The sequence below is a fragment of the Streptomyces diversicolor genome (assembly GCF_057537855.1).
In genome coordinates, this window is the sequence record NZ_BAAJXA010000058.1 from 1 (window position 1) to 51,898 (window position 51,898).

The 51,898-nt window shown below is 70.6% G+C and carries 47 protein-coding genes, 1 tRNA gene and 1 pseudogene; 35 read left to right on the forward strand and 14 right to left on the reverse strand.

Translation table 11 applies throughout. The features are described 5' to 3' along the window. The 3 genes from AC27LF_RS40890 to AC27LF_RS40900 form a co-directional block, all read left to right on the forward strand. Positions 1 to 407, forward strand: a 407-nt coding sequence (locus AC27LF_RS40890; protein ID WP_479664369.1) for a replication initiator, incomplete at its 5' end; no start/stop codon positions are given. After that, complete coding sequence (locus tag AC27LF_RS40895) at positions 404 to 619, forward strand: excisionase family DNA-binding protein (RefSeq protein WP_479661502.1); 216 nt, start codon at positions 404 to 406, stop codon at positions 617 to 619. The genes AC27LF_RS40890 and AC27LF_RS40895, both read left to right, overlap by 4 nt. Then, on the forward strand, positions 619 to 1,761 hold the full coding sequence (locus AC27LF_RS40900; protein WP_479661503.1) for a tyrosine-type recombinase/integrase: 1,143 nt from the start codon (positions 619 to 621) through the stop codon (positions 1,759 to 1,761). The genes AC27LF_RS40895 and AC27LF_RS40900 overlap by 1 nt, the downstream gene beginning before the upstream one ends. A gap of 79 nt (positions 1,762 to 1,840) precedes the next feature. Here AC27LF_RS40900 and AC27LF_RS40905 read toward each other — a convergent pair. Continuing rightward, positions 1,841 to 1,914: transfer RNA gene (locus AC27LF_RS40905), tRNA-Gly, on the reverse strand. A gap of 644 nt (positions 1,915 to 2,558) precedes the next feature. Between AC27LF_RS40905 and dcd the strand changes: the two genes are divergently transcribed. Beyond that, complete coding sequence (gene dcd, locus AC27LF_RS40910; RefSeq protein WP_404025030.1) at positions 2,559 to 3,134, forward strand: dCTP deaminase; 576 nt, start codon at positions 2,559 to 2,561, stop codon at positions 3,132 to 3,134. Positions 3,135 to 3,139: 5 nt separating this feature from the next. Next, positions 3,140 to 3,637 carry a phosphoribosyltransferase gene (locus AC27LF_RS40915; protein ID WP_404025028.1) on the forward strand — a complete coding sequence of 166 codons (498 nt, stop codon included), beginning with the start codon at positions 3,140 to 3,142 and terminating at the stop codon, positions 3,635 to 3,637. Between the two features lie 93 nt (positions 3,638 to 3,730). Here AC27LF_RS40915 and AC27LF_RS40920 read toward each other — a convergent pair whose 3' ends face one another. The 3 genes from AC27LF_RS40920 to AC27LF_RS40930 form a co-directional block, all read right to left on the reverse strand. Continuing rightward, positions 3,731 to 4,810 carry a Yip1 family protein gene (locus tag AC27LF_RS40920; RefSeq protein WP_479661504.1) on the reverse strand — a complete coding sequence of 360 codons (1,080 nt, stop codon included), beginning with the start codon at positions 4,808 to 4,810 and terminating at the stop codon, positions 3,731 to 3,733. Positions 4,811 to 4,970: 160 nt separating this feature from the next. Continuing rightward, positions 4,971 to 6,272 (reverse strand): FG-GAP repeat domain-containing protein, encoded by a 1,302-nt coding sequence (locus AC27LF_RS40925; protein ID WP_479661505.1) that lies wholly within the window; start codon positions 6,270 to 6,272, stop codon positions 4,971 to 4,973. A gap of 118 nt (positions 6,273 to 6,390) precedes the next feature. Beyond that, positions 6,391 to 8,712: a heterodisulfide reductase-related iron-sulfur binding cluster gene (locus AC27LF_RS40930; protein ID WP_479661506.1), complete on the reverse strand. Its 2,322-nt coding sequence runs from the start codon at positions 8,710 to 8,712 to the stop codon at positions 6,391 to 6,393. A gap of 768 nt (positions 8,713 to 9,480) precedes the next feature. Between AC27LF_RS40930 and AC27LF_RS40935 the strand changes: the two genes are divergently transcribed. The 7 genes from AC27LF_RS40935 to AC27LF_RS40965 all read left to right on the forward strand — a co-directional run bounded on the left by AC27LF_RS40935 (position 9,481) and on the right by AC27LF_RS40965 (position 17,656). Beyond that, positions 9,481 to 10,500 carry an MraY family glycosyltransferase gene (locus AC27LF_RS40935; protein ID WP_479661507.1) on the forward strand — a complete coding sequence of 340 codons (1,020 nt, stop codon included), beginning with the start codon at positions 9,481 to 9,483 and terminating at the stop codon, positions 10,498 to 10,500. A 94-nt stretch (positions 10,501 to 10,594) separates the two neighbouring features. Continuing rightward, positions 10,595 to 12,436, forward strand: a complete 1,842-nt coding sequence (gene dnaK / locus AC27LF_RS40940; protein WP_479661508.1) for a molecular chaperone DnaK — start codon at positions 10,595 to 10,597, stop codon at positions 12,434 to 12,436. Beyond that, positions 12,433 to 13,122, forward strand: a complete 690-nt coding sequence (grpE, locus tag AC27LF_RS40945; protein WP_479661509.1) for a nucleotide exchange factor GrpE — start codon at positions 12,433 to 12,435, stop codon at positions 13,120 to 13,122. Before dnaK ends, grpE begins: the two co-directional genes overlap by 4 nt. Before the next feature lie 33 nt (positions 13,123 to 13,155). After that, positions 13,156 to 14,325, forward strand: a complete 1,170-nt coding sequence (dnaJ, locus tag AC27LF_RS40950; protein WP_479661510.1) for a molecular chaperone DnaJ — start codon at positions 13,156 to 13,158, stop codon at positions 14,323 to 14,325. 5 nt (positions 14,326 to 14,330) lie between these two features. Then, a complete protein-coding gene (locus AC27LF_RS40955; protein WP_479661511.1) occupies positions 14,331 to 14,780 on the forward strand; it encodes a heat shock protein transcriptional repressor HspR in 450 nt (149 codons plus the stop codon). A 209-nt stretch (positions 14,781 to 14,989) separates the two neighbouring features. Further along, on the forward strand, positions 14,990 to 16,096 hold the full coding sequence (locus AC27LF_RS40960) for a sugar ABC transporter substrate-binding protein (RefSeq protein WP_479661512.1): 1,107 nt from the start codon (positions 14,990 to 14,992) through the stop codon (positions 16,094 to 16,096). A gap of 513 nt (positions 16,097 to 16,609) precedes the next feature. Then, positions 16,610 to 17,656, forward strand: coding sequence for a helix-turn-helix transcriptional regulator (locus AC27LF_RS40965; RefSeq protein WP_479661513.1), 1,047 nt, complete (start codon positions 16,610 to 16,612; stop codon positions 17,654 to 17,656). Here AC27LF_RS40965 and AC27LF_RS40970 read toward each other — a convergent pair. Beyond that, positions 17,619 to 18,629 (reverse strand): helix-turn-helix transcriptional regulator, encoded by a 1,011-nt coding sequence (locus AC27LF_RS40970; RefSeq protein ID WP_479661514.1) that lies wholly within the window; start codon positions 18,627 to 18,629, stop codon positions 17,619 to 17,621. The two genes, AC27LF_RS40965 and AC27LF_RS40970, sit on opposite strands and share 38 nt — an antisense overlap. 104 nt (positions 18,630 to 18,733) lie before the next feature. Here AC27LF_RS40970 and AC27LF_RS40975 point away from each other — a divergent pair, with 104 nt between their 5' ends. Both AC27LF_RS40975 and AC27LF_RS40980 read left to right on the forward strand, forming a co-directional pair. Beyond that, positions 18,734 to 18,919: a hypothetical protein gene (locus tag AC27LF_RS40975; RefSeq protein WP_479661515.1), complete on the forward strand. Its 186-nt coding sequence runs from the start codon at positions 18,734 to 18,736 to the stop codon at positions 18,917 to 18,919. A 40-nt stretch (positions 18,920 to 18,959) separates the two neighbouring features. Further along, complete coding sequence (locus tag AC27LF_RS40980; RefSeq protein WP_351731652.1) at positions 18,960 to 19,256, forward strand: (2Fe-2S)-binding protein; 297 nt, start codon at positions 18,960 to 18,962, stop codon at positions 19,254 to 19,256. A gap of 933 nt (positions 19,257 to 20,189) precedes the next feature. Here AC27LF_RS40980 and AC27LF_RS40985 read toward each other — a convergent pair. After that, a complete protein-coding gene (locus AC27LF_RS40985) occupies positions 20,190 to 20,615 on the reverse strand; it encodes a pyridoxamine 5'-phosphate oxidase family protein (protein ID WP_479661516.1) in 426 nt (141 codons plus the stop codon). Between the two features lie 130 nt (positions 20,616 to 20,745). Here AC27LF_RS40985 and clpB point away from each other — a divergent pair, with 130 nt between their 5' ends. The 3 genes from clpB to AC27LF_RS41000 all read left to right on the forward strand — a co-directional run bounded on the left by clpB (position 20,746) and on the right by AC27LF_RS41000 (position 24,571). Then, complete coding sequence (clpB, locus tag AC27LF_RS40990; protein WP_479661517.1) at positions 20,746 to 23,343, forward strand: ATP-dependent chaperone ClpB; 2,598 nt, start codon at positions 20,746 to 20,748, stop codon at positions 23,341 to 23,343. Next, positions 23,340 to 23,585: a winged helix-turn-helix transcriptional regulator gene (locus AC27LF_RS40995; protein WP_479661541.1), complete on the forward strand. Its 246-nt coding sequence runs from the start codon at positions 23,340 to 23,342 to the stop codon at positions 23,583 to 23,585. The genes clpB and AC27LF_RS40995 overlap by 4 nt, the downstream gene beginning before the upstream one ends. Before the next feature lie 458 nt (positions 23,586 to 24,043). Then, the gene (locus AC27LF_RS41000; protein ID WP_404024996.1) at positions 24,044 to 24,571 is read left to right on the forward strand and encodes a type III secretion system chaperone family protein; all 528 of its coding nucleotides are present in this window, start codon (positions 24,044 to 24,046) and stop codon (positions 24,569 to 24,571) included. 39 nt (positions 24,572 to 24,610) lie between these two features. Here AC27LF_RS41000 and AC27LF_RS41005 read toward each other — a convergent pair whose 3' ends face one another. Then, on the reverse strand, positions 24,611 to 25,825 hold the full coding sequence (locus AC27LF_RS41005; RefSeq protein ID WP_479661518.1) for a hypothetical protein: 1,215 nt from the start codon (positions 25,823 to 25,825) through the stop codon (positions 24,611 to 24,613). Positions 25,826 to 26,026: 201 nt separating this feature from the next. On the opposite strand from AC27LF_RS41005, the gene AC27LF_RS41010 reads away from it, so the two are divergent. Then, complete coding sequence (locus AC27LF_RS41010; RefSeq protein WP_479661519.1) at positions 26,027 to 26,770, forward strand: UPF0158 family protein; 744 nt, start codon at positions 26,027 to 26,029, stop codon at positions 26,768 to 26,770. Positions 26,771 to 26,810: 40 nt separating this feature from the next. Here the strand turns inward: AC27LF_RS41010 and AC27LF_RS41015 are convergent. The 3 genes and pseudogenes from AC27LF_RS41015 to AC27LF_RS41025 form a co-directional block, all read right to left on the reverse strand. Next, positions 26,811 to 27,050: pseudogene (locus tag AC27LF_RS41015) on the reverse strand (hypothetical protein); the annotation flags it as partial. A 12-nt stretch (positions 27,051 to 27,062) separates the two neighbouring features. Continuing rightward, positions 27,063 to 28,016 (reverse strand): FAD-dependent oxidoreductase, encoded by a 954-nt coding sequence (locus AC27LF_RS41020; RefSeq protein ID WP_479661520.1) that lies wholly within the window; start codon positions 28,014 to 28,016, stop codon positions 27,063 to 27,065. 10 nt (positions 28,017 to 28,026) lie between these two features. Further along, complete coding sequence (locus AC27LF_RS41025) at positions 28,027 to 29,502, reverse strand: NsdA family TPR-like regulatory protein (protein ID WP_487227769.1); 1,476 nt, start codon at positions 29,500 to 29,502, stop codon at positions 28,027 to 28,029. A 346-nt stretch (positions 29,503 to 29,848) separates the two neighbouring features. Here AC27LF_RS41025 and AC27LF_RS41030 point away from each other — a divergent pair, with 346 nt between their 5' ends. Genes AC27LF_RS41030 through AC27LF_RS41075 form a run of 10 tightly spaced genes read left to right on the forward strand, consistent with a single transcriptional unit; the run spans position 29,849 to position 38,921 of the window. Then, positions 29,849 to 30,202: an ATP-binding protein gene (locus AC27LF_RS41030; RefSeq protein WP_479661522.1), complete on the forward strand. Its 354-nt coding sequence runs from the start codon at positions 29,849 to 29,851 to the stop codon at positions 30,200 to 30,202. A gap of 43 nt (positions 30,203 to 30,245) precedes the next feature. Then, complete coding sequence (locus AC27LF_RS41035; RefSeq protein WP_479661523.1) at positions 30,246 to 30,641, forward strand: hypothetical protein; 396 nt, start codon at positions 30,246 to 30,248, stop codon at positions 30,639 to 30,641. A gap of 47 nt (positions 30,642 to 30,688) precedes the next feature. Continuing rightward, a complete protein-coding gene (locus tag AC27LF_RS41040) occupies positions 30,689 to 31,555 on the forward strand; it encodes a glycosyltransferase family 4 protein (RefSeq protein WP_479661524.1) in 867 nt (288 codons plus the stop codon). Beyond that, positions 31,552 to 32,550, forward strand: coding sequence for a D-2-hydroxyacid dehydrogenase (locus tag AC27LF_RS41045; RefSeq protein ID WP_479661525.1), 999 nt, complete (start codon positions 31,552 to 31,554; stop codon positions 32,548 to 32,550). Before AC27LF_RS41040 ends, AC27LF_RS41045 begins: the two co-directional genes overlap by 4 nt. Positions 32,551 to 32,553: 3 nt before the next feature. Further along, a complete protein-coding gene (locus AC27LF_RS41050) occupies positions 32,554 to 33,663 on the forward strand; it encodes a radical SAM protein (protein ID WP_479661526.1) in 1,110 nt (369 codons plus the stop codon). After that, positions 33,663 to 34,778 carry a hypothetical protein gene (locus AC27LF_RS41055; RefSeq protein WP_479661527.1) on the forward strand — a complete coding sequence of 372 codons (1,116 nt, stop codon included), beginning with the start codon at positions 33,663 to 33,665 and terminating at the stop codon, positions 34,776 to 34,778. Before AC27LF_RS41050 ends, AC27LF_RS41055 begins: the two co-directional genes overlap by 1 nt. Positions 34,779 to 34,794: 16 nt before the next feature. Beyond that, on the forward strand, positions 34,795 to 35,586 hold the full coding sequence (locus AC27LF_RS41060) for a radical SAM protein (protein ID WP_479661528.1): 792 nt from the start codon (positions 34,795 to 34,797) through the stop codon (positions 35,584 to 35,586). A gap of 16 nt (positions 35,587 to 35,602) precedes the next feature. Further along, a complete protein-coding gene (locus AC27LF_RS41065) occupies positions 35,603 to 37,318 on the forward strand; it encodes a carbamoyltransferase C-terminal domain-containing protein (RefSeq protein WP_479661529.1) in 1,716 nt (571 codons plus the stop codon). 5 nt (positions 37,319 to 37,323) lie between these two features. Continuing rightward, complete coding sequence (locus AC27LF_RS41070; RefSeq protein WP_479661530.1) at positions 37,324 to 37,938, forward strand: HD domain-containing protein; 615 nt, start codon at positions 37,324 to 37,326, stop codon at positions 37,936 to 37,938. Beyond that, positions 37,935 to 38,921: a glycosyltransferase gene (locus tag AC27LF_RS41075; protein ID WP_479661531.1), complete on the forward strand. Its 987-nt coding sequence runs from the start codon at positions 37,935 to 37,937 to the stop codon at positions 38,919 to 38,921. Before AC27LF_RS41070 ends, AC27LF_RS41075 begins: the two co-directional genes overlap by 4 nt. A gap of 7 nt (positions 38,922 to 38,928) precedes the next feature. Here AC27LF_RS41075 and gltX read toward each other — a convergent pair whose 3' ends face one another. From gltX to AC27LF_RS41095, 4 genes are all read right to left on the reverse strand, one after another. After that, a complete protein-coding gene (gltX, locus tag AC27LF_RS41080; RefSeq protein WP_479661542.1) occupies positions 38,929 to 40,302 on the reverse strand; it encodes a glutamate--tRNA ligase in 1,374 nt (457 codons plus the stop codon). 131 nt (positions 40,303 to 40,433) lie between these two features. After that, the gene (locus AC27LF_RS41085; RefSeq protein ID WP_479661532.1) at positions 40,434 to 40,727 is read right to left on the reverse strand and encodes a restriction endonuclease; all 294 of its coding nucleotides are present in this window, start codon (positions 40,725 to 40,727) and stop codon (positions 40,434 to 40,436) included. Positions 40,728 to 40,775: 48 nt separating this feature from the next. After that, the gene (locus AC27LF_RS41090; protein WP_479661533.1) at positions 40,776 to 41,960 is read right to left on the reverse strand and encodes a pyridoxal phosphate-dependent aminotransferase; all 1,185 of its coding nucleotides are present in this window, start codon (positions 41,958 to 41,960) and stop codon (positions 40,776 to 40,778) included. Positions 41,961 to 42,315: 355 nt separating this feature from the next. After that, positions 42,316 to 43,998 (reverse strand): alpha/beta hydrolase, encoded by a 1,683-nt coding sequence (locus AC27LF_RS41095; protein ID WP_479661534.1) that lies wholly within the window; start codon positions 43,996 to 43,998, stop codon positions 42,316 to 42,318. 456 nt (positions 43,999 to 44,454) lie between these two features. On the opposite strand from AC27LF_RS41095, the gene AC27LF_RS41100 reads away from it, so the two are divergent. The 7 genes from AC27LF_RS41100 (at position 44,455) to fbaA (ending at position 51,824) form a co-directional block, all read left to right on the forward strand. Continuing rightward, a complete protein-coding gene (locus tag AC27LF_RS41100) occupies positions 44,455 to 44,988 on the forward strand; it encodes a hypothetical protein (protein ID WP_479661535.1) in 534 nt (177 codons plus the stop codon). Between the two features lie 378 nt (positions 44,989 to 45,366). Beyond that, positions 45,367 to 45,978: a DUF2617 family protein gene (locus AC27LF_RS41105; RefSeq protein WP_479661536.1), complete on the forward strand. Its 612-nt coding sequence runs from the start codon at positions 45,367 to 45,369 to the stop codon at positions 45,976 to 45,978. 79 nt (positions 45,979 to 46,057) lie between these two features. Then, positions 46,058 to 47,698, forward strand: coding sequence for a polyamine aminopropyltransferase (locus AC27LF_RS41110; protein ID WP_479661537.1), 1,641 nt, complete (start codon positions 46,058 to 46,060; stop codon positions 47,696 to 47,698). Positions 47,699 to 47,756: 58 nt separating this feature from the next. Then, a complete protein-coding gene (locus AC27LF_RS41115) occupies positions 47,757 to 49,088 on the forward strand; it encodes an SRPBCC domain-containing protein (RefSeq protein WP_479661538.1) in 1,332 nt (443 codons plus the stop codon). Positions 49,089 to 49,287: 199 nt separating this feature from the next. Next, complete coding sequence (locus tag AC27LF_RS41120; protein WP_479661539.1) at positions 49,288 to 50,076, forward strand: aldose epimerase family protein; 789 nt, start codon at positions 49,288 to 49,290, stop codon at positions 50,074 to 50,076. Between the two features lie 10 nt (positions 50,077 to 50,086). Beyond that, a complete protein-coding gene (pyrE, locus tag AC27LF_RS41125) occupies positions 50,087 to 50,635 on the forward strand; it encodes an orotate phosphoribosyltransferase (RefSeq protein ID WP_351731328.1) in 549 nt (182 codons plus the stop codon). Between the two features lie 157 nt (positions 50,636 to 50,792). Then, positions 50,793 to 51,824: a class II fructose-bisphosphate aldolase gene (fbaA, locus tag AC27LF_RS41130; RefSeq protein ID WP_479661540.1), complete on the forward strand. Its 1,032-nt coding sequence runs from the start codon at positions 50,793 to 50,795 to the stop codon at positions 51,822 to 51,824. Positions 51,825 to 51,898 lie beyond the last annotated feature (74 nt).

Below are 51,898 nucleotides of genomic sequence, written 5' to 3' on the forward strand. Positions count from 1 at the left end.
CCGAGACAGCCACGGGCGCCCTCGACCGCCCGCTGAAGTTCGCCGCCGAACTCGCCCAACTCGACATCAGCGAGCACGCCCGCCGCCTCATCCGAACCGCCTGGACCCTCGGCGTCCGCAAGGACCTCGAACACCTCCGCCTGCGCGCCTGGGCCCACATGCTCGGCTTCCGCGGCCACTTCTCCACCAAATCCCGCCGCTACTCCACCACCCTCGGCGCCCTCCGCGACGCCCGCGCCGAATGGCGCCGAGCACAAGCGGCGACGGCAGCCGCCAACTCTCAGCCGGACACGACGTACGTCCTTGCGCACTGGGTTTTCGCCGGCACCGGCCTCAGCACCGTCGAGACCTGGCTTGCCGCATCCATCGAACCAGCCCTCGGAACGGAAGGGGAACCGACCGCATGACGACCGACCGCTACCTGTCCGTCGACCAGGTCGCCGAGCTGCTCGGCACGACCGCCCGTTTCCCTCGGCGGTTGATCGAAGAGCGGCGCATCCGGTACGTGAAGGTCGGTCGGCACGTACGCATCCCGGAGAGCGCGGTCAACGAGTACATCGGGGCCCGCACTGTTGAACCGATCCGGCTTCACCGCACCGTCGCCCGGAGGGCTGCCTGATGGCCAACAAGAAGGGCAACCGCAGACGCTTCGGAGCGGTCCGGCAGTACCGCTCCGGCCGCTGGACGGCTTCCTACCTCGGGCCTGACGGTGAACGCATCCGCGCGGACGAGACCTTCGAGACCAAGAAGGACGCGGAGATCTGGCTGTCCCAGGTAGAGGCGGATCTCACCCGTGGCGACTGGCGGGCCCCCGACGCGGGAGCAGTCAACTTTCGTACGTATTCCGAGAAGTGGGTCGAGGAGCGGGAACTGTCCGTACGTACCGTGGATCTGTACGAAGACCTCCTCAGGGTCCACATCTTCCCGGCCTTCGCCGCCCTCGACCTGGACGAGATCACCGCCCCGCGCGTCCGTGAGTGGCGCACTGAGCGGCTGCGGGCGACCGGCGCCAAGGCGTACCGGCTCGTCAAAGCCATCATGGAAACCGCTGTCGACGACGAACTGATCAGCCGCAACCCGTGCCGGATCAAGGGCGCGGGCAATGAGTCAGCCGCCGAACGTCGTATCGCCACCGTCGCCCAGGTCGATGCCCTCGCCGAAGCGATCGGGATCCGCTGGCGCCTCATGATCTACCTCGGCGCGTACGGCCCGATGCGCTCCGAAGCACTCGCGGGCCTGCGTCGCCGAGACGTCGATCCCGACAATCTCGTGATCCGCGTCCGTGTCGCTGAGCCAGAAAGGACCAACGGCAAGCGCGCTCCCGGCGAGACCAAGTCGGACGCGAGTGTCCGCATCGTCGTGCTCCCGGCCTTCCTCCACAAGGACGTGAAGCGGCATCTCTCCTGGTACGCCGAGAAGGGGCCGGATGGTCTGGTCTTCGTGGGCGAGAAGGGCGCGCCCTTCCGACGGACTTCCTACGGCCGCAAGTGGCGACGGGCTCGCGCGGTCGCCGGTCTGCCGGACGGCTTCCGCTTCTACGACCTTCGTCACACCGGGCACACCCTCTCGACCCGTTCCGGCGCGACCCTCAAGGACACGATGGTCCGCGCGGGCCCGTCCTCAGAGAAGGCCGCGCTGATCTATCAGCACTCCGACGACGAGCGGCAACGGGAGGTCGCCGCCGGGCTCGATGACCTGGTCCGCGCCGAGCGTGCGAAGCACCACGACGCGCACCACAACGAGGAGGTCGCCGAGAGCTAATGGTGCGGTTGTGGTGCGCGCCTCGCCCACCGGTCTAGACAACAAAGAACCCCCGGGTCCATGACCTGGGGGTTTCGTATGGAGCGGGTGACGAGAATCGAACTCGCGCTCTCAGCTTGGGAAGCTGATGTTCTACCATTAAACTACACCCGCGTAAGACGCCGACCGGAGTCGGTGTCCGAACGCTCGGTTACTCTACCTCATCGCAGGCCCCCGGTGCTGACGCCGTGGGCCTGAGCGCGTTTCAGGGGGTGGGATCCGGGTGCGGGGGGCCGGAGTTGGGGCGTACCGTGGGGGCGAGGAAGAGGGGCCGGGTGGGGTCGGAGTGCCGCCTGGAGAGTCGTCTCTTTGATCCCGTAATGTGGCTTTTGTCGTCAGGGTAGTTGGCCAGACGCGGCTCTTGGGGAAGGGACTCTTGGACTTGATGGAACGTACCGTCGTCCGCTGTGCCGATGGGCACGTGTTCAGCACCGCTTCGTTCCCGATGCAGCAGGCCGAGCGGCTTGGACCCGGCCGGCTCATCCGGTGTCCGCGGTGTGCCCGGCTCCGCAGCGTGGTGCCGGTCGCGCTTGAGAAGCAGTGATGCGGAGAAGCAGAAGCAGCAGCAGAAGCAGCGGGACAGTGCAGTAGGTAGTAGCGGCAGGGACAGGGGCTCGTTGGAGCTTGTGGCTGTCGGGAAAGTGAGAGGTGGTAGCCGCCGCCGAGCGGGGGCGTACCGGCGCTTCGCCGGTCGTCTCGTCCGCGCGCGGAGTCGTCACGATTGTCACGGCTCCGCGCGCCTTGCGTATCCTCGGGACGTGCTTCTCTCAGACAAGGACATCCGGGCCGAGATCGACGCCGGGCGGGTGCGGATCGATCCCTACGACGAATCCATGGTGCAGCCGTCGAGCATCGACGTGCGGCTGGATCGGTTCTTCCGGGTGTTCGAGAATCACCGGTACCCGCACATCGACCCCTCCATCGAGCAGGCCGATCTGACCCGGCTCGTGGAGCCGGACGGCGACGAGCCGTTCATCCTGCATCCCGGCGAGTTCGTGCTCGCCAGCACGTACGAGGTCATCACGCTGCCCGACGACCTCGCCTCGCGGCTGGAGGGCAAGAGTTCCCTCGGGCGGCTCGGGCTCGTCACACACTCCACCGCGGGCTTCATCGATCCCGGGTTCTCCGGGCACGTCACGCTGGAGCTGTCCAACCTCGCCACCCTGCCGATCAAGCTCTGGCCGGGCATGAAGATCGGGCAGCTGTGCATGTTCCGGCTGAGCTCGCCGGCCGAGTCCCCGTACGGCAGCGAGCGGTACGGCTCGCGGTACCAGGGGCAGCGCGGGCCCACCGCCTCCCGCTCCTACCTCAACTTCCACCGGACGCAGGTGTGAGCGACGTGAGCGACATACGCGAGAGCCTGACCTACGAGCGGTTCGGCGACGCCGTGCGCGAGTTGGCGCAGACCATCGCGGACGACGGGTACGAGCCGGACATCGTGCTCAGCATCGCGCGGGGCGGGGTGTTCCTCGCGGGCGGGCTCGCCTACGCCCTCGACTGCAAGAACCTCCACCTGGTGAACGTGGAGTTCTACACCGGTGTGGGCACCACGCTGGAGATGCCGGTGATGCTCGCGCCCGTCCCGAACCTGATCGACTTCTCCGAGAAGAAGGTCCTGATCACCGACGACGTCGCCGACACCGGCAAGACCCTCAAGCTGGTGCGCGACTTCTGCCTGGACACGGTCGCCGAGGTACGGTCCGCCGTGATCTACGAGAAGTCGCAGAGCCTCGTGAAGTGCGAGTACGTCTGGAAGCGCACGGACGACTGGATCAACTTCCCGTGGAGTGTTCTGCCGCCCGTGGTGCGGCGGGCCGGGCAGGTGCTCGACGCCTGAGAAGGGCACGGGAAGACTGCCGAGTGGGGGTTGATGGGCCCCTGGAAACCGCTTGGGTGCCTGGGGCCCTTTGCGGGCTTCGGGGGTGGGCCGTCAGAAGGTGCCCAGTTTCACGATCGACAGCAGGGCGATCAGTTGGATCGCCGACGCGCCCAGGGCCCGCGGCCACGGCAGGTCGTGGGAGCGGCTGACCATCAGGGTCAGCAGGGCGCCGCCCGCGAGCCAGGTGGCCCAGCCGAGGAGTTGGACGAAGCCCGCGTCGCCGCCGAAGAACATGGCGACGACCAGGCGGGGCGCGTCCGTGACGGACATGATCAGCATGGACAGGCCCACCGTGGGCTGCCAGGCGCCGTCGCCGCCGAGCTGGCGGGCCAGGGTGTGGGTGACCACGCCCAGCACGAACGCGCTGAGCACCATCGCGACGGCGGTGATCAGGACGATCGGTACGGCGTTGGAGAGCGTCGCGTTGATCGCCTCCTCGCGGGCCCCGTCGAAGCCGAAGACGGCGAGGAGACCGTAGAGGAAGGTCACGATGAGGGCCGGGCCCCACATCGTGTAGTCCCGCATCCGCAGGAACGTCTGGTTGGGTGCGACGACGATGCCGCGCAGCAGTTCCTTCCAGTGCAGGCGCGGGCCGATCGGACCGGCCGGGGCGGAGCCCGCGCGGTAGGTCCCGCCCTGCTGGTACGGGTCCTCGTCTATCGAGAACGCCTGGGTGTGGCCCGGCTGGTTGGCCGCGTACGGGTCGTGGCCGCCCTGCGGGTAGCCGTTCTGCGGATAGCCGTTCTGTGGGTGGCCGCCCTGGTGGCCGTAGCCGTCGCCGAAGTACTCGGGGCCGTCGCCGCCCTGGCCCGGGTGTCCGCCGCCCGCCTGCCGCCACTGGCCGCCGTCGCCGTACCGCGGCCGCTGCTGCGGCTGCGGCTGCGGCTGCGGCTGCGGCGCGGGGGGATAGCCGTACGACGGGCCGTACGACTGCCCCTGCCGGCCGTGCGCCGGGCCCTGCGGGGCCTGCTGTCGGTACGGGGGGTTCTGCGGGCGCGCTTGCGGGGCCCGGTCGTTCCGGCCGCCGCGTCCGATCCTGAATCCAGCCACGCCATCGAACGTACCTGGTCCCGCCGAGTGGCGTGCGGGGCCCGGGCGTTCGGGCCCGGCTTTGCGGCCGAGCTGTGACATCCCCTAGGGGTCCCCTAGGGGGCCTTTCCGGAGGAGTTCAGGGGCCCGCGCCCCCTTGGTCCTTGGGGGCGCGGGGAACTGCGCGACCAGCCACGACGGTGCCGCGGACGCCCGACGGCACGGCACGGCAGGGCACAGCGCGGCAAATCCCGCGGAGCGTTCAGCGGGGCAGGAACTCCGAGCTGGAGAAGGTGACCGCCGGCCTCGGCTCGACCAGGCCCTTGCCCGCGCCCCGGTACACGGTGATGGTGTCCCTCGTCTCGCCGCGGTACGTCCGCAGCGCCAGGTCGGCCCGTCCGTCGCCGTCGAAGTCGCCCACGGCCAGGACGCGGGTGGTGCCGCGGGCGGGCGGGGTGACGGTGACGGTGTCCCGGGCCGCGAGGCCCGCCGTGCCGCCGGGCACGATCCGCAGCCGGGAGCCGCTGGAGACGAGGTCGTCGTGGCCGTCGCCGTCGAAGTCGGCGGTGTCGAGCAGGGAGCCGGGAGCGGCCAGGGTGGCGCGCAGGGGCGTGGGCAGGTCGTAGCGCAGGGCCGTCTCCACCGTGCCGCCGATCGCCGCGTCCAGGGCCGGACCGCGGCCGAAGCGGCCGATCGCCACGTCGCTGCCGGCGGGCAGCCGCACGCCGGTGCGGGTCGGGCCGTCGGGGCCGCCGTGCACCACGGCTGAGGCGGCGGGGCCGGTGGCGGCGCGGACGACCATGTCGTCGTAGCCGTCGCGGTCGATGTCGACGGCGGGCCCGGTGGGTGCCTCGCCCGGGGCGGGGATCGGCGCGCCGGCCGCGTGCGGGGCGCCGGCCCGGCTGAACGGGCCCCGCAGGTACGACAGCCGGCCGCCGGAGGCGTGCACCACGAGGTCGGCCTTGCCGTCCCCGTCGAAGTCGCCGCACACCGGCTGGTCGGGCCAGTCGTTGCCGAAACGGGCGCGGGCCGGGACGGAGAGCGGGACGGCGCGGCCGGTCAGGCCCGCGGGGGAGCCGAACAGGATCTGCAGCGGCACCGGGGGCGCGCCCTGGCCGTCGTAGGGCGGGTCGGTCGACACGACGAGGTCGGTGAAGCCGTCGCCGTCCAGGTCGCAGCTCGTCTCCGGGTCGAAGACGGCGGGGAGCCGGCCCTTCGTCGGCGCGGCCTGCTTGCGCGGGCTGAGCAACTGCCGTGCGCCGGGCCGGAGTCCGTGTCCGCTGCCGTACACGATGCCGATGCCCGCGTCGTCCTCGTGGCTCCGCGCCTTCACCAGGTCGCCGAGGACGAGGTCGCGGTGGCCGTCGCCGTTGAAGTCGTCGGGGACGTCGCTGCCGGTGCCGCGCGGTACGGGGAGCAGGGCGGGGGCGTCGGCGATGGTGACCGGGTCGCGGTCGGCGGGGCCGGCGTCGGGGGCCCCGGGGCCGCAGGCGGCGAGGAGCAGACCCCCGCAGCCGAGCGCCACCGCCACCGCCGTCCGTTTCCCGTACGTCCGCACGCGCATCGCCCGCCCCGTCCGTCCCGTCGACAACGACCCGGCCATGATGCACGTGTGCACAGGACGACGACACCCCCGGGCCCGCCGGGGCACGAGGGTGTCGGTATGTCCAGGGCTTCGCCGGTCACTTCACCGGCTCGGGCTCCGGTGCGTCCTCGGTCTTCGGCTCGCCCGCCGGGTCGATCGGCGTCTTGACGGAGTCGAGGAGCAGCTGGGCGACGTCCACGACCTGGATGGACTCCTTGGCCTTGCCCTCGTTCTTCTTGCCGTTGACGGAGTCGGTGAGCATGACCAGGCAGAACGGGCAGGCGGTGGAGACGATGTCCGGGTTGAGGGAGAGGGCTTCGTCGACGCGCTCGTTGTTGATGCGCTTGCCGATCCGCTCCTCCATCCACATGCGGGCGCCGCCGGCGCCGCAGCAGAAGCCGCGTTCCTTGTGCCGGTGCATCTCCTCGTTCCTGAGGCCCGGGACCTTGCCGATGATCTCGCGCGGGGGTGTGTAGATCTTGTTGTGGCGGCCCAGGTAGCAGGGGTCGTGGTAGGTGATGATGCCCTCGACCGGGGTGACGGGGATCAGCCTGCCCTCGTCGACGAGGTGCTGGAGCAGCTGGGTGTGGTGGATGACCTCGTAGTCGCCGCCGAGCTGCGGGTATTCGTTGCCGATGGTGTTGAGGCAGTGCGGGCAGGTGGCGACGATCTTCTTCGCCGACTTCGGCTTGCGGGACTCGTCGGTCACCTTGCCGTCGTCGTCCAGTTCCTCGCCGAACGCCATGTTCAGGGCCATGACGTTCTCGGCGCCCAGTTCCTGGAACAGGGGCTCGTTGCCGAGGCGGCGGGCGGAGTCGCCGGTGCACTTCTCGTCGCCGCCCATGATCGCGAATTTGACGCCCGCGATGTGCAGGAGTTCCGCGAACGCCTTGGTGGTCTTCTTGGCGCGGTCCTCCAGGGCGCCGGCGCAGCCGACCCAGTACAGGTACTCGACCTCGGTGAGGTCCTCGATGTCCTGGCCGACGACCGGGACCTCGAAGTCGGCACCTTCCCGCAGCAGCTCTTGCGTCCACGCGAGGCGCTGCTTCTTGGCCAGGCCCCAGGGGTTGCCCTTCTTCTCCAGGTTCTTGAGCATCGTGCCCGCCTCGGACGGGAACGCGGACTCGATCATCACCTGGTAGCGGCGCATGTCGACGATGTGGTCGATGTGCTCGATGTCGACCGGGCACTGCTCGACGCAGGCGCCGCAGGTGGTGCAGGACCACAGCACGTCCGGGTCGATGACGCCGCCCGCGGCGTGGCCGCTGTCAGACGCAGCCTCGGCGGTGCCGATCAGCGGTCGTTCGGCCTCGGCGAGCGCCGTCGCCGGGACGTCCTTCAGCTGCTCCGCGGTGGCCTTCTCCTCGCCCTCCATGGTCTTGCCGCCGCCCGCGAGCAGGTACGGCGCCTTGGCGTGCGCGTTGTCCCGCAGGGACATGATCAGCAGCTTCGGGGAGAGTGGCTTGCCGGTGTTCCAGGCCGGGCACTGCGACTGGCAGCGGCCGCACTCGGTGCAGGTGGAGAAGTCCAGCAGGCCCTTCCAGGAGAACTGCTCGACCTGCGATACGCCGAAGACGTCGTCGTCACCGGGGTCGGCGAAGTCGATCGGCTTGCCGCCGGAGGTCATCGGCAGGAGTGCGCCGAGGGAGGACTCGCCGGTGGCGTTGCGCTTGAACCAGATGTTCGGGAACGCGAGGAAGCGGTGCCAGGCCACACCCATGTCGGTCTTCAGGGCGACCGTGATCATCCAGATGAAGGACGTGGCGATCTTCAGGCCGGCGAAGAAGTAGGTGAGGTTCTGCAGCGTGGAGACGTCCGTGCCGCTCAGCCAGGAGACGACCGGGTACGAGACGAAGAAGGACGCCTCGTAGCCGTTCACGTGGTGCTGGGCGCCCTCCAGGGCGTGCAGCATGAAGATGCAGACGCCGACGATGAGGATGACGGCCTCGACGAAGTACGCCTGGCCGAAGTTGGAGCCCGCGAAGCGGGACTTGCGGCCCGGGCGGCGCGGGTGGCTCAGCTGGCGGACGGCGATCAGCACCAGGATGCCGAGGACCGTCATGGTGCCGATGAACTCGACGAAGACGTTGTACGGGGCCCAGTCGCCGATGACCGGCAGCAGCCAGTCCGCCTGGAACAGCTGGCCGATCGCGTTGACGATCGTCAGCAGCAAGGTGAAGAAGCCCACCGCCACGAACCAGTGCGCCACGCCGACGACGCCCCAGCGGTTCATCCGGGTGTGGCCGAGGAATTCCTTGACCACGGTGAGTGTGCGCTGTGCGGGGGCGTCGGTCCGGGTCCCGGCCGGGACGGGCTGGCCGAGGCGCATGAAGGCGTAGAGCTGGAGGAGGGCGCGGCCGAACAGTGCCACGCCGACCACGATCAGGACCAGCGACACGATGATCGCGGCGAGTTGCATTGGGGCTCCTGAGGCGGCCTCGAAATTACTAAGCGGTAACTTATGCAGTCCGTCTGAGACTACCCCCATCTTCCTTCGCACTGTAGCCGGGCACGAGGTGATCTGAGTCGCCCCACTACCAGGCTGGGGCGCCGGGTCCGGTCGAGGGCCGGGCGGGGGTGGCCACGGGGCGCGGGTTCGGCGGGGGCTCGCCGCGGGCCGGAGGCCGGCGGCAGCGCAGGCGCCGGCCCGACCCGGGGTTCGTCCGGTGGGCCGACCGGGCATGTGGCGGGTGGGCGTGGCCCCCGAAGGGGCGCGGGGAACTGCGCGCTCAGCCCGGACGTGGCCGCACTCGGCGGACCGCGTGCTGCCCCGCGGCGGGTGGCCGGACCCGTCCCGGCGGCGCGGCTCCGCTTGCCGTCGGGGCCCAGGGTCGCCGCCCGAAGGGGCGCGGGGAACTGCGCGCTCAGCCGAGACGTGGCCGCACTCGGCGGACGGCGTGCCGCCCCGCGGCGGGTGGCCGATCTGGCAAAGACATGCCGCGCTCGGCGGACGGCGTGCCGCCCCGCGGCGGGTGGCCGATCTGGCAAAGACATGCCGCGCTCGGCGGACGGCGTGCCGCTCCGCGGCGGGTGGCCGATCCGGCAAAGACATGCCGCACTCGGCGGACGGCGTGCCGCTCCGCGGCGGGTGGCCGATCCCGCAAAGACGCGCAGCGATTCGTCGGATTCGGGTTATTCGATCGTGTTATTCATACCGAATCGCCCCGTTCACGCCTACTTTGGAGCCGTGCTCTACGGGATTCTCGCCGCCACCACCGCCCTGCTGCTCACCGCCGTGCTCGCGGCACTGCTCCGCGCCCCCGCGCTGCGCGCCGGCGTGGTCGACCGCCGGTGCCGGCGCCCCGTGCCGCTGCTGGGCGGCGCCGCCGTCGTCCTCGTCACCTGTCTCGTCGCCGGCGCGGGCCAGTGGACGGGGGTCGCGCCGCTCGGCGACGGCGTCGGCCGGCTGCTCCTCGCGGCCGCGGGCGTCGCCCTGCTCGGACTGGTCGCCGACGTGTGGCGGCTGCGGGCCCGGGTGCTGGTCGCCGGTACGGCGGTGGCGGCCGCCGCGGTCGTACCGTACGAGGAGACCGGGGTGGCGGCCGGACTGCCGGCGGTGGCGTGGATCGTGTTCGTGGCGCTCGCCTTCCGGGCCCTGGACCACGCCGACGGGCTCGCCGGGACCGTCGGGGTGGTGACCGCCTTCGGCGTGGGGGCCTGCGCCGCCGCCGAGGTGATGGACGGGCTGGCCGTGCTGCTCAGCGTGCTCGCCGCCGCGCTCACCGGGTTCCTCATGCACAACTGGCATCCCGCGCGGATCGGCCTCGGCGCCTGCGGCTCGCTGTTCACGGGGTTCCTGCTGGCCGCGGCGGGCGTGTTCACCCGGGCCGGGTACGGGATCGGGTCCAGCGCGGGCGTGCTGTTCTCGCTGACCGCCCTGGCCGGCGTCGACGTGCTGCTCGTGGCGGTGTCGCGGCGGATGGCCCGCAGGCCGCTGCTGCGCGAGGGCCCCGACCATGTGGCGCACCGGCTGCGGCGGCTCGGGCTCACCCCGCAGGGTGCCACCGTGCTGGCGGCGCTCGCGGCGTTCTCCGGGGTGCTCGTCGGGGTGCTCGCGCACACCGGGTGGGCGGGCGAGGAGAGCGTGCTGTGGGTGGCGGGCGGGGCGCTGGTCGTCGTACTCCTGCTGTTGCGGGTTCCGGCGTACGGGGCACGCCGTATGGCGTCTACGCAGGTCAGCGCCCAGTTGCGTGTAAGGAGCGGATAAGAGTTGAGCCCAGCTGACTCAGGTCTGTTGACCCAGCGGGCCGCCTCATGCACACTTGAGTCCGTTCCACTCAAGTCAGCTGGAGGAAATCACCATGGCACGTGCGGTCGGCATCGACCTGGGCACGACTAACTCCGTCGTCAGCGTTCTGGAGGGCGGCGAGCCCACCGTCATCACCAACGCAGAGGGCGCCAGGACCACGCCGTCCGTCGTCGCCTTCGCCAAGAACGGCGAGGTGCTCGTCGGCGAGGTCGCCAAGCGCCAGGCGGTCACCAACGTGGACCGGACCATCCGCTCCGTGAAGCGCCACATGGGCACCGACTGGAAGATCCAGCTGGACGGGAAGGACTTCAACCCGCAGCAGATCTCCGCGTTCATCCTGCAGAAGCTGAAGCGGGACGCCGAGTCCTACCTGGGCGAGAAGGTGACCGACGCGGTCATCACCGTCCCCGCGTACTTCAACGACTCCGAGCGCCAGGCCACCAAGGAGGCCGGCGAGATCGCGGGCCTCAACGTCCTGCGCATCGTCAACGAGCCCACCGCGGCCGCGCTCGCCTACGGCCTCGACAAGGACGACCAGACGATCCTCGTCTTCGACCTCGGTGGCGGCACCTTCGACGTGTCCCTCCTGGAGATCGGCGACGGCGTCGTCGAGGTGAAGGCCACCAACGGCGACAACCACCTCGGCGGTGACGACTGGGACCAGCGCGTCGTCGACTACCTGGTCAAGCAGTTCCAGTCCGGCCACGGCGTGGACCTGTCCAAGGACAAGATGGCCCTCCAGCGGCTGCGCGAGGCCGCGGAGAAGGCCAAGATCGAGCTGTCCTCGTCCACCGAGACCTCGATCAACCTGCCCTACATCACCGCGTCCGCCGAGGGCCCGCTGCACCTGGACGAGAAGCTGACCCGCGCCCAGTTCCAGCAGCTGACCGCGGACCTGCTGGAGCGCTGCAAGACCCCGTTCCACAACGTCATCAAGGACGCCGGCATCCAGCTCGGCGAGATCGACCACGTCGTCCTCGTCGGCGGCTCCACCCGTATGCCCGCCGTCGCCGAACTGGTCAAGGAGCTGACCGGCGGCAAGGAGGCCAACAAGGGCGTCAACCCGGACGAGGTCGTCGCCATCGGCGCCTCGCTGCAGGCCGGTGTCCTCAAGGGTGAGGTCAAGGACGTCCTGCTCCTCGACGTGACCCCGCTGTCCCTCGGCATCGAGACCAAGGGCGGCATCATGACCAAGCTGATCGAGCGCAACACGACGATCCCGACGAAGCGTTCGGAGATCTTCACCACGGCCGAGGACAACCAGCCGTCGGTGCAGATCCAGGTCTACCAGGGCGAGCGCGAGATCGCGGCCTACAACAAGAAGCTCGGCATGTTCGAGCTGACCGGTCTGCCGCCGGCGCCGCGCGGCGTCCCGCAGATCGAGGTCTCCTTCGACATCGACGCCAACGGCATCATGCATGTCACGGCGAAGGACCTCGGCACCGGCAAGGAGCAGAAGATGACCGTCACCGGCGGCTCCTCGCTGCCGAAGGACGAGGTCGACCGCATGCGCGAGGAGGCCGAGCGGTACGCGGAGGAGGACCACAAGCGCCGCGAGGCCGCCGAGACCCGTAACCAGGGCGAGCAGCTGGTCTACCAGACGGAGAAGTTCCTCAAGGACAACGAGGACAAGGTCCCGGGCGAGATCAAGACCGAGGTCGAGGCGGCCGTCGCCGAGCTGAAGGAGAAGCTCAAGGGCGAGGACACCACCGAGATCCGCAGCGCCACGGAGAAGGTCGCGGCCGTCTCCCAGAAGCTGGGCCAGGCCATGTACGCCGACGCCCAGACCGGGCAGGCCGCCGCCGGCACCCCGGGTGCGGCCGGGACCAAGGCCGACGACGATGTCGTCGACGCCGAGATCGTGGACGACGAGCGCAAGGACGGTGCCGCGTGACGGAGGAGACCCCGGGCTTCGACGAGAAGCCCGACGTCCCCTCAGGCGCCACCCCCGAAGACGCCGAGCCGCAGGCCGCCTCGCCCTCTCCGGAGGAGGCGGCGGCCCCGGCAGGGGACGCGAGCCAGAACGCCGGCCTGGTGGCCCAGCTGGACCAGGTCCGTATGGCGCTGGGCGAGCGCACCACGGACCTCCAGCGCCTCCAGGCCGAATACCAGAACTACCGCCGCCGCGTCGAGCGCGACCGGGTCGCGGTCCGGGAGATCGCCATCGCGAACCTCCTGACCGAGCTCCTGCCCGTGCTCGACGACATCGGCCGCGCCCGGGAACACGGCGAACTCGTCGGCGGTTTCAAGTCCGTCGCCGAATCGCTGGAGACCGTCGCGGCCAAGATGGGACTGCAGCAGTTCGGCAAGGAGGGCGAGCCCTTCGACCCGACGATCCACGAGGCCCTGATGCACTCGTACGCGCCGGACGTCAGCGAGACGACGTGCGTGGCGATTCTGCAGCCCGGGTATCGGATCGGCGAGCGCACCATCCGCCCCGCGCGGGTGGCCGTGGCCGAACCCCAGCCCGGGGCGCAGCCGGCCAAGGCGGAGGGCGGTGACGAGAGTGCGGCGGGCGGCTCCGGCGGCTCGGCCGGCTCCGCTGACGACAAGGAGAACGGTGGCCCGGAAGAGGGCTGACGTAAGCATCGAGCGGAAGGAGGGACGTCGGGGATGAGCACCAAGGACTTCATCGAGAAGGACTACTACAAGGTCCTCGGCGTCCCCAAGGACGCCACCGAGGCGGAGATCAAGAAGGCGTACCGGAAGCTCGCCCGCGAGTACCACCCGGACGCCAACAAGGGCAACGCCAAGGCGGAGGAGCGCTTCAAGGAGATCTCCGAGGCGAACGACATCCTCGGTGACCCCAAGAAGCGCAAGGAGTACGACGAGGCCCGCACCCTCTTCGGCAACGGCGGCTACCGCCCGGGGCCGGGCGCGGGCGGCGGCAACTTCAACTTCGACCTGGGCGACCTCTTCGGGGGCAACGCCCAGGGCGGGGGCGGCTTCGGCGGCGGCCTCGGCGACGTCTTCGGGGGCCTGTTCAACCGGGGCGGCACGGGCACCACGCGCACCCAGCCGCGGCGCGGCCAGGACATCGAGTCCGAGGTCACGCTGAGCTTCACGGAGGCCATCGAGGGCGCCACGGTGCCGCTGAGGATGTCCTCGCAGACCCCGTGCAAGGCATGCTCCGGCACCGGCGACAAGAACGGCACACCGCGCGTGTGCCCGACCTGCGTCGGCACCGGCCAGGTGGCGCGGGGTTCGGGCGGCGGCTTCTCGCTGACCGACCCCTGCCCCGACTGCAAGGGCCGCGGTCTGATCGCCGAGCACCCCTGCCTGGAGTGCAAGGGCAGCGGCCGGGCCAAGTCGTCCCGGACCATGCAGGTCCGCATCCCCGCGGGGGTGACGGACGGGCAGCGGATCCGGCTGCGCGGCAAGGGCGCACCCGGCGAGCGCGGCGGCCCGGCGGGCGACCTGTACGTGGTCGTGCACGTCGGCGAGCACCCGGTGTTCGGCCGCAAGGGCGACAACCTCACGGTGACCGTCCCGGTGACGTTCACCGAGGCGGCCCTCGGCGGCGAGGTCCGGGTGCCGACCCTGGGCGGTCCCGCCGTCACGCTGAAACTGCCGCCGGGCACACCCAACGGCCGCACCATGCGGGCCCGGGGCAAGGGCGCGGTCCGCAAGGACGGCACGCGCGGGGACCTGCTGGTCACCGTCGAGGTGAGTGTTCCCGGGGACCTGACGGGGAAGGCTCGTGACGCGCTGGAGGCGTATCGCGAGGCGACCGTGGGCGAGGATCCGCGGGCGGAGCTGTTCGAGGCCGCGAAGGGAGCTTGAGGGTGATGGACGGCCGTCGACGTAACCCGTATGAACTGACCGAGGAGACCCCGGTCTACGTCATCTCGGTGGCGGCCCAGCTCTCCGGACTCCACCCGCAGACGCTGCGCCAGTACGACCGGCTCGGTCTTGTCTCTCCGGACCGCACCGCGGGACGGGGCCGCCGTTACTCGGCCCGCGACATCGAACTGCTCCGTCAGGTGCAGCAGTTGTCGCAGGACGAGGGCATCAACCTGGCCGGTATCAAGCGCATCATCGAGCTGGAGAACCAGGTCGCCGCGCTCCAGTCCCGCGTCGCGGAACTGGAGGCGGCCCTGGACGGAGCGGCCGCGGCCATGCGGCAGCGGGAGGCCGCCGTCCACGCCTCCTACCGCCGGGATCTGGTGCCGTATCAGGAGGTCCAGCAGACCAGTGCGCTCGTGGTGTGGCGGCCGAAACGGCAGCAGAGCGACTGACGGTCTTCACCCGAACTCCCTTGGGTGGAGAGCCGGTAAAGAGGGTTTGGCGTAGGTTCCGCCAGACCTTCACACGGTCTTCGGGCGTGGTGTTGCGCACTCGTTAAGCGGTTCTGCTTGACGCGGGTGGTGTCGGCGCGTTGGCTTTTCTGTCATCTGCGCCGCAATGCGGCCTCCACGTCCCGAACGCACCTGAAGTGAGCACCCGAATGCGTCGTATCGCCATATCCGTGGCCGCATCCTCGATGGTCCTGTCGCTCGCCGGCTGCGGCGTTCTGCACGCGACGGGTGACTCCGGCGACGCGAGCCCCACCAAGGGCGACGACATCACCGTGGGCCTGCTGCTGCCGGAGACGGCGAACACGCGGTACGAGAAGTTCGACCACCCCATCATCAAGGAGAAGGTCGCCTCCCTGACCAAGCAGCGGGGCAGGGTCGAGTACGCCAACGCCGAGGCGGACGCGGCGAAGCAGACCGCGCAGATGCAGAAGATGATCGACGACAGGGTCGATGTCATCCTGCTGGACGCGGTCGACTCGCACGCCATCGCGGGCCAGGTGAAGAAGGCCAAGGAGGCGGGCATCCCGGTCATCGCGTACGACCGGCTGGCCGAGGGGCCGATCGACGCGTACATCTCCTTCGACAACGAACTCGTCGGTGAGGCGCAGGGGCGGTCGCTGCTGGAGGCGCTGGGCACGGACATCGACTCCTCCGACAAGGTCGTCATGATGAACGGCTCGCCGACCGACCCGAACGCGAAGCAGTTCAAGCAGGGCGCGCTGTCCGAACTGAACGGCAAGGTGACGATCGCGGCGTCCTTCGACACGAAGGACTGGAAGGCGGAGAACGCCGAGGCCAACATGGTTCGCGCGATCAACGACATCGGCAAGGACAACATCGCGGCCGTCTACTCCGCCAACGACGGCATGGCGGGCGGCGTCATCAAGGCGCTCCAGGCCGCCGGCGTGACCGATCTGCCGCCGATCACCGGGCAGGACGCGGAGCTTTCTGCGGTGCAGCGGATCATCGCCGGCGAGCAGTACATGAGCGTCTACAAGCCCTACCCGGACGAGGCCGAATCGGCCGCCGAGATGGCGGTCGCGAAGGTCCAGGGCAAGGACATCCAGTTCGACGCGCTCACCCGCGACACGGTGGACAGCCCCACCACCAAGGGCATCCCGGCCCAGCTGGTGCAGGTGAGCGCGATGACCAAGAACAACATCGACGACACGGTCGTCGCGGACGGCATCTACAAGATCTCCGACATCTGCACCGCCAAGTACAAGGCGGCCTGCGACGCCCTCGGCCTGAAGTAGCACCCACGGCTGCGCCTGCCTCGACCGGGGCGGGTCAAGTTCCGGGATTCCAGGGCCGGTTGACGCGCGCCTGAGGGGCGCCGGGGGCCTGTTGTGCGCTGCCCGGGGGCGGGGATGTGGCCTAGCGGGGGCCGGTGCGCGGTGCCCTCGCCGGCCCGCGCCGACGGCCGTCGAGGTCGCCCCGGGGAGTACGGCCCTCGCTGCCGCTCCCGGGGGTTCGGTGGCCGCCTGGGCACGTTCCCCGCATCTCTCGTGCCACCGCCCCGGCCGGAGGCGACGATCAGGCTTCACCGGAACCGGCCAGGTCCACGATGTCCGCCGTGCTTTGCTCGGGCAACTCTTGCCGTGCGGGCCGTAGCCGGGCGGTGGCGGGTGGGCTGCGGGACCCTGGGAGGAAGCGGGAGATACCGGTGCTTATCCCGGGGCGCGGCAGGAAGAGCCGTGTTGCGGAGCCGGTCGGCGCCGCGCATAGTTGCGCTGCGGAAGTGGCAGCAACCGGGGGTGGAATGGGCGATGGCCGGGTGCGGAACGGAGGAGCATCCACATGGCGCCGACCGCCTGTGCGAAGCCGGGGATCGCGTGTATTCCCGGGCCTTGCGGCGCGGCCGTGTGCCGCGCGCGGAGGCCGAGCCGGTGCCCTGCCTGCTGGAACTCGCCCTGCTGCACCCGGACCCGGACGCCATGGACTGGCTGGTGCCGACCTCGCCGCAGGAGGTCATGACCCGGCTGCTGCGCGGCGTGTACGAGGAGGTCAGGGAGAGCCAGCGGCGGGTGGGGTCGGCGGTGGCCGCCTTCGAGCGGTACGCCGGTCTCGGCCGCCAGCTCCAGACCGCCGCGTACGCCCCGGCCGAGGGCACCGCGATCCGGGTGCTCGACGGGCTGTCCCGCATCCAGGCGGCGATGGACGAGGCGACCGAGGCGTGCACCACCGAGGTGCTGACGGTGCAGCCGGGCGGCATCCGGCGGGAGGCCGAGCTGACCGAGGGCCTGCACCGGGCGCTGGCGCTGCGCGGCCGGGGCGTGCGCATGCGCGACCTGTACACGCATGTGGCGCGGCACGGCCAGGGGCTGCTCAACTACCTGGAGCTGATGGGCGACACGGTCGAGGCCCGCACCCTGGACGAGGTCATCGACCGGCTGATCCTGTTCGACCGCACGGTCGCCTTCATCCCGGCCAACACCGACCGCACGATGGCGCTGGAACTGCGTCACCCGGCGCTGGTCGAATACCTGGTGACGGTGTTCGAGCGGCTGTGGCGGCTGGCGATCCCGCTGACCGCCCCGCTGCCCGACACCGGCATCGAGGGCATCTCGCACCGTGAGCAGTCCATCGCCGCGCTGCTCGCGGAGGGCCACCAGGACGCGGTCATCGCGGAGCGCCTCGGCATCAGCGTCCGTACCTGCCGCGCCCATATCGCCCGGCTGTCGGAAACCCTCGGCGCGGCCAGCCGTACCCAGTTGGGCGTGCGCATCGCCCAGGTGGGCCTGGACGGTCCGCCGCGCACCGCGGGCGGGAGCCCGCTCAGCCTTCCTGATCAAGGATCCCCGAGCGTGCGATGAGATAGCCGAGCTGGGCCCGGCTGCCGCTGCCCAGGGCCTGGGCCAGCTTGGCGATATGGGCGCGGCAGGTGCGTACGTTCATGCCGAGACGGCGGGCGATGGCCTCGTCGACATGGCCCTCGACGAGGAGCTTGGCGATGGAGTGCTGGATGTCCGTGATGCCGTCGGGGGCCGGCTCGTAGGGCCCGTCCGTGCCCAGCGGGACGGCGCGGCTCCACATGAACTCGAAGACCTTGACGAGGTAGCGGACCAGTCCCGGCTGGCGCAGTTCCAGGGCGACCTGCTGGTCGTCGCGGATGGGGATGAAGGCGACGGTGTCGTCGCAGATGATCAGTCGCTCCACCAGTTCGTCGATGGTGCGGTACTCCGCCTTGCCGTCGGCGAGGTGCGCGGCGTAGGCCAGCTTCTCCGGGTTGTGGCGGGCGGTGTGCTGGTACAGGGTGCGGATCCGGACGCCGCGTTCGATCAGCGGACGGTCGCGCTCCAGGCCCTTGAGCACGCTGCGTTCGGAGATGCGGTCGCTGGGCTGGACCGTGAGCACTTCGGTGCGGCACTGCTCGGTGGCCAGGTTCAGCGCGGCGTTGATCCGTTCGCTGCCCTCCAGCAGGGTCATCGAGTCGCTGCTGGTCGTGGCCTGTGTGCTGAGCGCCATGAACGGCTCGAAGGCGCCGGCCAGCTCGATGGTCAGCCGCCGGCGCTCGGTTATCTCGCGCTCTATGGGGCTGAGGCGCCGTGCCAGGGCGACCGCGGGGGACACCGGACGCAATTGGTCCGGATCGTCCGGGTCCGGGTGGAGCAGGCCGAACTCCAGGAGACAGGGGGCGGTTTCCACATCTGTGCGTGCGACGCGACCGGTGCGTAGAGCTGCGGCGTAGATGCGGCCACCGTCCTCGCACAGTTCCGTCACAGCATGGGGATGTGTCGCTTTTATGTGATTCGTTGCCAAATCTCCACCCCCCAGGGTCCTGAACATGCAGGAACATGATGCACCGATTGTGTGGCCATGACGTGCCCGAATGAGCCATCGTCATACCCGACGGGGGAAAAGGGGACCTTCGAGTGAGGACGAAGCCGACTATGCGTAAGAAAATGCTTGGCTCGGTGCTTGTCTCTGCCTTCTCCGCCCTCGTGGCCGTCGGCGTGTTGGGCGGCTTCTCCGGCGAGCAGAGCGATGTTCGGGCAAACACCAGCTGGCCGATCGTCGTGATGGGCGAGGACAACACCTCGTGGCCGCTCCCGCCGGCAGATGGAGCCGGGAGCTGACGTGACCACTCCACCCGACGACCGATCCTTCCGCCGTGAGATGGCGACCGCCTATCGCTCCGGCTGGCACTTCATCGACCTGGTCACCGCCATCCCCCACAGCGGCGACTCGCTGATGGTGACCGTGTTCGGCGAGCCGGTCGTCGTGACGCGGGACGAGGACGAGGACGTGCGGGCGTACCGGTGTCTGAGGAAGCCCCGAGGGGCGCCGCAGCCTGTGCGATGTGCCATCCGGTACGGAATGATCTTTGTGAACCTGGACCAACGGGACCACCGGCTCGCGGAGCCGGAGGTCGCGGACCTGAGGACCATCTCGGCCACCCCCCGCAGTGCCTGACGCGATTCCCCCGTCGTAAAAGATCGCTCAGGCGCTTCCCCCCGCAGCGGCGTCACCGTGACCTGAACACGGTGACGCCGCTGTAGTTTCTGGGGACATGTCGCGACATCGGCGCGTTCTGACGCTGGCCGAAAACCGTTACCGGCCGAATGCGGACTAGGCCGGGAATGACACTTGACCCCAACACGACCGCCCCCCTCCTGTGTCCCACGACGACACGGGCGCCGATGGAGACCGTGAACGTCCGGTGTCACCTGGGCCCGGCGTCCGACACCTGGCTGCCGCCCGCGCCCGGTCCCGTGCAGGTCCGGCCCCCACGCCCGGGCCCGCCCGGCTTGCCTAGCCGTTACAGGAGTGACGCGCGTCCGGCTTCGGACGCGTCTGGTGTCGCTCGTTTCCGGTGTCGTGTGGGTCCGGCGTCTTGCGGTGCGGTGTCGTCTGCTTCCGGGGGTCACGCGCGTCCAGTGTCGCTTGTGTCCGCGTCCTGCGCTTGGGCGTCGCCCGCATGCCCGGCGTTCACCGTATCCCAGGGTCCGCCTGGCCCACCTCGACGTCAGGCGGGTCCGGCGTCGGGTGCGACCGGCGCCGGTTGCGTTCGGCGGTGCCGTCGCCTGCGTCAGGTGCCGTGTGTGTCCGGCCACCTGCGTGCCGGGCCCGCCGGGCTTGCCTCGGCGTCACGCGCGTCCGGCGTCGGCTGCGTCCGTCCGGCGTCTCGGGCCTGGGGGTCGCCGGCTTCCGGTCGCCCGCGTCCGAGGGCCTGCCCGGCCCTCCTCGGTGCCAGGCGGGCCAGGAGTGCCCCCGTCTTCGTGTCTGGTGTTTGGAGGCCGCCCGCACCCGGTGCCGTGCAGGTCCGGGCCCCACGCCCGGATCCGCTCGGCCCGTCTCGGCCTCCGTGGGGCGCGCGGGGGCGCCTGTGTCTGTTCGGTGTTGCGGTCAGCCGCGGCCCAAGGCACGCTCCACCTTGATTTCGATCACCACCCGGGACGGGTTGGGGGACGGAGTCCGTTCGTAGCGTTCGGCGTGGCGGCGTTCCGCCTCCGCGACTCGGTCTCGGTCGGCGTGGACGAAGGCGCGGCCCTCCAGGGTGGCCCAGCGGCGGCCGTCCACCTGGCAGACGGCGACCCGGGCGCCGGCCGGACCGGCCGCGCGGACATGCCCCGCCTTGGCGCTCGTCCCGTTCGTGATCACCCGGGCCAGCCGGGCCGCCGGATCGAAGGTCACGGAGACGGGCACCACGTGCGGGCTGCCGTCGGCCCGCAGGGTGGTCAGCGTGCACAGGTGGCGCTCTTGCCAGAAGGCGAGGTACGACACGTGCGGGGCGTCGAGGTCAACGGCGTATTCCACGGCGGGTCGGCTCATGTTCGGAAGGTAGCCGCCGAAGACTCCCTCAGCTCGCCTTGAGTGGAATAGACTCAACTTTGTGTACGTTGGTTAAGTCAGCACTGGGAGACGTGGCCGACAAGCCGACGCCGAGGAGGAGAACGCGAACGTGGACGCCGAGCTGACCAACAGGAGCCGGGACGCGATCAACGCGGCCAGCAACAGGGCCGTGACCGAGGGGCACCCGGACCTCACGCCTGCTCATCTGCTGCTGGCTCTGCTCCAGGGGCAGGAGAACGAGAACATCACCGATCTGCTCGCCGCCGTCGACGCCGACCAGGCCGCCGTGCGCTCCGGGGTCGAGCGGGTGCTCGCCGGACTGCCCAGCGTGACCGGGTCCACCGTCGCGCCCCCGCAGCCCAACCGGGAACTGCTCGCCGTCCTCGCCGACGCGAGTGAGCGCGCGAAGGAACTCGGCGACGACTACCTCTCCACCGAGCACCTGCTCATCGGCATCGCCGCGAAGGGCGGCGCGGCCGGCGAGGTGCTGACGGGGCAGGGCGCCGACGCCAAGAAGCTGCTGGCGGCCTTCCAGAAGGCGAGGGGAGGGCGCCGCGTGACCACCGCCGACCCCGAGGGCCAGTACAAGGCCCTGGAGAAGTTCGGCACCGACTTCACCGCGGCGGCCCGCGACGGCAAGCTCGACCCGGTCATCGGGCGGGACCAGGAGATCCGGCGGGTCGTCCAGGTGCTGTCCCGCCGCACCAAGAACAACCCCGTGCTCATCGGCGAGCCCGGCGTCGGCAAGACCGCGGTGGTCGAGGGCCTGGCCCAGCGGATCGTGAAGGGCGATGTGCCCGAGTCGCTGAAGGACAAGCGGCTGGTGGCGCTCGACCTCGGCGCGATGGTCGCGGGCGCGAAGTACCGGGGCGAGTTCGAGGAGCGGCTGAAGACCGTCCTCGCCGAGATCAAGGACTCCGACGGGCAGATCATCACGTTCATCGACGAACTGCACACCGTCGTCGGCGCCGGGGCGGGCGGCGACTCCGCGATGGACGCCGGCAACATGCTCAAGCCGATGCTCGCCCGCGGTGAGCTGCGCATGGTCGGCGCCACCACCCTGGACGAGTACCGCGAGCGGATCGAGAAGGACCCGGCGCTGGAGCGGCGCTTCCAGCAGGTGCTGGTCGCCGAGCCGACCGTCGAGGACAGCATCGCCATCCTGCGCGGTCTCAAGGGCCGTTACGAGGCCCATCACAAGGTGCAGATCGCGGACAGCGCGCTGGTGGCCGCCGCCACGCTCTCCGACCGTTACATCACCTCCCGCTTCCTGCCGGACAAGGCCATCGACCTGGTGGACGAGGCCGCCTCCCGGCTGCGCATGGAGATCGACTCCTCGCCCGTCGAGATCGACGAACTCCAGCGCGCCGTCGACCGGTTGAAGATGGAGGAGCTGGCGCTGAGCAAGGAGACCGACCCGGCGTCCCGGGAACGCCTGGAGAAGCTGCGCCGCGACCTCGCCGACAAGGAGGAGGAACTGCGCGGCCTGACCGCCCGCTGGGAGAAGGAGAAGCAGTCCCTCAACCGGGTCGGTGAACTGAAGGAACGGCTGGACGACCTGCGTGGCCAGGCCGAACGCGCCCAGCGCGACGGCGACTTCGACACCGCCTCCAAGCTGCTGTACGGGGAGATCCCGCAGTTGGAGAAGGAGTTGGAGGCCGCTTCGGAGGCCGAGGAGGAGGCCGCCAAGGACACCATGGTGAAGGACGAGGTCGGCTCCGACGACATCGCCGACGTCGTCGCCGCCTGGACCGGCATCCCCGCCGGGCGCCTCCTGGAGGGCGAGACGCAGAAACTGCTGCGCATGGAGGACGAACTGGGGCGGCGGCTGATCGGCCAGGCCGAGGCCGTGCGCGCGGTCTCCGACGCGGTGCGCCGCAGCCGGGCCGGCATCGCCGACCCCGACCGGCCCACCGGTTCCTTCCTGTTCCTCGGCCCGACCGGTGTCGGCAAGACCGAACTGGCCAAGGCGCTCGCCGACTTCCTCTTCGACGACGAGCGGGCCATGGTCCGCATCGACATGTCGGAGTACGGCGAGAAGCACAGCGTGGCCCGGCTGGTCGGCGCGCCCCCCGGGTACGTCGGCTACGAGGAGGGCGGGCAGCTGACCGAGGCGGTGCGCCGCCGGCCGTACAGCGTGGTGCTGCTGGACGAGGTGGAGAAGGCGCACCCCGAGGTCTTCGACATCCTCCTCCAGGTGCTGGACGACGGCCGGCTGACCGACGGGCAGGGCCGTACGGTCGACTTCCGCAACACGATCCTGGTGCTGACCTCGAACCTGGGCAGCCAGTTCCTGGTCGAGCCGACCACCAGCGAGCTGGAGAAGAAGGAGCAGGTGCTGGAGGTGGTCCGCGCCTCCTTCAAGCCCGAGTTCCTGAACCGGCTTGACGACGTGGTCGTCTTCTCGGCCCTGAACAAGGACGAACTGGCCCGGATCGCCCGGCTCCAGATCGACCGGCTGGCCGCGCGCCTGGCCGAACGCCGGCTCACCCTGGAGGTCACGCCCGACGCGCTGGCCTGGCTCGCGGACGAGGGCAACGACCCGGCCTACGGCGCCCGGCCGCTGCGCCGCCTCGTCCAGACCGCCATCGGCGACCGCCTCGCCAAGGAGATCCTGGCCGGGGAGGTCAAGGACGGTGACATGGTCCGGGTGGACGCCTTCGGCGACGGCCTCCTGGTCGGCCCGGCCACCGGCAAAACCCTCTGACCACCGCACGGTCACGACGGCCCGCCCCCTACCCGGGGGCGGGCCGTTGTGCGTGGACGCCGAGGGCCGAGGCGGCGGCCGTCAGCCGCACGCTCACGCAGACCCTGCGCGGGTCGGAGCGGGACGGGGCGGCGCACAGGAGCGCGTACGCGACGGTGCCGCCCGCCGCGGACCACCGCCTCACCGAGGCGGCCGAGGCGCTGCGCGACACGGGGGCGAGGCGCTGCGCGGCACGGGGGTGAGGTGCTGCGTGGCACGGGGGTGAGGTGCTGCGTGGCACGGGGGTGAGGTGCTGCGTGGCACGGGGGTGAGGTGCTGCGTGGCACGGGGGTGAGGCGCTGCGCGGCACGGCCGACGGCATGGGGTGGCCGGACCCGCCGCCACCCGGACGAGATGGAGGCCGCCCGGAACTGCCGCACCGTGCGGCGCCATGGCGGCGTGGGGTGAAGTGTGGTCCCTTCGCTGGCCGCCGTGCACGGTGCCGCGTGCGGACGGGTCGGGCCTGATCAGCGTACGGATCCGGCGGTCCGCTCGGTCGCTGTAGTGGTCCGTGCGACCGCTGCCGTCCCCCGGCCGCTCACCGCGGTGTCATCGAGCGGCCAGATCCTGTCAGCCGAGCGCCGACAGGCCACGTCGGGGCTTGCCACCACCCTCCCTGCATGGGGGAGGATGGCGGAATCCGCACGAAGGGAAAATCACGGTGAGCATCGACCCGTCCTCGATTCCGAACTTCGGGGGCCAGCCCGAGCCGCAGCCCCAAGGACCGGCGGGCCCCGTCGTCCCGGATCAGGACCTCGTGAAGCAGCTCCTCGACCAGATGGAGCTCAAGTACGTCGTCGACGACGAGGGTGACCTCGCGGCGCCGTGGGAGCAGTTCCGTACGTACTTCATGTTCCGTGGGGAGGCCGAACAGGCGGTCTTCTCCGTGCGGACCTTCTACGACCGCCCCCACAAGATCGACGAGAAGCCGCAGCTCCTGGAGTCGGTGGACGACTGGAACCGCAGGACGCTGTGGCCCAAGGTGTACACGCACACCCACGACGACGGCACCGTCCGTCTCATCGGCGAGGCGCAGATGCTGATCGGCACCGGCGTCGACCTCAACCACTTCGTCTCCTCGACGGTCAGCTGGGTGCGGGCCGCGATCGAGTTCGACAGGTGGCTGGCGGAGCAGCTGGGCCTCGAACAGGAGGTCAACGAGGCGGACAAGCCCGAGGGCGAGGAGTGACGTCCCGCACCGCACGGTGACACACGGCGGTACGGCGGCCTACAGCGGCGTGCGAGCCAGCACGACGAGGTAGGCGCCGTACCCGAAGGAGAGCCCGGCCAGGCCGCACACCACCACGGTGGCGTGCCAGGGCCGGGCTCTCGCCGTCCGCACCAGCGTCCGGGCCAGCGGCGCCAGCAGCGGGAACGCGGGCAGCAGGAAGCGCGGCTTGGACTCGAAGAAGCCGGAGCCGCCGAGCGCGATCAGCAGCAGGACGCCGCTGTAGACGAGGAGCGGGAGCGGGGCGCGGTCCACGACGAGCAGCGCGTACAGCAGGACCGCCACCGCGAGGATCGACAGCGCCACGGGGAAGACCAGCCGGCTGTCCTGGACCAGCAGCCCCCGGACGAAGCGCAGCGAGCCGCGCCCGAGGTCGAACCTCGATCCCCACAGCCGCTGCACCTCGAAGTAGCCGCCGAACGGGTCGCCCCTGCGCCGGCCCACCCACAGCACATACGCCGCCCAGCCCAGGGGCGCGAGCGCCGCGCCCGTCCACAGCCTGTGGGAAACCCGGCCGCGGCGCCGGCGGATCCGGTACGCCTCGCAGACCGCCGCGGCGAGCACGGCCGCGGCGACCGCGATGCCGTTGGGCCGGGACAGCCCGGCGAGCGCGGCCAGGCCGCCCGCCCACAGCCAGTTCCCGGCCAGCACGGCGTACAGGGACCAGGCCGCGAACGCGGTGAGCACGGGTTCCGTGTACGCCATCGACAGCACCACGGAGTGCGGCAGCAGCCCCCACAGCACCACCAGCGCCGTGCCCACGCCCGGCCCGTACAGGCGGGCCCCCACCGCGTGGATGCCGCAGGCGGCGATCCCGGCCGCGGCCCACGACACCAGCAGCCCCGCGGCGCCGCCGCCGAACGGGGTCAGGGCGGTCACGACCCGCACCAGGGCCGGGTAGAGCGGGAAGAACGCCAGGTCGCTGTGGATGACCGTCGGCTCGAAGAACACGGTGCGGCCGTAGCCGTGCGCGGCGATGCCCAGGTACCAGACGGAGTCCCAGGAACGGCCGAGCAGCGCCAGCGGCTGCTGGTCCCTGGCCCAGGCGGCCATGGCGAGCACGGCGATCCCGGCGAGCCGGGCGAGGGCGAACACCCCGAGCGCGACCCCGCTCGCCGTCAGGAGGGACAGCCGGGTCCGGGCGCGCTCCCGGGGACCGGGCTCCTGGGACGCCGCGGCAGCGGCAGGGACGAAGGTGGAACTGGCGTGGCTCACATTTCCGCAGCTTGCAGCGGTGAGCCCGGGGACGCGAGCAGTGTGCGCCCGAGCGGGTAAGCCCCACCCCCACCGGCGCGCCGCCGTGACAGAAACACACCCCGGCCCTCGCCCGCCCCGGGACCGGACGCCCACCACCGCCCCCCGGCCCGTCGACCCCGCCTAGCAACATCCCCGGCGGTGCACGCTACCGTCGGGGTCGTGGCCGATGGATGGGACGAGGACGGGCTGCGGGCCGTGCGCGGGGCTCTCCACGCGCGGGACGGAGTCGCGCTGCTCGCCGCGCTGGATCGTGGGCCCGTGAACGAGGTGCTGCAACTGGCCGGGGACGGTGTGGCCGGGGCTGTCGCGAGGGGTGTTGCCGGGGCTGCGGAGACGGCAGCGACGTTCCTCGCGGCACTGCGGGAGCGCGGCTTCCGGGGCGACGAGGAACTCGCCGACCTGCTGTGCACGGCCATGGGACGCGCGGCATCCCCTCTCCCGCGCCCGCTCGCGGTCGATCTGGAAGTGCTCGCCATGCTGCTGGAGGGTGACCCGGTCGAGTCCGGTGGCAGGATCGACCTGCGCACCGGGGAGTGCCGGGCAGCGTTCACCGACGAGTGGTCGCCGGGGCCCGAGGCCGAGGAAGCGGAGGATCCCGGGCCATGGCTGGACGTGCCGGCTCTGGGGTCCCGGGCCGCCTACCGGGACATGGAGCTGTTCATCGAAGAGGTGGGCGACCCCGCCCTCGCCGACCGGCTGCGCTGCGCCCTCGGTGGGAGGGGCGGCTTCCGGCGCTTCAAGGATGTGCTCGCCTGTGACGATCGCGTCCGGCACCGGTTCCGCCTGTTCAGCGATGAACGCAAGCGTGGCCGGGCCCGCGCCTGGCTGGCCGAGGAGGGCTACTGCCCGCTCATCACCTTCTCCGCAGCCCGCTCCGGTTCGGATCCCTCGACGCTGGAATGACTCTCGCAGCCCGTGCCCTGCATGGCCCAAGGAGGCCAGGTCACGGGCCCCGGCGACCACCCCGCAGCGCGCCGGCAGCGCTCGAAGTACGCGTCCGGCAGGCGCAGTGCCTCGGCGATCGCAAGTGCAGCTCGGGCAGCGTCCGGCGGGGGTCTCGGCCTGCCATGTCACCGAGCACTTCGCGTACGGCCGGGCGGCGGACGTCCTGTGCCGCGCAGCTCTCGGCGATGGGCAGGGACTGAAAGCCGTCGGCACGTCTGCCCTGCTGACGGTAAGAACGCGGACTCCGGCGTCACTTGGTGATAAGCAACTCCCGAGTTTCTTCGGCGCACCCCCACGACAGCGTGACGCCGGCGCCCCCGTGCCCGTAGTTGTGCACGATCACAGTGCCGTCCTCCCGCCGCTCCGCCTCGACGCGGACCGTGGCACGGGTCGGTCGAGCGCCGATCCGATGCTCCAGGACGCGGGCCTGAGCGAGGCGGGGCTCGACCTCGGTGCAGCGGGCGAGGATGTCGGCTGCCGCCTCGTCGTCGGGGGCGAGGTCGCCTTCGCCGTCGATGGCGGTGCCGCCCAGGACGACGGTGTCGCCGTGGGGATAGAAGCACAGCAGGTCCGGCGAGGAGCCGGTGTCCTCAGAGAAGAACTCGGTCAGCCCCGGGTTGGTGACGACGACGTGCTGGCCGCGGATGGGCCGGAGGTCATGGTCCGGGACCAGATCGCGTGCGCCGAGCCCCGTGCAGTTGACGATCATCGAGGCCGGGCACGCATCCGTGAGCGAGGCCAGCCGTCGCCGCTCGACCGTTCCTCCGGCATCGCGCAGCCGGCGCAGGAGGTAGTCGAGATAGGCGGGCATGTCGACCAGTGGCACGGTGAACCGGTAGCCCGCCGTGAATCCGGCCGGGAGTTCGGTCGGCTCGCACGGTCGGAAGCCCGGCAACGTCGTGGCCCAGTCAGGCGCGGCCTCCGCTGTGCGGGACGCCTCAATGCCGCTGGTGAGCCGCACGCCCGTGGCCGGGTCCTCGGCCAGCTCCCGGAAGATCTCCAGAGATCGTTGGCCCCAGTGGTCGACCTTGTCCTTCGGCTCGACCAGGTAGGGGCCCCACATCGCTCCGGCCGCCAGCGATGTGACGCCGGGCACCTGCTCGGCGATCACATGCACCGAAGCCCCGGCCTCGGCGAGAACGACGGCAGTGGTGAGCCCTGCCACCCCGGCCCCGACAACGACAACGCGCTCCCCTGCGGTCATGATCCTGACCCTAACCACCGGGTGACGACGAAGGGGCGTGTTGGGCAAGGGCGTCCTCCAGGATCGGCAGGAAGCTGCGCACGTGAGGATTGCGCTGCCGGCGACGAAGGTCTACAGCGAGCTGACGGAGCAGCGCCGCGCTACGAGGCGAGCGCACCACGTCGAGGCGGTCGGCAGCGATCTGGCCGATCCCGCAGGCCGCCTCCAAGTCCCCGTGGGCGCTGTGCCCCAGGGCCAGCCAGGCCCCCTCGAACAGGGCTCTGCGCTGGCTGGGGTCGCCACGCGGGACATCGTACGCTCCGGACCGGAGTATCTCGGTTCCCTGCGCGAGGAAGCGACGGCTCTTCGTGACGCTGTCCGTCTTCTGCTGCGCACGACCCATCTGGATGAGGCCGTAACCGGCCTGGCAGTCCAGGTGGATGTCGGTGAGGAAGTACATCCAGCGGGGCTCCTCCTGGCCGCCGTCCCGGCTTGCGATCAGTTCGCGGGCGGAGCCGCGGGCGTGGGCGAAGTCGTTGTCACGGCCGGCGGCGGCGTATGCGTAGGCCAGCCGGGACAGGACGGATGCCCGGACGACGGGCGGAGCGGCGTCGCTGGCTCGGCGTGCGGCCTCACCAAGGGCCACGGCGTCCGCGGGGTGGCCCCGGCTCGCCGCCTGGAAGGAGAGGTCGCCGAGTATGTGGGCGCACAGGGGCAGATCGTTGACCTGATGTGCGGCCCTCAGCGCCGTAGCGAAGTAGCGCTGTGCCAGACCGTGATCGGCCGCGTCGAAGGCCATCCAGCCGGCCAGCTGGCCGATCTCCGCGAGCGCGCGGATCAGACGGCTCACAACAGCGGGAGGGTGGCATCCTTCGCGGATCAGCAACCCCACCGCACGGAACTGAGCACCCACGTACGGAAGGTGACGTGCCCCTCCGTGCTCGTCGTCGAGCAGCTGGAGCATGGGCAGGTGCTGTTCCACCTGGTCAACGAGCGGATCGGTACCGACCGACAGCGTCATCCGGGGTGCGTACTGGCCGCGGCCCGCGGTGCCGTCGAGGTACTGGGCGACGATCGCGAGGAGTCCCGCGCCCGAGATCGCGAGGAAACGTCGTCGGTCGACGAGCCCTCCCCTCACCCAGTCCTCCATAATCGCCTCCATACCGTGCACGGTCCAGGGCCGTGCGAGATCCGTGTCCGCCGGGACGAGCGCCGAGGAGTCGCGCACACGGCCCTGCCACAGTTCGGTCACCGAGACTGACCTGCCCAGCTCCTGAGAGAGCACGTAGGCGGCCATCGTGGGTAACGGCGAGCGCGGCAGAGAACCGGCGTCCCTCCAGTGGTACGGCGCCGACTCAGCCACTGTCCCCGCCCCGAACACCCTGTTGAGCTTGCGAGCCAGTGCCTTCGGGCTCCACCCGAGTTCGTCAAGGCACTCCGCCAGCACGGCGTTGGGCTCCCCTGACTGCGGTGCCACGTGCGACCACCTCTTGCCCGAGTGGTTCATCCGTCACCTTACGCGCTTCCCATGGTGACGGCCTCGATCGAACAATTCACCGCCCGCTCAAGGAAGTTGACCGAGTTGACCCACTGATCGGGTCCTGCGCGACCGGCGTCCTCCGGTCTTCTTGGATCCCGGCGAGAGGCGCCGCCTTCGACACGGACGGAGAAAGAGGTGAGTCTTGACGCACCACACGAGCGCATCCCAAAGCCGTCCGGGCAGTGTGCTGGAGCGCAGGATTCGGCGACCGGCCTGCGTCCCCGGACACGGGCCTGCCGATGGCGACGGCACGACCACACTGATCACGGATCTGCCGTACGGGCCGAAAGCGGCCGAAGTCGCTCGGAGCGCCGTGGCGGTAGCACTGCACGACGCCGAGGCGGACCTTCTCGATGACGCCCGCCTGATCGGATCGGAACTGGCGACGAACGCGTTCACCTCGGGCAGCCCGCCCCTGGTCCTGTGTATCGACCGTAGGAGTCCGAGCACAGACAGCCTGGTGATCGAGATCACCCTCACCGACGGCGGCTGTTCCTGCCCCGGGCCCGCTTCTCCTCCTGCTCCCGACGAGGAGGTCGAATCGGGACGAGGGCTGGTCATCGTCGAGGCCCTGGCCGATGCATGGTCGCTGACGACCGGCACCCACGGCACCCGTGCCTGGTGCCGGCTCACCCGAGGGGCCGGCCCTTCGCCCGCCGACACCTGATGTCCACGCCTGCGCGATCTCGCTCTCCAAGGAGGCATACACGGTGCGCATCGACCATGCGACTCCACCGCCCTCGCCCACGGATGTGCCGAAGGCCGCTCGCCAACCCCGTGTCATCGTCGTCCTCCACGAGGGCTTCTACGGCGCGGAGTCGGGCACCGGCTTCAGCAACCGAGCCTTCCTCACAGCTCTCGCTCGCCTCCTGCCGACGGGCCGCCTCTCGGTCGTCACCCCGCGCGTGCCGGAAACCGCGGGAGCGCACGATCAGCGGTGGGTCGGCGAGGTCCAGCGAACGCTGCGGCAAGCCGAGGCCGACGTCATCACGATCCCGTACGTCCAGGCGCCGCCCGAATCGGTCACGGATCCGTGCAGATGTGCGACCTGGCAGGCGAGGCAGCGGTACGCATCGAAGATCGCGCGAGCCGCTGCCTCCTCATAGGTCTCGACGTCCCGTTCCTCGGGCTTGCCCATTACACGACACCGACCATGGAACTTCTGCTCGTACCCCGCTCCACCACCGCGCTGACGCAGCCCAAGGACATGCACCGAGTCCGCTGGGAGCGTGACGCCCTGCGGACAGCGACCGCCCGAGGGGGGCGAGTCGGCGCCATCTCCTCCCACATGCGACGTCACCTCATCGTCGGCTACGGCGTTCCTCGGCCGAGCATCGTGAGCATCCCGAACGGGCTGATCCAGGAGGAGATGACCAGGCCGGCAAGTGCGCCACCCGTGCCCTTCAAGGCCCGGGCCGGATTCCTGCTCGCCATGGGCCGCGCCGTGCCCACCAAGGGCTTCGAAGACCTCCTGGAAGCACTGCGCATTCTGAAGGAGCGCGAGGTCCGCGTTCCGCACCTGCTCCTGGGGGCTGTGACTTCGGGCGATCAAGAACGCCCGACCTCGTACCAGGAGGGCCTTGCGGCCCGCATCCACGCGTACGGCCTGGACGCGACCTTGATCACGTGCTTCACTCCCGCGATCCGAGCCTGGCTGCACAACCCGGCCCTGCGCGCGGTAGTGGTTCCCTCCCGTGAGGAGCCCTTTGGGCGGATACCGCTGGAGGCGTTCGCGGCGGGCGCGGGCCCGGTGGTCGCAACGCGTGCCGGCGGACTGGCCCAGACCGTCGTCGACGGCGAGACCGGCTTCACCGCAAGGCCACGGGATCCCAGGTCCTTGGCCGCCGCCCTTCACCGCGCCCTGACCATCTTGCCCCGTGAACGCGAGCGGTTCCGGAAAGCCGGGACGGCACTGGTGCGCTCACGCCACGACTACGAGGCGAGCATCGGTTCCGTCATCAACCGCATCGCTCCGTGGGCATTGGCGCAGTCGCCCATCGTGGACGGTCGATCACGATGAACCGGCCGGTGGTGTTGATCAGCCTGAAGTCCCCGCACTCCTTGTGGCAGTTGTCCGCCGAGCATGAGCGTGCCTTGTCTGCCGCCTTCCCCGACATCGAGTTCCGCACGGCGAGGGAGGAAGACGTACCGCGCTTACTTGCCGACGCACACGTCTACTTCGGGTGGAGATTCGAGTCGTCGTGGCTGTGCGGCGCTCCTCGTCTGAGGTGGATCGCCTCGCCGGCCGCCGGCACCGACCATCTGCCCGTTGCCGAGGCGCACTCCGCCGGGGTGGCCCTGACCCGCTCGTACGGGTTTCACGGCAAGCCCATGGCAGAGCACGCCATGGGTCTGGTGCTGGGATTCTCCCGCGGACTGTTCATGAGCCAGCGCGTCCAGCGGAACCGGACCTGGTGGAAGGACGATCTGGCCGAAGGGTTCTTCGACCTCGCCGGGGCGACGATGACCATCGTCGGCTGCGGCAGCGTCGGAGGACACCTCGCCCGTGCCGCCCGCGCCTTCGGCATGGACGTCATCGGAGTACGGCGGACACCGCCGGCGGCGACCGAAGGCGGCATAACGTGGATGCGCACGTCGGCGGTGCGACAAGCGGTCTCCGTCGCGGACGTGGTGGTCGATCTGCTGCCCGCCACTTCGGCCACGGACCGCTTCTTCGACCACGATCTCTTCTCGTCGTGCAAGCCCCGGTCCCTCTTCCTCAACCTCGGCCGCGCGGCAACCGTCGACCAGTCGGCCCTCCTGGCCGCCCTCAGCGCCGGTCACCTTCGCGGCGCGGCCCTGGACGTCTTCGCCCCGAAACCGCCGCCCGCCCGTCATCCGCTGCGGCTCCACCCTCGGGTCGTGCTCACGCCGAAGAGCTCAACGCTCTGCCGCGCGTACATGGACGAGGCAGTCGCGTTCTTCGCCGACAACCTGCGCCGCCACCTTGCCGGTCGGCCGCTCCACGGGCTGGCCGAAGTCCCCGCTACCCGCTCTCCGATTACAGGAGGCTGACCGATGCCCACCGCACGCCACCGTGACCTGGCTGCCGCTTTCGCCGAGACAGGCCGCAACCACCCCTACCTGGCCCTCACCCTGAACTCGCTGTGCAACCTGGACTGCGTGTTCTGCAAGCCCCGGTGCATGCCGGACTACGGGCACAAGGACCGGCCCCTGACCGCCTCCGACTACGCGGCCATCGCCACCGAGGCCGGGGCCTGGGAGATCAGGAAGGCGCACTGCTCCGGAGGTGAACCGACCCTCCGAGCCGACATCCTCGACGTCATCGTGGGCCTCGCCGACGGCCTCGGGCCCGACGCCGCGATCGGCATGACCAGCCACGGCAACCTGCGCCGGGGGCTGAGCGTCGAACAGCTCCACGACGCCGGCCTGACCTACCTCAACCTCAGCCTCCACAGCCTCGACCCGGCGCGGTCCGCCGCGATCATGGGCGGTGGCGACCCGCGCACCACCCGGAGCACCCTTGACGCCGCCCTCTCCCTCGGCCTGCGAGTGAAGATCAACTGCGTTCTTCAGCGCACCTACCTGGACGACGCCTTTGTTGTGGCCGAACTCGCCCGCGACCTGCCCGTCGCCGTCCGCCTGATCGAACTCCAGAACATCGGCCCCGCCCAGGCGCTCTTCGACACCGAGTTCATCACCGAGGCAGAGGTCCGCGACCGTCTCCACGAGTGGTTCGCGAACGCTGGCGAAGTCCCCCGGGACCAGCTGGGCGTCCGCAGCCCCGGGCAGTACCTCCGTCCCGACGGCTGGGCAGGGTCGATCGGCTTCATCTCCAACTCCAGCTGCGCCACCTGCTCCGACGCCAACCGCATCAAGATCACACCCACGGGCGTGGCCCGCCCCTGCATCCTCCACAACCGCGACATCCCACTGAAGCCCCACCTGGCCGACGGCACCCTCGGCGACGCCTTCGCTCACCTCTTCCAGGCCATGCTCGACCGCAACGCCAACGACGCCTGGCAGGGCTTCCACTACGTCGACTACGACCTGCGCTGGGACCGTATGGAACGCCCCGAAGGCACCCCGGTCCTGCCCCTGCTCCCCGTCCTCACCACTGAAGCGGCCGAGCCCTCCTGCGCCCGGGCCTCCACCAGGGAACGGTGATGGCCGTGGCCGAGGCACCACCCCTCTACCAAGGGCTCGGTGACCTGTACGGACGCGAGCTGGACGCCCACGGCGTCGGGGCCGCGATGCTCACACACAAGTGGCAGTCGGCCGATCTGTTGGCTCCCCACTCCGACATCGACGTACGTGTCCTCCTCCCTCAGCCTCCCGCGGACTGGGAAGCGTGGAACCATCGCCTGGCCGCCGCGCACACCGCCGCGGTCGGCCGGGAGATCTCCCATCGACGTCTCCTGGAGCATCCGCCCGGTTTCGCGTTCACCGTGTCCGAGGCGGACGGGCGGCTCGTCCACGCGCCCGAACTCGCGACCTGGTCGCTGATCACCGGAAACGCCCGGGACTTCCAACGCTGGAAGTCCCGGGCCCAGATCGCACCCTGGTGCGAGGTCGATGAGCGGTTCTACCGGGGAATCCTCCAGACCCGGCTGGGCGGCCGGTACCAACTGGCGGCGGACAGTGCGGACAACGTGGTCGAGGACATCGTCGCGTACCGCCGCCACTGCGTGGCCTGGCACTACCTCGCACCGTGCTGGTTCGCCGCTGCCGCGCTCGCGACACGGACCCGCTGCCCCGGAAAGACGGCCGCTCTCACACAGTGGCGCCCGGAAGGGCTCGACGGGCACGCCGAGCTGTTCCTCCGGCACGCCGAGGAAGGGCCCGACTCACGCCCACGGAATCCACGTCACCTGCTCCGCGCGGCCCACGTCGCCCTGGAGGCGGTCATGCGCCGGATTCCCGACGCGGGCCGCCCCGCCGACAAGGGCGAGGACCCCTGCACGGACTTGGTGATGACAGCCGGAATGCTCCGTGTACGCGTCGCCCGCTGGGTGTACTACCTCGACCCGCCGCCCGGCGTGGCGACCGAGTACCTGATCCGGCGGGAGGCGAAGGAACTCCGGTCTGCCATGCAAACCCTGACCACGCTCGCGGCAGACGAAACCACTCCCGCCCAACGGCTGGCCGCCCGGATGGCCGCGTTGATCCCCACCGGACCGACCACCGCCGTCACCCTGCGCGCGACCCTCGCGCACTGGCACCGGCAGAAATCCACCGTCCAGGACTTCCTCAGCCTCACCCCTGGTGACGCCCACCCCTGACCCAAGGAGTCCCACCATGACCGCGCATGCGTCTTTGCCCCGCGCCCTGAAGACAGCGAAGATCAAGATCACGACGAAGTGCAACCGGTCCTGCGACTTCTGCATCTTCGCCGACGGCGCCCAGGGCGAGAACATGTCCCTGGAACTGTTCTCCACCATCCTGACCCGGCTGGAGACCATCCCCTTCCAGCAGCTGCACATCAACGGCGGCGAGCCCACCGTGCACCGGGACTTCCCCGCGGTCAGCGACGCCGCCCGCACACGTCTGCCGAACAAGGTCATGGTCCTGGGCACGAACGCCATCACCCTGGCCCGCAACCAGCGGATCATGGAGGCCACCCTCCGCTCGTACGACCAGATCCTCATCGGCTGCGACGACGAACACGAGAACTACGACGAGGTGCACGCCGTAGTGCCGCGCCTCCGCGAGGCTGGCAAGACCGTGGTCGTCAACAGCGTTCTGGAAGGCATCAGTTCCACTCGGCTCACGCAGCTCGCGAGGCTGTGCGACAGGTATGGCGCCATCCACGTCACCAACCACGTGCACCACGTCGACGCCGGCCAGCCCACGAACGAACTGCGCGGCATCTGCGACCGCTACCTCGACCAGCACCTGATGATCGAGATGGACGGGTCCTGCTACCGCTGCTTCAACGCCATGGCGAAGGACGACAGCGAATTCGGCATCTGGGACGAGGACTTCACGGCCAAGGTGTTCGCGCCCCGGGGCCACCACTACCGGTTCTGCCTGCGCTGCCATGAGTACACCGACTCCGGCGCCGCACTCATCCCCGCCCTCACCGTCTGATCGGGAGGTACCCACCATGCCAGCAGTCCTCGGACTGAACTTTCACCACGACACGGCCGCCGCGTTAGTCGTCGACGGCCGAATCTACGCGGCCGAAGAGGAGCGCTGGAGCGGCGTCAAGCACAACCACCCCACCTGCAAGGGCACAATCACCGCCCCGACCCGCGCACTCCAGTGGTGCCTGGAGGCCGCCGGCATCGAACCGGAGGACCTGGACGCCGTCTGGGCGGCCTCCATGCGCCCCAACCCCGCGGCCGGTTGGTGGCTGGCCGAGGAGCGGGAGGAACTCGCCGCCCTCCTGCCCGCCCCGCTCGGCGAACACCTCCGTCTCCTCTCCCACCACACGGCCCATGTGCTCTCCGGCTACCTGCTCTCCGGGCACGAGCACGCCGCGGGCCTCGTCATCGACGCCGGCGGCTCATCCCTGGGCTCCGACTTCGGCCCGGGCCGGGAGCGCATCACGGGGTACGACCTGCGGCCCGACCGCATCGACCGCCTCCACCAGGGCATGCCGACCGTCGTCCCCAGCCCGCCCGGGCCCCGCCGCATCCATTCCTCCCTCGGGCACTTCTATCGGAATCTCGCCCGGCGGGTAATCCCGCCTGGCGATGAGCCCGAGGGCAGCATGATGGCGCTCGCGGCCTTCGGAGATCCCCAGCGCTACGGAGCGCACGTCCGCGAACTCGTCCGGCTCGGCGACGACGGCGAGGTCCGCATCGACCACCCCTGGGGTTCGGCGGACAGCAGCACGCCACTGCTCCTCGATGGCCGAGCCTGGACGGCCGACAGCGCCGCGGAACAGCCGGAGCACAAGCGGGCCGACCTGGCCGCCGCCGTCCAGGAGGTCTTCGCCGAGTCGGTCGTCCACATCGCCCGCCACCTGCAACGGCTCACTCGGGCCTCAGAGTTGGTGTTCTCGGGCGGATGCGCCCTGAACTCCCACCTCAACGGCCAGCTGGCCGCCGACAGCGGCTTCGACACCCTCTTCGTCGCGCCGGCCCCGCACGACGCCGGCACAGCCGTGGGCGCCGCGCTCTACGGCTGGCACTACCAGCTCGGGCAGGAACGCCTGCCGGTGCCCACCGACGCGGCCTGGGGCCCCTACCCGGGCACGCTCCCGGCGACAGCGGTGCCGCCCGGCTACCGCGCCTTGCCCGACCTCGGACCTGGACTGGCCCTCACGGCGGCGGAGTTACTTGCGGAACACCACATCGTCGGCTGGGTGCAGGGGCAGCTCGAATTCGGGCCGCGGGCGCTCGGCCATCGCTCGATCCTCGCCCACCCCGGTCACGCCGCCACGCGGGACCGGCTCAACGCGATCAAGAAGCGAGCTTCGTATCGCCCGTTCGCACCGGCCGTCCTCGCCGAGCACGCCACGGAGTGGTTCATGTCGATGGGCGACCCCTTCATGAATCGTGTCGCCCGTGTCCGCCGGTGCCGAGCCGACCGCATCGCGGCAGTCACCCACCACGATGGCACCGCCCGCGTCCAGTCCGTCACCCCGGGCCACCAGGGCCTTGGCGAACTCCTGCGACACTTCCGCGACCGCACCGGCCTGCCGCTACTGCTGAACACTTCGTTCAACCGCAAGGGCACTCCGATCCTGCGGACCGCCGAGCAGGCGGTGGCAGCGGCGGTGGACCTACACCTCGATGCCCTCGTGGTCGGAGACGCCCTGCTACTCGCCGACCACGTGCCCGACCCCCGTGCCATGCCCCTCCGTACGAGGTGAGGCGGATGAACCCCACCGACCTGGACCGCGTCGTGACCGTGCTCGGTGCCACCGCGTGGAGCACGGAGGAGCAGCACCGCGCCCGCGCAGCCGGCGGCCTCGCACTCACGGTCTACGACGGCCACACCCGTGACCAGGGCACGCCGTACCTGGAGCACCCGCTGGCCGTCATCACGCTCTTGAGGACGGAGATCGGCGTCACCCACCCCGAAACCCTCCTCCTCGCCCTCCTCCACGACGCCTTGGAGGTGGCCCCGGAATCGGAGGCGCTGCTCGTCCATCACCTCGGTGGCCCATTCACCGCCCGCCTGCGTGCCATGACGGCCGACCACCGCCTCGAACAGCGCCCCAAGTCCGCAGGCGACGAGACCCGTTGGCGCGCCAAACAGGCTGCGCTCCCGTCCGAGGACCTCCTTGTCCGGCTCGCCGACCGCCTCCACAACCTGTGCGATCTCGGCGCTTCCCCGAACCCCGACCGGCGCCGACGGTTCCTCCAGGGCCTGCGCGAATTCCACCTCCCCCTCGCCGACGCCGCCCGTGGCCTCGGCCCTCATCTGGAGACCATGCACGCACGGCTGCACGCCGAGTACGCCCGACACATACAGGAGGTGCGTCCGTGAAACGGGTCGTCTACTCGATGGAGCCCGTCGGCCGGACCGGCGGTCGGGTCTACCTGCGGATGCTCCAAGAGGTGACGGCCGACGACGTCGAGTGGCGCACCGTCCCGGACCACAAGCGGACCTACCGGGTCCGCCGCTGGCGCAAGCTCCGCCACCTCGCCCGCCTGGCACCCTCCATCCGGGCGCTGGACGGCGCCGCTGGCACCTTCGTGAGGGACGACCTGAGCCTGCTGCTGTTCACGCCCGAGATGCGGGCCCGAACGGTGTTCCTCCTGCACCACTACGAGCCGTTGCAGCACGACTCCGCTCCCGTCGAGGACATGCTCTGGGAACAGTTGTTCCGGGTGCTGCCGCAGTGCGCCGCCGTGGTGTGCGTCGCCCCGTACTGGGCCGACTTCCTCAGGGCCCGAGGCGTCCACAACGCACGGGTGATCTACAACGCCTTCGACATGGCCGAGGTCCAACAGGCGCGTGGCTTCGACCGAACCGCGTGCCGCGCCGAGTTCGGCCTGCCCCCGGACGTGATCGGCGTCTACGCGGGCAAGGCCGTGCACTGGAAGGGAACCGAGGAGGTCTCGGCGGTCCTCGCCGACGCACCCGGGATGCGGGTGATCACCAGCGGCAGCAACACCATCGGCTTCGATGGGGCCCACTATGACGTGGAGCGCGAGCGATATCTGCGATTGCTGTGCGCGTGCGACGTCGGGGTCTTCCTCCCCCGAATGCGGGAGGGTTGGAGCCGCTGTGCTGCCGAGGCTCTACTGCTCGGCTTGCCCTGCCTCATACGCCCGGTGGCCGGCGTCGGCGACCTCGCCGCGCTGACCGGGCAGCCGGCCCCAGACCTCGGCCGACTGTCGGCGCAGGTCCGGGAACGGGCGGCGGCGCGCCAGACCGAGGCCAAGGCGCCGTACGAGGCCCTGGCCCGGTTCGACCTGAACTACTTCGCCAACGCTTGGGGCGACCTCCTCGCACAGGTCGCCTGACCAGCGGCTATGCCTGCGCGGCCAGCTTCTTGGCCGCGGCGTCCAGACGGGCCAGCACGCGGTCCCGGCCGAGGAGTTCCATGGACTCGAACAGCGGGAGTCCGATCGTCCGGCCGGTGACCGCGACCCGAACGGGTGCCTGGGCCTTGCCCAGCTTCAACCCGTGCTTCTCTCCGACGGCGAGCAGGATGGCCTTCAGATCGTCCGTCTTCCACTCCGCGACCGTGGCCAGTTCGGCGTGGGCGTCCGACAGGATGTCGTTGGCGCCCGCCTTCATCGCCTTGTTCCACGACGCCTCGTCCTCGGCTGGCTCGTCGAGGAAGAGGAAGTCCACGTAGCTAGTGATCTCGGACAGCAGCGCCAGTCGGGTCTGAGCCAGCGGCGCCGCTGCCTCGAAGACCGCCGTGTCGAACGCCTCCGGCCGCCACGGCGCGTACGGAGCGACGAGCCACGGCGCGCAGGCGGCAGCGAACTGCTCCGGCGCGAGCGCGCGAATGTAGTCACCGTTGAACGCCGTCAGCTTCTTCACGTCGAAGAAGGCCGGCGCGGTGTTGACGTCCTCGATCCGGAAGAGCTGCTCCAGCTCCTCGTACGGCATGATCTCCCGGTCGTCGCCCGGACCCCAGCCCAGGAGCATGAGGTAGTTCACCATCGCCTCGGGCAGGAAGCCCTCGGCGAGATAGTCCTCCAGCGCCACCTTGTCCCGCCGCTTGGACAGCTTCTGCCGCTTCTCGTTCACGATCACCGGCAGATGGGCCCACACCGGCGGCTTCGCACCCAGCGCCTCCCACAGCAACTGCTGCTTCGGCGTGTTCGACAGATGCTCCTCGCCGCGGATGACCTGCGTGATCCCCTCGTCCAGGTCGTCGACCACGTTCGCGATCAGGAAGACCGGGGACCCGTCACCACGGGCGATCACGAAATCCTCGATGGCGCTGTTCGGGAACGCCGGCTCCCCACGAACCAGGTCGACGACGACAGTCTCGCCGTCGTCCGGCGTCCGGAACCGGAGCGCCCGCCCCTCCTCGAAGGCCAGCCCTCGGTCCCGGCAGAACCCGTCGTACCCAAGGTGCTCCGAACCCGTGCGCTCCTTCAGCTGTTCCCGGCTGCAGTCGCAGTAGTACGCCCGGCCGGCCTCGAACAGTTGCTGGGCCGCCTCGCGGTGCCGGTCGGCATTGTGTGACTGGAAGTACGGCCCTTCGAAGGCCGGGTCCTCGCCATGAATACCGATCGCAGCGAGCGCGTTGATGATCCCGTCGACCCACTCCGGCTTGTTCCGGACCGCATCGGTGTCCTCGACCCGCAGAACGAACGTGCCGCCGGACTGCCGCGCCACCGCCCAGTTGTAGAGAGCGGACCGTGCCCCACCGACATGGAACATGCCGGTCGGAGACGGGGCGAAACGAACGCGAACGGGGGCAGTAGACATGGGAGCCAGCGTACCGACGCCGGACACCCGAACCGGCCACCCCACCTACGCCTGCGCCGACGTTTTCTGGCCGTCCTCGCCTTCTACTCGTACGTCTCCTTCCACCGCTCCCGATGTCGCCGGTCCCCTTGCCCCAGGCCGTTCACCGTGCCGATCGACAGCAGCGAGGCGCCGTTGTTCCATAGCCCGAGGTGATCGCGATGGACGGCGAGGATGTCGTTCTCCGTGGCGAACTTCTCAGCCGGCCTGCTGAAGTACGTCGTGGCCACGAAGATGGCCACGTCGGCCTTGAAGTGCACCCTCGCTCCAAGCAGGTCACGGACCTCCCGGCTGGGGATCTTGCTCTTGGGTGTGTACCGCTTGCATTGGATCACCATGCTCCGCCCATCAGGGAGACGCAGCGGCTGAACTCGCTCAAGCGGCGGTCATCGTTGCTGAAGGCGTGAAGAGGCTTCTCGTAGGACGTCGTCCCTCTTGCAGAAGGTGAAGCGGACCTGGCTGCGGCCGGCGTCGGGGTCGTCGTAGAAGACGGAGTTGGGGATGGCGACGACGCCGCAGCGTTCGGGGAGGGCGCGGCAGAAGGCGTAGGCGTCCTTCTCGCCGAAGGAGGTGATGTCGGTGGTGATGAAGTACGTGCCCTGGGGCTGGTAGACCTCGAACCCGGCCGCGCGCAGGCCGTCGCCGAGCAGGTCGCGTTTGCGTTGCAGGCCGGCGCGGAAGTCCTCGAAGTACGCGTCCGGCAGGCGCAGCGCCTCGGCGATCGCGTACTGGAAGGGCCCGGAGGCGACGTACGTCAGGAACTGCTTGGCGGAACGGACGGCGGTCACGAGCTCCGCCGTACCGGTCACCCAGCCGACCTTCCAGCCGGTGAAGGAGAAGGTCTTGCCGGCGGAGGAGATGGAGACGGTGCGTTCGCGCATGCCGGGGAACGTGGCCAGGGGCAGATGCTCCGCGTCGTCGAACACCAGGTGCTCGTACACCTCGTCCGTCACCACCAGCAGGTCCCGCTCGACCGCGATCGCGGCGATCGCGGACAGCTCCTCCCGGGTGAGCACCGCCCCGGTCGGGTTGTGCGGGGTGTTGACCAGCAGCAGCCGGGTGCGGTCCGTCACCGCGGCGCGCAGCTCGTCGAGGTCGAGGCGGAAGCGGCCCTCGTGCGGGCGGAGCGTCACCGGCACCCGGGTGCCGCCCGCCATCGCGATGCTCGCCGCGTAGGAGTCGTAGTACGGCTCGAACGCGATGACCTCGTCGCCGGGTTCCAGCAGCGCGAGCAGCGCCGCCGCGATCGCCTCCGTCGCGCCCGCCGTCACCAGCACATCGGTGTCGGGATCGTGGACCAGGCCGTAGCGGCGCTCCTGGTGCGCGGCGATCGCCGTCCGCAGCTCGGGGACGCCCGGCCCCGGCGGGTACTGGTTGCCGCGGCCCTCGCGCAGCGCGCGCACGGCCGCCTCCCGCACCTCCTCGGGGCCGTCCGTGTCGGGGAAGCCCTGGCCCAGGTTGATCGAGCCGGTCCGCACCGCCAGGGCGGACATCTCGGCGAAGATCGTCGTCCCGAACTCGGCGAGCCGGCGGTTGAGCAGTGGGCGTGCGCTGGAGGTCATGCCGGCCATCCTGCGCCGAAGCTCTGGACTTCCTCAACTCACCTTCGGGGACAGGCACCTGCGCCGGTACTCGCGGCACCGTCTCTGAGCTGGGGAAGGGCAGTCATCAACTGTCGTCATCTGTCGCCGCTGGCCACCTCGGACGGCCCACACGGCCCGGCGAAAGGGCCGCTGAGCTGCTAGCGGCTTGTCGCGTCGCTTGTCGTCCGGCTTGTTGCTTGTCTTGTCCTGTCGGATCGCAGGCCAGGGAGGGTTTCTGCCCTCAAGGCGCGATGGGGCGGGGCCCTCAGCAACGCCCGGAAGGTCCCGCCCCGTCTTCATTGGGTCATGCGGCAATGGGCCATGCGGTAGCGGGCCACCGGGCTCAGAAACGGTTCGGGGCACGCTCCGGGAGCGGAGCCCCGGGGAGCACGTCCGGCTGCTGGTTCTTCCGTGCCTCCGCGTTCGAGTCGGCCGTCGCCTTGCAGGTCACGTCCTTCGCGGGGAGCTTACCGGTGAGCAGGTAGCCGGTGACCGTGCCGTCCGTGCACGCGTTGCCGTTCGGGTAGACGCCATGGCCCTCGCCGCCGAGGACGGTGACCATTTTCGAGCCCTTCAGGTCGGCGTGCAGGGCCTGACCGCTGGGCAGCGGAGTCTGCGAGTCCCACTCGTTCTGGACGACCAGGGAGCCGGCCTTGTTGTTCACCTTGGTTGCCGGTTCCACGGACTTGTCCCAGAACGCACAGGGCTTGATGCTGGACGCGAAGTCACCGTAGAGCGGGTAACGGCCCTTGTCCTTGATGGCGTCCTGCCGGTAGCGCTCAGGATCGCGGGGCCACGCGGCCGAGTTGTCGCCGCACACCACGGCCAAGAAGCTCGCCGTCATGTTGTCGGACGGCACCTCGGCGGCGGCGCCTGCCGTCCCGGTCCCCTCGGATCCGGCGAACGCCGTGAGCTTCTTCGCGGAGGCGGGCTCGCCGGCCGCGGCCTTCTTCAGCTCCACGACCGCCTCGGTGGCGTACTTCGGGCTGAAGACCGCCTCGCGCATACCGCTCCGGATGTCATCACCGGTGGTCGGCTGCCCCTCTACCTCGATGGGTTTCTCGTCGGCCTGCGCGACCAGGTCCCAGAAGCTCCGGTCGACCTGCTTCGGGGTGTCACCGAGGCCGTACTTCTCCGAACGCTCGGCGGCCCACTCGGTCCACCGGTCGAACGCGGGCTCGGCGCCCTCCGCCCACCACTGGATCATCCCGCGCCAGGCGCGCGCCGGATCGACCGCGCTGTCCAGCACGAACCGGTCGGCCCGGCCCGGGAAGAGCTGGGTGTAGACGGCGCCCAGGTAAGTGCCGTACGAGTAACCCACGTACGAGATCTTCTTCTCACCGAGGATCGCCCGGAGCAGATCCATGTCGCGCGCGGTGTTGCGCGTGGTGATGTGCGGGAGCGTGCCGCCCGCTTTCTCCTTGCACTTGTTCGCGACATCGCGTGCCCAGGCGACGTCCTTGTCGAACGTCTCCTGCTTGTACGGCCGCAGCCAGTTCTCCTCCTCCGGCTCCAGATCGCAGGAAACCGGGCTGCTCCGTCCCACACCGCGCGGGTCGAAACCGATGAGGTCGTACTTCTGCTGTGCGGACTCGGGGAGCCTTTCCTGCATCCCCAACGGCATGTAGAGCCCTCGTCCCCCCGGGCCGCCGGGGTTGGCGAACAGGACACCGTGCCGCTTGCCGGGCGCGGTGCTCTTGATCCGGGATATGGCCAAGTCGATCCGCTTGCCCTCGGGAACCCGGTAGTCCAGTGGAACCTTGATCGTGGCGCACTCGAACTCCGCCGGAGAGGCGGCTTCGCACCGCTTCCACTGCGGCTTCTGCTTCACATACCGTTTCAGCGCATACCGTTTCAGCGCGCCTGTGGCGGCGGACGGGGAGGCGGTCGACCGGGTGACAGTCGACGGGCCGGCAGCCGACGGGTTGGCGGCCGGAGCGGCGGTGGCCGTCGAGGTGGCGAGCGCGGGAGCCAGCGTTGCCGTGACACTCACGGCCAACAGGGGCGCGAGACGTCGTCTGCGCACAATATCGATCCTTCCGGTCGGTTGTTCGGACAGGAAAGATCTTTCAGGAACCGGCCACGCATGCGGATCCCCCGCCGGGCTGCACCTCCCCTACCCCCTGGGAATGACACAACGGCCGTGAATGGTCCCCGAGTTGTAGGGGACGGACCGCTCTCAGCGACGTGCGGTACCCGCCTCAGCGACAGCCGCGAGCGTGCTCGCCGTGCCATCGACTCGGAATTCGGGCGTGACTCTGGGGAAGGTCACGGCCCGCAGACGGCCCAGTGAGGCACGGACGGCCTCTGAACTCCCTTGCGGTGCAGGTCAGGGGCCGCTTCCCCTTAAAGACCCTCAGAACTTCCTCAACTCTGCTTTCGCCGTGCGGGCGGCCGGGCATCCCCCGTGCACACAGCAGTCACGCACCAGGCGAGGCGCCCACGGGGGGTCGCTTCGGGGGAACGGAAGGAGGGTGGCGCCATGGTCTTCGGCATCATCCTGGCGGTGATCGTGATCCTGGTCATCGGGTCTGCGGCGGGGGGATCGCGCCGGCGCAGGAAGTACGGCGACGGCGGCAAGGCCGGCAAGGCAGGCACGGCCGGCAAGGCCGGCGAGGCCGGGAACGCGACGGCCGAGAAGGTCTCCATGGCCAAGGAGGACACGCGGGCCGGGGAGGACACGCGGGCCAAGGAGGACACGCGGGCCGGGGTGGGCGCGCGGACGCAGAAGGGGGCGCGGACGAAGAACGGCGCGCCGGCACAGAAGGGCGCGCAGACGCAGAAGGGGGCGCAGGCGAGCAAGGGCGCGCAGGCCAGGAAGCGTCGCGGCCGAGGGTCTGGTTCGTCGTCGGCCTCGGCCGGCGCCGGCGGAGCGAGTTGGTGGGCCGGTGACTCGGGCGGCTCGTCGTGCGGTTCGTCCTCGGGCGGGCACGGCGGGCACTCGTGCGGCGGCGGCCACTCCTGTGGCGGCGGCTCGTCGTGCGGCGGCGGGGGCGGATGCGGCGGAGGCGGCTGACACGGGGCAGCCGAGCTTCACCGCGCACCAGGAACCGCGGTCCGGGCCGCGCACCGGGCGCCCGTCGGGCGAAGGCATCCGACGGGCGCTCGGCCCTATGAAGAACGCGCCCGGCGTACGCCGTGGTTGAACAGTTGAACTGTGCAGCCCTCTGAGGGATGGAAACCGCACGAAGTTGGGTAAAAACGCTGTGGCGCCAGCACAGTTCGTGATTCCCTCTAAAACATCGACGCAGCCCCTCGGACGTCCGGCAGACACCCCGCTTCCCGGCTGGGCCGGCCGGTCCGACCGGGCTGATGTGGCCGATCACCCGGTGCCGGCCGAGGCGTGCCGGACCACACTTCCTCTTTCTTCTTTGTGTGTTAGCGGAGCCGACCCATGCTCACGACCCTCACCACCTCTTACACCGACACGCGCGCGGCCGACCTCGCCTGGGCGTTGGGGCGCGAGCCGCTTCCCGCCCTCGCCACGCTCGATCTCGAACTGACCGGGGCGAAGCTCCAGATGAGACTGCTCGGCGCGTCCCACCAGGTACTCCTGGAGGAGGAGCGGGGCGGCTGCTCGGAGACGGTGGCGTGCATTCCGGGATCCAGCACGCCGCTGCCGCTGGGCGTCGCCAAGCGCGTCGGCGACTGGGAATACGAGTTCGCGGCCCGCGTGGAGTTCCTGCCGCCCGGCTCCTTCGCGGGCCGCGCCCAGGAACTGCTCGCCCTGGTCTCCGACCACCCCCAGGGGCTCGCAGGCGTCTTCCCCGGCAGCCCGTACGCCTTCACGGCCATGCTCGCCCAGCGCCGCGAGGGTCAAGTGCACTGGCGCACCTGGCACGCGTATCCGCAGGACGGTCAACTCGTCGCCACACGCACCCGGGTGGGTGTGCGGGTGCCGGCGCCCGCGGCGGAGAACGCACCCGTCGCGGCGGAGACCGGTCAAGGCCCCGCACCCATCAGGGCGGAGACCGGTCAGGGCCCCGCACCGATCGCGGCGAGATAAACGCCCCATGCGTGATCCGCGGGAAGTTCCACACGTGTGGGTGACGAAGCGTGCGCGTCATGTGACGTAACGTCGCAGAGTGATCGAATCGCACGCCCCCGCCCCTGCGAGTGCCCCGCCGTTCCGGGGCGGACCCGCGCGGCTGTCCGTAAGGCCGGCGACCGGACGGTTCCTGGTCCTCGCGGGCGTCTTCGTCTGCGCGGCCTGCGGACTCGTGTACGAGCTCGAACTGGTCGCCCTCGCCTCGTACTTGATGGGCGACTCGGTCACCCAGGCCTCCGTCGTGCTGTCCGTCATGGTCTTCGCGATGGGCCTCGGCTCGCTCGCCGCGAAGGGGCTGCGCCGGTACGCGGCCGCCGCCTTCGGCGCCGTCGAGGCGGGCCTCGCCCTGGTCGGCGGCTGCAGCGCGATGGCGCTGTACGCGGTGTTCGCCTGGACCGGCGACTGGGGCGGCCTGTGGGTCAACGGCCCCCGCTGTCTGCTGGTCGCCTTCTCGCTCGCCATCGGCCTGCTGATCGGCGCCGAGGTGCCGCTGCTGATGGAGCTGATCCAGCGCATCCGGCGGCAGGACGCGGGCGGCGCCGTGGCCGACCTGTTCGCGGCGGACTACGTCGGCGCGCTCGTCGGCGGCCTCGCCTTCCCCTTCCTCCTGCTGCCGTTCCTCGGCCAGTTGACCGGTGCGCTGCTCACCGGGGCGGTCAACGCCCTCGCGGGCGGCGCCCTGATCCTCGGCCTGTTCCGCCACGACCTGACCCGCCGCGCCCGCTGGCTGCTGCTGCTCGCCAACCTCGGCGTCCTCGGTGTCCTCGCCTTCGCCGCCGTCCTCGTCGACGACTTCGAACGCCTCGCCCGGCAGGCGGTGTACGGCGGGGACGTACGCGTCGCCGTCCAGACCGACGTCCAGGAGGTCGTGCTCACCGGCGGCACCCGCGGCCGGCCGCTCGACCTGTACCTGGACGGCCGGCTGCGGGTCGACGGCCGGGACGAGGGCCGCTACCACGAGGCGCTGGTCCATCCGGCCATGGCGGGCCCGCACGCGCGCGTACTCGTCCTCGGCGGCGGGGACGGGCTGGCCGCGCGGGAAGCGCTGCGCTACCCGGACGTGCGGCGGGTCGACATCGTCGAAGTCGACGCGGGCGTCGTCCGGCTCGCGCGCCAGGACGCCGCGCTGTCCGCGCTGAACGGACACGCGTACCGCGACCGTCGCGTTCACGTCATGACCCAGGACGTGTTCCGCTGGCTGCGCGGGGCGCCCACGGGGGCGTACGACGTCGTGATCGCTGATCTGCCCGACCCCGGCATCACCTCCAGTACGAAGCTGTACTCGGAGGAGTTCTACGGGCTGACCCGCCGGGTGCTCGCCCAGGACGGCCGGCTGGCGGTGCACGCAGGACCGGTGGCGGCCGGGCCCCGGGACTTCTGGACGGTGGAGGCGACGATGCGGGCGGCCGGCCTCGGCACCTCGCCGTACCGCGTCCTCGGCCGCGACACCGGTTTCACGGCGGGGCCCGCCAGCTCTTCGGGCGCCGCCCGCACCCCGCAGGACTGGGGTTTCGTGCTGGCCGCGCCGGGCGCCGCCGCGCCGCCGCTGCGTCTGGACCCGTCCGGGCCGCGGCTGCGCACGCTGACCCCGCGGGGGCTCGCCGCCGACGCCCGGGCGGCGGCCGGTACGCGGATCACCGGGGTGCCGCCGTCGACGCTGGTGCATCCGCGCTATTGACGACGGGACCGCGCACAGGAGGGTACGTACCGGCCGCGCGTGGGTAGGCTCAGGCGACATGGAGCATGAGGTCTTGGTTCCGGTTCCGGTCGAGCGGTTGAGGCGGGCGCTCGCCGAGCCCGCGCGCATCGCCCGGGCGGTTCCCGGGCTCCAGCAGGACGCCGGTGCCGATCCGGTCGCCGGGCGGCTGAAGGTGCGCGTCGGCGGCCACTCCATCACCTACCGGGGGTCGCTGCGGGTCTCGCCGCGCGAGGACGGGTCGTTCGCGGTCGAGGGCGAGGCCGGCGAGGCCCGCGGGACCGGCACGGTCAAGCTCGCCCTCACCCTCCGCCTGCGGGACACCGACGGCGGCACCGCGGTCACCGTCGACGGCACGGCCACCGCGGACGGACGCATCGCCGAACTACCTCAGGACACGGTGACTTCAGCGGCGACCAGGCTGCTCAACCGCTTCCTGGAATCCCTCGCACCACCCCACCCCGAAACGCCGCCGGCCCCTCTGCGGGGGGCTGGACCGGCGGAGGACACCGGGTCGGCGGGGGAGACCGGACCGGTGGGCGAGACCGGGGCGGCGGAAGGTTCCCGGTCGGTGGGGGATACCGGGTCGGTGGAGGACATCGGGCCGGTGGGGGAGACCGGGTCGGCGAAGGGCGACGGATCGGCGGGCGAGACCGGGTCGGCGGAGGGTTCCCGGTCGGCGAGGGACACCGGGCCGGAGGACATCGAGTCGGCGAAGGGCTCCGGGTCGGCGAAGGGCGACGGGCCGGTGGGGGAGACCAGGCCGGCGGAAGGTTCCCGGTCGGTGGAGGACACCGGGTCGGCGAAGGGCGACGGGCCGGTGGGCGAGACCGGGTCGGCGGAGGACAGCGGGTCGGCGGAAGGGTCCCGGTCGGCGAGGGACAACGGGTCGGTGGAGGACACCAGGTCGGTGGAAGGGGCCGGGGCTCGGGAGGCGGACGGGTCCGCGGCGGAGGCGGAAGGCGCTGGCGGAACCGAGTCCGAGTCCGCGCCCGAGCCGGGGACCGAGGCCGAGGCCGCTGCCGACGGCGGAGCCGAGGACGAGACCCCGAGCAGGCCCGAGGAAGAAGGCGTGGCCTCCGTGTTCGAGACCGAGGTTCCACCGCCCTCGCTCGCCCCCGAGGCCGACGAGGAAGGCGCCGCGGGCTTCACCGCCGACGGCCCGCCCGCCGAAGCGGCACACGCGCGCAGGACGATGATCGGCCGCAGCGCGGAGGAAGTGGACCATGCGCCGCCGCGCGGTCGTTACGCGCCTGTACCGGCTCCGGAGACGGTTGCCGGACGCTCGGCGTTGCGGTGGGCCGCGCCTGCGGCGGCCGTGGCGCTGGCGTCGGCGATCGTGGTGGGCCGCGCACTGCGCAGACGCCGCTGACCAGAACGGCCGACCGCCGTCCCGGACCGCCGTCCCGGACCGCCGTCCCGGACCGCCGTGGCGGATCGCGCCCGCCCCGACCCCGCGCCCCCGCCGCATCGACGCCGCATCGACCCCCCACGACCCCCGGAACCACATCCACCCACAGTGCCCCGGGACTGCGGCCGATGGGGACAGGGCGCACCAGTAGGGTCGTCCCGTGAGTAACGAACCCATCACGTTGACCGCGGGTGACGCGGAAGTGAGACTGCAGCCGGGCAACGGCGGCCGGGTCGCAGGGCTCCGGATCGCCGGTACCGAACTCCTCCGGCAGGGCGACCGGTTCGGCTGCTTCCCGATGGTCCCCTGGTGCGGCCGGATCAGGGACGGCCGCTTCCTGAACGGCGCCACCGCGCACCAGATGCCGCTCAACTCCCCGCCGCACGCCATCCACGGCACCGCCCGCGACGGCGCCTGGCACACCGCCCGTGTCGGCACCGACGAGGCGGTCATGACGTACGACCTGGTCGAGCCCTGGCCCTACTCCGGCCGCGTCACCCAGATCGTCGCCCTGTCCGAGGACACCCTGACGCTCACCATGTCCGTCGAGACGTACGACTCGTCCTTCCCGGCGCAGATCGGCTGGCATCCCTGGTTCCACCGGAACCTGGACGGCGCGGATGTGCGGCTCGACTTCAGCCCCGCCTGGCAGGAGGAGCGCGGCGCCGACCATCTGCCCACCGGCAACCGCGTCGCCCCCCGCCCCGGCCCCTGGGACGACTGCTTCGGCATGCCCGACGGCGTCGACGTCACCCTCACCTGGCCCGGACGGCTGGAGCTGACGGTGGCCAGCCCGGAGCACTGGGTCGTCGTCTACGACGAGCAGGAGGCCGCCGTCTGCGTCGAACCGCAGACCGGCCCGCCCAACGGCCTCAACACCCTGCCGCGCCTGGTCACGCCGCTGGAACCGCTGGAGGCCACGACCACCTGGCGCTGGCGCCGCCTCTAAGCTGGTCGGCATGACGGACGTACGCGGCGCGCTGCTGCAGCAGATCAAGGACAAGGCCGTGGTGTACGGCAAGGTGACCCTGTCGTCGGGTCTGGAGGCCGACTACTACGTCGACCTGCGCCGCGTCACCCTCGACGGGGAGGCCGCGCCGTTGGTCGGGCAGGTGCTCCTGGACCTCACCGCGGACCTCGACTTCGACGCCGTGGGCGGCCTGACCATGGGCGCCGACCCGGTCGCCGCCGCGCTGCTGCACGCCGCCGCCGCGCGGGGCCGCCGGCTGGACGCGTTCGTCGTACGCAAGGCCGCCAAGGCGCACGGCCTGCAGCGGCGCGTCGAGGGACCCGAGATCAGGGGCCGCCGGGTGCTGGTCGTCGAGGACACCTCCACCACGGGCGGCTCGCCGCTCACCGCCGTGGAGGCGGTGCGCGAGGCGGGCGCCGAGGTCGTCGCCGTGGCGACCATCGTGGACCGGGCGACGGGCGCCGCCGAGAAGATCAGGGAGGGCGCCGGCGTGCCCTACCTGTTCGCCTATTCGAAGGACGAGTTGGGACTGGACTGACGCGCGCCGCCGACCACGTCCCGGTGACCGCGCCGCCGGGGGCGCCGAGCAGGGGTTCATGTCTGGAAAGATGGGGACGACGATGACGTCACCCCCAAGGTCTAGGTCAGGGCCGTAGTACGCAGATCGCCGACCCGCACACTCAAGGAGCGGACAGATGCCCATCGCAACCCCCGAGGTCTACAACGAGATGCTCGACCGGGCGAAGGCAGGCAAGTTCGCCTACCCGGCCATCAACGTCACCTCAAGCCAGACCCTGAACGCGGCTCTGCGCGGCTTCGCCGAGGCGGAGAGCGACGGCATCATCCAGATCTCCACGGGTGGCGCCGAGTTCCTGGGCGGCCAGTACAGCAAGGACATGGTGACGGGCGCGGTCGCCCTCGCCGAGTACGCGCACATCATCGCCGAGAAGTACCCGGTGACGGTCGCCCTGCACACGGACCACTGCCCGAAGGACAAGCTCGACGGGTATGTGCGGCCGCTGCTCGCGATCTCCGCCGAGCGCGTGAAGGCCGGGCAGAACCCGCTGTTCCAGTCCCACATGTGGGACGGCTCCGCCGAGACCCTGGCCGACAACCTCGCCATCGCGCAGGAACTCCTTGAGCGCGCCCGCGCCGCCAAGATCATCCTGGAGGTGGAGATCACCCCGACCGGCGGCGAGGAGGACGGCGTCTCGCACGAGATCAACGACTCCCTGTACACGACGGTCGACGACGCCATCCGCACGGCGGAGGCGCTCGGTCTCGGCGAGAAGGGCCGCTACCTGCTGGCCGCGTCCTTCGGCAATGTGCACGGCGTGTACAAGCCGGGCAACGTGGTGCTCCGCCCCGAGCTGCTGAAGGAGCTGAACGACGGCGTCGCCGCGAAGTTCGGCAAGGCCGCTTCTCCCGGCCCGTTCGACTTCGTCTTCCACGGCGGCTCCGGCTCCACCGAGCAGGAGATCCTGACGGCGCTGGAGAACGGCGTCGTCAAGATGAACATCGACACGGACACCCAGTACGCCTTCACGCGTCCGGTCGCCGACCACATGTTCAAGAACTACGACGGCGTCCTGAAGGTCGACGGCGAGGTCGGCTCCAAGAAGACCTACGACCCGCGCACCTGGGGCAAGCTGGCCGAGGCGTCGATGGCCCGGCGCGTCGTGGAGGCCACGCAGCACCTGCGGTCGGCCGGCACGAAGATCAAGTAACCCGGGCAGCCCGCACGGCGGCCGTCGGCGAGACGGCCCCCGGCACGTCCGTTCAGCGAGCCCGGCCCTCCGTG

What these genes read in the sequence shown, in the direction of transcription:
- AC27LF_RS41065 (WP_479661529.1), top strand. Translation starts at nt 35,603, where the DNA reads ATGCCAGCAGTCCTCGGACTGAACTTTCACCACGACACGGCCGCCGCG.
- AC27LF_RS41090 (WP_479661533.1), bottom strand. Translation starts at nt 41,960, where the DNA reads ATGGCCGGCATGACCTCCAGCGCACGCCCACTGCTCAACCGCCGGCTC.
- AC27LF_RS40975 (WP_479661515.1), top strand. Translation starts at nt 18,734, where the DNA reads ATGCGTAAGAAAATGCTTGGCTCGGTGCTTGTCTCTGCCTTCTCCGCC.
- AC27LF_RS40920 (WP_479661504.1), bottom strand. Translation starts at nt 4,810, where the DNA reads ATGTCACAGCTCGGCCGCAAAGCCGGGCCCGAACGCCCGGGCCCCGCA.
- AC27LF_RS41115 (WP_479661538.1), top strand. Translation starts at nt 47,757, where the DNA reads ATGGAGCATGAGGTCTTGGTTCCGGTTCCGGTCGAGCGGTTGAGGCGG.
- pyrE (WP_351731328.1), top strand. Translation starts at nt 50,087, where the DNA reads ATGACGGACGTACGCGGCGCGCTGCTGCAGCAGATCAAGGACAAGGCC.
- AC27LF_RS41085 (WP_479661532.1), bottom strand. Translation starts at nt 40,727, where the DNA reads ATGGTGATCCAATGCAAGCGGTACACACCCAAGAGCAAGATCCCCAGC.
- AC27LF_RS41040 (WP_479661524.1), top strand. Translation starts at nt 30,689, where the DNA reads ATGGAACTTCTGCTCGTACCCCGCTCCACCACCGCGCTGACGCAGCCC.
- AC27LF_RS41025 (WP_487227769.1), bottom strand. Translation starts at nt 29,502, where the DNA reads ATGAACCACTCGGGCAAGAGGTGGTCGCACGTGGCACCGCAGTCAGGG.
- AC27LF_RS41105 (WP_479661536.1), top strand. Translation starts at nt 45,367, where the DNA reads ATGCTCACGACCCTCACCACCTCTTACACCGACACGCGCGCGGCCGAC.
- AC27LF_RS41060 (WP_479661528.1), top strand. Translation starts at nt 34,795, where the DNA reads ATGACCGCGCATGCGTCTTTGCCCCGCGCCCTGAAGACAGCGAAGATC.
- AC27LF_RS40895 (WP_479661502.1), top strand. Translation starts at nt 404, where the DNA reads ATGACGACCGACCGCTACCTGTCCGTCGACCAGGTCGCCGAGCTGCTC.
- AC27LF_RS40970 (WP_479661514.1), bottom strand. Translation starts at nt 18,629, where the DNA reads ATGTTCAGGACCCTGGGGGGTGGAGATTTGGCAACGAATCACATAAAA.
- dnaJ (WP_479661510.1), top strand. Translation starts at nt 13,156, where the DNA reads ATGAGCACCAAGGACTTCATCGAGAAGGACTACTACAAGGTCCTCGGC.
- AC27LF_RS40985 (WP_479661516.1), bottom strand. Translation starts at nt 20,615, where the DNA reads ATGAGCCGACCCGCCGTGGAATACGCCGTTGACCTCGACGCCCCGCAC.
- AC27LF_RS41100 (WP_479661535.1), top strand. Translation starts at nt 44,455, where the DNA reads ATGGTCTTCGGCATCATCCTGGCGGTGATCGTGATCCTGGTCATCGGG.
- AC27LF_RS40960 (WP_479661512.1), top strand. Translation starts at nt 14,990, where the DNA reads ATGCGTCGTATCGCCATATCCGTGGCCGCATCCTCGATGGTCCTGTCG.
- AC27LF_RS40930 (WP_479661506.1), bottom strand. Translation starts at nt 8,712, where the DNA reads ATGCAACTCGCCGCGATCATCGTGTCGCTGGTCCTGATCGTGGTCGGC.
- AC27LF_RS41070 (WP_479661530.1), top strand. Translation starts at nt 37,324, where the DNA reads ATGAACCCCACCGACCTGGACCGCGTCGTGACCGTGCTCGGTGCCACC.
- AC27LF_RS40925 (WP_479661505.1), bottom strand. Translation starts at nt 6,272, where the DNA reads ATGCGCGTGCGGACGTACGGGAAACGGACGGCGGTGGCGGTGGCGCTC.
- gltX (WP_479661542.1), bottom strand. Translation starts at nt 40,302, where the DNA reads ATGTTCCATGTCGGTGGGGCACGGTCCGCTCTCTACAACTGGGCGGTG.
- AC27LF_RS40965 (WP_479661513.1), top strand. Translation starts at nt 16,610, where the DNA reads ATGGCCGGGTGCGGAACGGAGGAGCATCCACATGGCGCCGACCGCCTG.
- AC27LF_RS40980 (WP_351731652.1), top strand. Translation starts at nt 18,960, where the DNA reads ATGGCGACCGCCTATCGCTCCGGCTGGCACTTCATCGACCTGGTCACC.
- dnaK (WP_479661508.1), top strand. Translation starts at nt 10,595, where the DNA reads ATGGCACGTGCGGTCGGCATCGACCTGGGCACGACTAACTCCGTCGTC.
- AC27LF_RS40900 (WP_479661503.1), top strand. Translation starts at nt 619, where the DNA reads ATGGCCAACAAGAAGGGCAACCGCAGACGCTTCGGAGCGGTCCGGCAG.
- AC27LF_RS40955 (WP_479661511.1), top strand. Translation starts at nt 14,331, where the DNA reads ATGGACGGCCGTCGACGTAACCCGTATGAACTGACCGAGGAGACCCCG.
- fbaA (WP_479661540.1), top strand. Translation starts at nt 50,793, where the DNA reads ATGCCCATCGCAACCCCCGAGGTCTACAACGAGATGCTCGACCGGGCG.
- AC27LF_RS41045 (WP_479661525.1), top strand. Translation starts at nt 31,552, where the DNA reads ATGAACCGGCCGGTGGTGTTGATCAGCCTGAAGTCCCCGCACTCCTTG.
- AC27LF_RS41050 (WP_479661526.1), top strand. Translation starts at nt 32,554, where the DNA reads ATGCCCACCGCACGCCACCGTGACCTGGCTGCCGCTTTCGCCGAGACA.
- AC27LF_RS41020 (WP_479661520.1), bottom strand. Translation starts at nt 28,016, where the DNA reads ATGACCGCAGGGGAGCGCGTTGTCGTTGTCGGGGCCGGGGTGGCAGGG.
- AC27LF_RS41055 (WP_479661527.1), top strand. Translation starts at nt 33,663, where the DNA reads ATGGCCGTGGCCGAGGCACCACCCCTCTACCAAGGGCTCGGTGACCTG.